Source organism: Cohnella herbarum (assembly GCF_012849095.1).
Classification (GTDB): domain Bacteria; phylum Bacillota; class Bacilli; order Paenibacillales; family Paenibacillaceae; genus Cohnella; species Cohnella herbarum.
This window is the reverse complement of the sequence record NZ_CP051680.1, coordinates 3,598,639-3,656,309: the sequence shown is the minus strand read 5'-3', so window position 1 is coordinate 3,656,309 and position 57,671 is coordinate 3,598,639. Positions and strand designations below refer to the sequence as shown.

General features: G+C 50.9%; 41 protein-coding genes and 1 pseudogene (2 of these 42 only partly in view). 31 read left to right on the top strand and 11 right to left on the bottom strand.

The window, feature by feature from the left end; all coding sequences use genetic code 11:
* The 3 genes from HH215_RS16215 to HH215_RS16205 all read left to right on the top strand — a co-directional run.
* Positions 1-179 carry the end of an ABC transporter permease gene (locus tag HH215_RS16215; protein WP_169280850.1) on the top strand. It extends 754 nt beyond the left edge of the window, so only the last 179 of its 933 coding nucleotides appear in the window; its start codon lies beyond the left edge, outside the window; its stop codon occupies positions 177-179.
* Between the two features lie 18 nt (positions 180-197).
* Positions 198-1,079: a carbohydrate ABC transporter permease gene (locus HH215_RS16210; protein WP_169280849.1), complete on the top strand. Its 882-nt coding sequence runs from the start codon at positions 198-200 to the stop codon at positions 1,077-1,079.
* A 119-nt stretch (positions 1,080-1,198) separates the two neighbouring features.
* Complete coding sequence (locus HH215_RS16205; RefSeq protein WP_169280848.1) at positions 1,199-2,863, top strand: type 2 periplasmic-binding domain-containing protein; 1,665 nt, start codon at positions 1,199-1,201, stop codon at positions 2,861-2,863.
* Between the two features lie 57 nt (positions 2,864-2,920).
* Here HH215_RS16205 and HH215_RS16200 read toward each other — a convergent pair whose 3' ends face one another.
* From HH215_RS16200 to HH215_RS16185, 4 genes are read right to left on the bottom strand one after another with little or no spacing between them, the layout of a single operon-like run.
* A complete protein-coding gene (locus HH215_RS16200) occupies positions 2,921-3,661 on the bottom strand; it encodes a creatininase family protein (protein ID WP_169280847.1) in 741 nt (246 codons plus the stop codon).
* A gap of 49 nt (positions 3,662-3,710) precedes the next feature.
* Positions 3,711-4,865: a Gfo/Idh/MocA family oxidoreductase gene (locus tag HH215_RS36865; RefSeq protein WP_169280846.1), complete on the bottom strand. Its 1,155-nt coding sequence runs from the start codon at positions 4,863-4,865 to the stop codon at positions 3,711-3,713.
* Positions 4,866-4,876: 11 nt separating this feature from the next.
* Positions 4,877-5,836 carry an aldo/keto reductase gene (locus HH215_RS16190; RefSeq protein ID WP_254450578.1) on the bottom strand — a complete coding sequence of 320 codons (960 nt, stop codon included), beginning with the start codon at positions 5,834-5,836 and terminating at the stop codon, positions 4,877-4,879.
* Entirely contained in the window at positions 5,817-7,691 is a 1,875-nt protein-coding gene (locus HH215_RS16185) for a DUF8034 domain-containing protein (protein ID WP_169280844.1), read from the bottom strand. Before HH215_RS16185 ends, HH215_RS16190 begins: the two co-directional genes overlap by 20 nt.
* Positions 7,692-8,027: 336 nt before the next feature.
* Here HH215_RS16185 and HH215_RS16180 point away from each other — a divergent pair.
* Positions 8,028-9,161: pseudogene (locus tag HH215_RS16180) on the top strand (DEAD/DEAH box helicase); the annotation flags it as partial.
* Between the two features lie 51 nt (positions 9,162-9,212).
* Complete coding sequence (locus HH215_RS16175) at positions 9,213-9,500, top strand: hypothetical protein (protein WP_169280842.1); 288 nt, start codon at positions 9,213-9,215, stop codon at positions 9,498-9,500.
* 97 nt (positions 9,501-9,597) lie between these two features.
* Here the strand turns inward: HH215_RS16175 and HH215_RS37045 are convergent, their stop codons facing one another.
* A complete protein-coding gene (locus HH215_RS37045; protein WP_375140524.1) occupies positions 9,598-10,143 on the bottom strand; it encodes a helix-turn-helix domain-containing protein in 546 nt (181 codons plus the stop codon).
* Between the two features lie 847 nt (positions 10,144-10,990).
* Here HH215_RS37045 and HH215_RS16165 point away from each other — a divergent pair.
* The 16 genes from HH215_RS16165 (at position 10,991) to HH215_RS16090 (ending at position 34,173) form a co-directional block, all read left to right on the top strand.
* Complete coding sequence (locus tag HH215_RS16165) at positions 10,991-12,070, top strand: S1C family serine protease (RefSeq protein WP_254450507.1); 1,080 nt, start codon at positions 10,991-10,993, stop codon at positions 12,068-12,070.
* A 134-nt stretch (positions 12,071-12,204) separates the two neighbouring features.
* Positions 12,205-13,284 carry a Gfo/Idh/MocA family protein gene (locus HH215_RS16160; protein ID WP_169280840.1) on the top strand — a complete coding sequence of 360 codons (1,080 nt, stop codon included), beginning with the start codon at positions 12,205-12,207 and terminating at the stop codon, positions 13,282-13,284.
* Positions 13,285-13,483: 199 nt separating this feature from the next.
* Positions 13,484-14,794, top strand: a complete 1,311-nt coding sequence (locus HH215_RS16155) for an extracellular solute-binding protein (RefSeq protein ID WP_169280839.1) — start codon at positions 13,484-13,486, stop codon at positions 14,792-14,794.
* 90 nt (positions 14,795-14,884) lie between these two features.
* Entirely contained in the window at positions 14,885-15,832 is a 948-nt protein-coding gene (locus HH215_RS16150) for a carbohydrate ABC transporter permease (protein ID WP_169280838.1), read from the top strand.
* Between the two features lie 16 nt (positions 15,833-15,848).
* A complete protein-coding gene (locus HH215_RS16145; protein ID WP_169280837.1) occupies positions 15,849-16,682 on the top strand; it encodes a carbohydrate ABC transporter permease in 834 nt (277 codons plus the stop codon).
* Positions 16,683-16,753: 71 nt separating this feature from the next.
* On the top strand, positions 16,754-18,574 hold the full coding sequence (locus HH215_RS16140) for a cache domain-containing sensor histidine kinase (protein WP_169280836.1): 1,821 nt from the start codon (positions 16,754-16,756) through the stop codon (positions 18,572-18,574).
* Between the two features lie 2 nt (positions 18,575-18,576).
* Complete coding sequence (locus tag HH215_RS16135) at positions 18,577-20,169, top strand: response regulator transcription factor (RefSeq protein WP_169280835.1); 1,593 nt, start codon at positions 18,577-18,579, stop codon at positions 20,167-20,169.
* Positions 20,166-21,503, top strand: coding sequence for an extracellular solute-binding protein (locus HH215_RS16130; RefSeq protein ID WP_169280834.1), 1,338 nt, complete (start codon positions 20,166-20,168; stop codon positions 21,501-21,503). Before HH215_RS16135 ends, HH215_RS16130 begins: the two co-directional genes overlap by 4 nt.
* Positions 21,504-21,580: 77 nt before the next feature.
* Positions 21,581-22,675: an ABC transporter permease gene (locus HH215_RS16125; RefSeq protein WP_254450506.1), complete on the top strand. Its 1,095-nt coding sequence runs from the start codon at positions 21,581-21,583 to the stop codon at positions 22,673-22,675.
* Between the two features lie 12 nt (positions 22,676-22,687).
* Positions 22,688-23,566 (top strand): carbohydrate ABC transporter permease, encoded by an 879-nt coding sequence (locus tag HH215_RS16120; RefSeq protein ID WP_169280833.1) that lies wholly within the window; start codon positions 22,688-22,690, stop codon positions 23,564-23,566.
* Positions 23,567-23,599: 33 nt separating this feature from the next.
* Positions 23,600-24,478 (top strand): protein phosphatase 2C domain-containing protein, encoded by an 879-nt coding sequence (locus tag HH215_RS16115; RefSeq protein WP_169280832.1) that lies wholly within the window; start codon positions 23,600-23,602, stop codon positions 24,476-24,478.
* A 14-nt stretch (positions 24,479-24,492) separates the two neighbouring features.
* Positions 24,493-26,889, top strand: coding sequence for a helix-turn-helix domain-containing protein (locus tag HH215_RS16110; protein WP_169280831.1), 2,397 nt, complete (start codon positions 24,493-24,495; stop codon positions 26,887-26,889).
* A 115-nt stretch (positions 26,890-27,004) separates the two neighbouring features.
* The gene (locus HH215_RS16105; protein WP_169280830.1) at positions 27,005-28,630 is read left to right on the top strand and encodes an extracellular solute-binding protein; all 1,626 of its coding nucleotides are present in this window, start codon (positions 27,005-27,007) and stop codon (positions 28,628-28,630) included.
* Positions 28,631-28,720: 90 nt separating this feature from the next.
* On the top strand, positions 28,721-29,644 hold the full coding sequence (locus HH215_RS16100; RefSeq protein ID WP_169280829.1) for a dihydrodipicolinate synthase family protein: 924 nt from the start codon (positions 28,721-28,723) through the stop codon (positions 29,642-29,644).
* Positions 29,645-29,953: 309 nt separating this feature from the next.
* On the top strand, positions 29,954-32,983 hold the full coding sequence (locus HH215_RS16095) for a hybrid sensor histidine kinase/response regulator (RefSeq protein ID WP_169280828.1): 3,030 nt from the start codon (positions 29,954-29,956) through the stop codon (positions 32,981-32,983).
* Positions 32,984-33,033: 50 nt separating this feature from the next.
* On the top strand, positions 33,034-34,173 hold the full coding sequence (locus HH215_RS16090) for a response regulator (protein ID WP_169280827.1): 1,140 nt from the start codon (positions 33,034-33,036) through the stop codon (positions 34,171-34,173).
* A 467-nt stretch (positions 34,174-34,640) separates the two neighbouring features.
* Here the strand turns inward: HH215_RS16090 and HH215_RS16085 are convergent, their stop codons facing one another.
* Together HH215_RS16085 and HH215_RS16080 are read right to left on the bottom strand one after the other, a co-directional pair.
* Positions 34,641-36,215 carry a catalase gene (locus HH215_RS16085; protein WP_174887622.1) on the bottom strand — a complete coding sequence of 525 codons (1,575 nt, stop codon included), beginning with the start codon at positions 36,213-36,215 and terminating at the stop codon, positions 34,641-34,643.
* Positions 36,216-36,379: 164 nt separating this feature from the next.
* Positions 36,380-36,511, bottom strand: coding sequence for a sporulation protein YjcZ (locus tag HH215_RS16080; RefSeq protein WP_169280826.1), 132 nt, complete (start codon positions 36,509-36,511; stop codon positions 36,380-36,382).
* Positions 36,512-37,006: 495 nt separating this feature from the next.
* Here HH215_RS16080 and htpG point away from each other — a divergent pair, with 495 nt between their 5' ends.
* The 10 genes from htpG (at position 37,007) to HH215_RS16030 (ending at position 51,108) form a co-directional block, all read left to right on the top strand.
* Positions 37,007-38,887, top strand: coding sequence for a molecular chaperone HtpG (htpG, locus tag HH215_RS16075; protein WP_169280825.1), 1,881 nt, complete (start codon positions 37,007-37,009; stop codon positions 38,885-38,887).
* Between the two features lie 148 nt (positions 38,888-39,035).
* The gene (locus tag HH215_RS16070; RefSeq protein WP_169280824.1) at positions 39,036-41,408 is read left to right on the top strand and encodes an alpha-L-rhamnosidase-related protein; all 2,373 of its coding nucleotides are present in this window, start codon (positions 39,036-39,038) and stop codon (positions 41,406-41,408) included.
* Between the two features lie 90 nt (positions 41,409-41,498).
* Entirely contained in the window at positions 41,499-43,178 is a 1,680-nt protein-coding gene (locus tag HH215_RS16065) for an ABC transporter substrate-binding protein (protein ID WP_169280823.1), read from the top strand.
* Between the two features lie 93 nt (positions 43,179-43,271).
* A complete protein-coding gene (locus HH215_RS16060) occupies positions 43,272-45,188 on the top strand; it encodes an ABC transporter permease subunit (RefSeq protein WP_169280822.1) in 1,917 nt (638 codons plus the stop codon).
* Between the two features lie 18 nt (positions 45,189-45,206).
* Positions 45,207-46,097: a carbohydrate ABC transporter permease gene (locus HH215_RS16055; protein ID WP_254450505.1), complete on the top strand. Its 891-nt coding sequence runs from the start codon at positions 45,207-45,209 to the stop codon at positions 46,095-46,097.
* A 138-nt stretch (positions 46,098-46,235) separates the two neighbouring features.
* Complete coding sequence (locus tag HH215_RS16050) at positions 46,236-47,342, top strand: substrate-binding domain-containing protein (RefSeq protein ID WP_169280821.1); 1,107 nt, start codon at positions 46,236-46,238, stop codon at positions 47,340-47,342.
* Positions 47,343-47,528: 186 nt separating this feature from the next.
* Positions 47,529-48,527, top strand: a complete 999-nt coding sequence (locus tag HH215_RS16045) for a hypothetical protein (RefSeq protein ID WP_169280820.1) — start codon at positions 47,529-47,531, stop codon at positions 48,525-48,527.
* Between the two features lie 175 nt (positions 48,528-48,702).
* Entirely contained in the window at positions 48,703-49,926 is a 1,224-nt protein-coding gene (locus HH215_RS16040; RefSeq protein ID WP_169280819.1) for an amidohydrolase family protein, read from the top strand.
* A gap of 217 nt (positions 49,927-50,143) precedes the next feature.
* Positions 50,144-50,557: a DUF6855 family protein gene (locus tag HH215_RS16035; protein ID WP_254450504.1), complete on the top strand. Its 414-nt coding sequence runs from the start codon at positions 50,144-50,146 to the stop codon at positions 50,555-50,557.
* Between the two features lie 86 nt (positions 50,558-50,643).
* Positions 50,644-51,108: a YdeI/OmpD-associated family protein gene (locus tag HH215_RS16030; RefSeq protein WP_169280818.1), complete on the top strand. Its 465-nt coding sequence runs from the start codon at positions 50,644-50,646 to the stop codon at positions 51,106-51,108.
* A gap of 984 nt (positions 51,109-52,092) precedes the next feature.
* Here the strand turns inward: HH215_RS16030 and lplA are convergent.
* From lplA to HH215_RS16010, 4 genes are all read right to left on the bottom strand, one after another.
* Complete coding sequence (gene lplA / locus HH215_RS16025; RefSeq protein ID WP_169280817.1) at positions 52,093-53,085, bottom strand: lipoate--protein ligase; 993 nt, start codon at positions 53,083-53,085, stop codon at positions 52,093-52,095.
* Between the two features lie 139 nt (positions 53,086-53,224).
* Positions 53,225-54,853 (bottom strand): extracellular solute-binding protein, encoded by a 1,629-nt coding sequence (locus HH215_RS16020; RefSeq protein ID WP_169280816.1) that lies wholly within the window; start codon positions 54,851-54,853, stop codon positions 53,225-53,227.
* A complete protein-coding gene (locus HH215_RS16015) occupies positions 54,850-56,328 on the bottom strand; it encodes a response regulator transcription factor (RefSeq protein WP_169280815.1) in 1,479 nt (492 codons plus the stop codon). The genes HH215_RS16020 and HH215_RS16015 overlap by 4 nt, the downstream gene beginning before the upstream one ends.
* Positions 56,321-57,671, bottom strand: the 3' portion of a protein-coding gene (locus HH215_RS16010) for a sensor histidine kinase (RefSeq protein WP_169280814.1). It continues 467 nt past the right edge of the window; 1,351 of the gene's 1,818 nt are visible here — the last part of the coding sequence; its start codon lies off the right edge, out of view — the gene reads right to left on this strand; the stop codon is at positions 56,321-56,323. Before HH215_RS16010 ends, HH215_RS16015 begins: the two co-directional genes overlap by 8 nt.

Genomic DNA, 57,671 nt, shown 5'->3' with positions numbered 1-57,671 from the left:
AAGTGTACGAATGGGCGGACGTCATCGATACGTATGTCGTGCGCGCGGGCGTGCTTCAGATGCAGTATAGCCAGACCGCGGCGATCGGCTTGTTCAAGGGGCTCGTCGGCCTCGTCTTGATCGTCTTGTCCAACTGGCTCGTCCGCCGGGCGACCGACAACGAGTATTCCTTGTTCTGAGGAAGGAGAATCGTACCCATGACTTGGGGAAGCAAAAGAAACTGGTTCGACTGGGTAAACGGAGCCGTGATGGTACTCATCTGCATCGGTACGATCTATCCGTTCCTGTATATTCTCAACATCTCGCTTAGCTCTCCGGTCGCCGCCAATCAGACGGGACTGCACCTCTGGCCGGAGGGTTTTCGGCTCACCGCGTATAGAGGCATCTGGGAAGACCGCCATTTTCTGCGCAGCTACGTCAACATCGTCGCGGTAACCGCTATCGGAACTTTCCTCGGGCTGCTCGTGTCGGCTTGCGCCGCTTACACGCTGTCCCGAAAAAGATTTCCGTTCCGCAAGTCGGTGCTCGGCCTGCTGACGGTCACGATCGTGTTCAACGGAGGACTCATTCCGTATTACTTGGTCGTTCGGCAGTTGAACCTGATCGATACTTGGATCCCGCTCTGGCTCCCCGTCATGACGGGGGTGTTCAACATCATCATTCTAAAAAACTTCTTCCTCGCGGTGCCGCAAGAGCTGGAAGAGTCGGCCAAGATCGACGGGGCTACCGATTTCAGGGTGTTCGGCACGATCATCGTGCCCTTATCCAAACCCGTTCTGGCTACGGTCGGGTTATGGCTCGCGGTGCAACTGTGGAACGATTGGTTTTCGCCGTATTTGTTCATTAACAGCCCGGATAAGGTGACGCTGCCGCTCGTGTTGCGGAAATACGTCGTTGAGAACGACTTGACGCAGGTAGGGAGCTTCGCCCGGGCGATCGCGCAAGTCACCGAGCAACCGACTTCGACGCAGATCGTATCCGCGGTCATTATCGTGTCCATCCTTCCGATGCTCGTGGCGTATCCATACATTCAACGCTTTTTCGTCAAAGGAATTCTGTTCGGTTCGATTAAGGAATAGAACGTACGAATTTCACGGCGATGTACCGAATTGTCACTATTTTCTAACCGGCATTGTCCGCTACATTGTGGGGGAGATCCCCGAGGGGACTTCCAATTAAGAGAGGGGCCTACGCATTCATGGGAAAAAAGAGAGTCCGCATCTTGTTCAGCGCATTGTTGATGGTCACGCTGCTTCTTAGCGCCTGCAGCAATAACAACGGTGGCAACGCATCACCCGAAAGCACGTCGGGATCGGTCGAATCCTCCACCACTTCGGCATCGGCGAGTCCAAGCGCGAGTCCCAGCGAGAGCGCCAGCGCGGAGCCGGCCGAACCGATCAAAATTTCCTGGCACGGCAACTTCCAGACCGAGCTTGATGCCGACGGCACGATCGAGCAGGAAATCGAGAAGCAGTTCAACGTCGATATCGAATTCATTAACGCGAAGAACGACAAGCTGCCGCTGCTGGCTTCTTCCAACGACATGCCCGACGTGATGCGTCTTCCGGACCCGAAAGACGTGACGGAGTACGCGAAAGCGGGTTTGCTGCTTGAGCTTCCCCAAGAGCTTCTTCAAGAGAAAACGCCCTCGATCTATCAGGCGGTTAACGAAGTCAATCCGGACTTATGGGGATTATCCAATTACGACGGCAAAAATTACGCGATCCCTCAGTATATTAAGTACATTACTTGGGATACGGCGATGAAATGGCGCAAGGACATCCTCGATCAAGTCGGCATCGCGAAGACGCCAACGACGATCGAAGAATTCGATGCGGCCTTCAAAGCGGTGAAGGACAAAGAGAAGGACATCATCAAGGCGACGAATCCGACGCTCAAGAAGCTGCAAATGTTCACCGGCACGGATATCGCTTTTGCCTGGAACCAATTTACTTGGTTGTTCGGAGCCTATGGCTCGATGCCGGGCACTTGGCAATTGGACGGCAACGGGGCCGTAGTCCGCGGAGAACTGTTGCCGGGTACAAAGGACGCGCTTGCGAAGCTTAGAGAGTGGTATGATGCCGGTTATATCGATCCCGCGTTCGTCACGGACAAAGGGGAACAGTTCACGAGCAAGTGGGAGAAAGGGCAGTATTTGGTCAACGGATCGAATGGTTTTATTAGCGATGCCGTACCGCTTAAGCCGGGCGAACCGGAGAAACCGACGGACGTCAACTTGAAGAAGAACGTTCCTAGCGCCCTTTTCGCATGGGAAAAAGCGCCTGCCGGGCCGAGCGGCCAGCAAGGCTTCTGGTCGTGGGGACCGCGGCAAAATTTCTTCGCCATGTCCGCCCGACTAAAGGACGATCCGGCGAAGATGGAAAAGGTGCTGCAGATGATCGAAGCGATCGCGAGCAATGAGCAGCAGTGGTTGACGGCCGCCTATGGAATCGAAGGCACTTCGTTTAAGCTCGGCGACAACGGCTTGCCGCAGTTCATTAAGCCTTACGACGACGTGAAGACGGCCGAAGGCAAGAAGATGGGCGCGATGGGAGCGGGGGGGCCGTTCGCTCCGTTCGCCAACATCGAAGTCACGAACAAGTTCACCGACCCGGACATCGCGACGACTTGGACGCAATTGACGACGGATAAGCCGGACGCGCTATTCGGCCTACCGCTGCCGTCCTCTTCGGAATTGGACCAACGCAACCAAGAGAAATGGACCGACACGATGATCAAGGTCATTTCCGGCGAGAAACCGCTCGAGTACTACGACGATTACGTCAAGTGGTTCAACGACAACGGCGGTTCGAAGTGGACGCAGGAGGCTAACGATCTGTACAATAGCCAGTTTAAGAAATAAAAGAAATAAAGTCCGAGATGGAGCAACGAGCTGTCCCTACACGGGGCAGCTCGTTCTTTAATGCGATCCAAGAAGCTCGCGGGTCCAGCCCTCGACGCATAATTCGATCCACCGCTTGCCTTCCGACTCCGTCGCCTCCAGAGTATCGAGCAGCCACTCCGGCAAATCGGATCCGTTCAAATGGAAATGCTCCATGCGTACCGTCTCCGGGGCGGCGGCCATCATGAGCTGGGTTTCTCCCTTACCGGCGTGGCCGACGGGCATCCGTTCCGGGTTTCCGGCGGCGTAATCGCCGAAGTCGTCTAAGCCGGCAACCTTGATCAAGCCGAAAATATTCGGCTCCGGCGTATCGTCCGGCGCTTTCCGCCCCCAGCCGGCGCCCCAGGCTGCCGTCGTCTCGCGGATCAGCTCGGCAGCCGCCATCCGGCAAGCGAGCGATTGCAAGCCTTCGGCGCCTTGATGATGCTGGAGGATGTAGATCCTGCGGAAACCGATCTTCAACAGACCCCGCAACGCTTCCTTCACGTAACCTTTGAAGGCAGCGGGATCGAAATCGATCTCCCCCTCGTCCGGTCCTCCCGCCCAGCTTAGCGTCGGACCGTATGCGAGCGGAGGCGCCACGATGCTGCCCGAGCGGCGGGCGGCTTCCTCGGCGACATGGCTCGCGAGCAGGATGTCCGTGCCGATGGGAAGGTGGTAGCCATGGTACTCGATCACTCCGGCCGCCATGACGACGGGCGTTCCGTTCCGCACGGCTTCTTGGATTTGGTCGGGTCTCATGTGCGTCAGTTGCATCATAATCGCGTTCCTCTTTCCATTCTTCAAGCTGTTTTTGCGAAGCTTCAACTTACATCACGATGCGCCGTTCGGAGGATTCCACCGCGCGGTAGATCGCGCGCAAAACCGGCTCGAACGATTGGAACGTGAAGGGCGAGCCGGTGGAGCCAGCCGTGAACTCTAGCCATTCGGAGAGCAAACCCCAAGGCCCGTCGTATCGGGCATCAAGCTGCTCGACTTTGCGTTTGCGTCCGAAGTAGGAGTACAGCTTAAGGCCCTTTTCAGTCAGCTCGACAGAGCCTTGCGAGCCTTCGACCGAGAGCTCCCCGAGATAGGAGAACGGCTTAAGCTTGGAGCACCACACCGTCTGATAGTTCAACCGATAACCTTCCTCGGTCTCGGCCAGCATGGAGACGACCGTGCGGGTCGCCGACTGTGAAAAAGAGGGCTCGTAGGATTGCGCATATACCGTCGACGGATGAAAGCCGAACACGTCGTGAAGCACGCCGAGATGGTGATAAGCAAGATCCTCCATCGCCAGATGGCGGTATCCTTTCATCCAGTCGTATTTCTCGTAAGGCAGAAGGCAACGCCATGTCACTTGAACGATGTCCCCGAGTTTGCCGTCTTGAACCGCCTTCTTCAGCGACCGAACGGAGGGAAGGTAGTGATAATGCTCTCCGACGTATAGGCGGCCAGACCCTTGATCGCAAGCTTGCTTCAGCCGGTCTACATCGTTCATTGCGTTCAGCCGCAATTTCTTGGCCAGCACGTCGATTCCGCTGGCTAGTAACTTCGCTTCGGCATCGATCGTCGTCTTGCCGCCGCCGGGGACGCTGACGACCGCGACGTCGGGAGAAGTGTGCTCCAACGCTTCATCCAAGCTCGAGTATAGCGGAAGCTTTTCCAACTCTTCCAGCAGCCACGACGACTCATTCGCTTCATTGTACAGATCCACGATTCCAACGGTATCGAATTCCGGAAAGCCCGGCCAGTGGTTCAGCCCTTCAAGGCCGATCAACAACAGTTTCGGTTTGTTATTCATAGTCCGGGCTTCTTCAAAGTTGCCTGTGATCGGTTTTTCGCAAATGACGTGTTTGCCATAGGAGGCGGCCTTCAGTACGTTTTCTTTATGCAGATAGGTAGGCTCGGCGTTAGGATTGTTGGCGTGAGCTTCCGCATTGACGGCGCCCATGGAGCCGGCTCCGACAATGGCGACCTTCATGATCATTCCTCCTAAATGGGTGGTTCGAATAGTCCGGCGTTACGCGAATCTAATTGTTCCCAGAAAGCTGCGGAAATCGGTTGGCGCAAAGCCGCCATAGTCGATTCCAATTCTTCTGCGTTTTTCGGCCCGGTCAAGTTCATCCTAATGTCCGGGCGACGTAATGGATATTGCAGGGTGACCGCCAGCATCGGCACGCCGAATTCCGCGCAGAGGTCGTATACCTCAGTCGCGAGCAAACGTCGCTTGACGGATTCCTCGTGCCATTCCGGGACCTCGAGCGTACGCGGGTCCGATCCGGCGAGCATGCCCGCCGACAACGGACTTCCGTTAATGACGGCAACGCCCCGTTCGGCCCCTAATCGAATGAGCGGGCCGGCGCTTTGGTCGATCGGCGTATAGTCCGAATAGGTGAGCACGGAGTCGACCCCTAGCTCGGATACGGAGCGTTCCAACAAATCCAATGGTCGGGTGGCCATGCCGATATAGCGAACCTTGCCTTCATCGCGGGCTTTCCGAAGAGTCGCTAGCACGCCGTTATCCGCGGTAACTTGGTGCAGTGTATAAACGTCGTGAATCTGGAATAAATCCACGTAGTCCGATCGAAGTCTGCTCAAGCTGGCTTCAAGGTTGGAGAGAACGTAAGCGCTAGCGTCTTCGGGGGAAAGAGCCTCGGGAATGTCGGACTTGGTCGCGACGAACAGCGAATCTCTTACCGCGCGCTTGCCCGCGAGAAACTCGCCGACGACGTACTCGCTATTCCCGTATTTGATGGATGTATCATAATAACGAAAGCCGAGTTCGTAAGCTCGCTCTAGCACGGCGACGTCTTCCGCGACCGACTCCGGCGCCAAGCCGTTGCGGCCGAGCCATGCTGCTCCAAATCCGTAAGCCAATCCGTTCCCGCCGCCGCAGCGAAATCCGCCGATGATTCGGTTAAGCGAGGGACGGTTATCCATAGGACGGATCATATGCAAAACGTTCTACCTCCATTTCAAGTCGGATAACGGTTGATGGATGAAGCAAGAGGCTGAATTGCCGATCACCGATCTCTACCGATCGCCCCTCGAAACGCGCCTTGACGAAACGATGTTCGCCGTAAGCGCCTGCCTTAATAATTAACTCGCGCGGCAAGTCCGAAGCATTTAAGTTTACGATCGTTAACTTGAAACGACCGGGTTCGATCGATTCGACGAGCGCGGCGACGTCTTCGGGCAATCCGGGACGATTCCTCTTAACGTCCCAATAGGAGACGGTGGCCATGACGAGACCGCCGTTATAGGCAGGCAATGGAGCGCCCATCGTTAGCTGCATTAAGCCTTCCACCGTAATCGGGTTGCGGGCTTGCAAATAGGAGTCGGTGTATGACGAGGGGTCTTGCTTATCTTCCGAGATGAACTTCAGTCGTTGCGCCACCTGCTCCAAGTTATATTCGAGAATACGCTCTGGATAGTCCGGAAACTCTCCGCTCAAGAACGAGGCCCAAGGCGCGTCATGCCCTCCGAGGTCTTTCGCGGGCTTGGCGACAACTTGCTCCCACTCCGGTCTATCGTTGTTCTTAAGCCTTCGTGCCAATTCCAGGTCCTTGCGGTCTTGGGATAGATGCCACAGATGAAGTGGGAATTTAGCATCCATAGGTTGAAATTCGAACCAACCGTCCCGCGAGACAATTTCGCCATCGTCGTTCTGAAGGACGCCCGGAATCCATAGCTTGTATCGGCATTTCAGACCGATATCGCCGCGTTTGTAAGGAACGCGCAGCGTTCCCTTGTGCTCGATACCCAAATCCGCTAGCCGTACGATTTGGGATCGTGCGAAATCCAGATAGGCAAGATCTCCTGTAAGCAGCGTCACGTTCTCCGAGGCGATCAACAACGCTTCGCCTACGGATAGCCAGCCGTGGGGCCACGTCCAACCGTAGTAACCGCCGTACCAGTTGCCGTTCATCGTTTCGCCGATGCGGCCGTTCAACCCGACGTTATCGGGCACGATGCCGCCGTTCTCTCGAGCGCGCTCCATCCAAGCCTCGACATATTCTTTCACCCATGTTCGGTACTTCTCGTCCCCGGTATGAAGGAACGCGTTGGCGGCCATCGTCGTGGCAGCCAGATTTACGATAACGTCCCCGTGGGACATACGTTCCCGCATGACGGCACCCATAGCCGCTGCTTTGTCCGGATCGCGGATGTCTTCGATCTCGGAAATTCCGGTAACGTCGGAAAAAGGCAATCCGTAAAAAGCTTTCCAATCTTCGTAAGCCCAAGGCTCGCCGGTGAAATTACGGTAGGCGGGTCCCATGCTGCCGGAGTAAGCGCAGCGAATCAGCTTCAAGCTTGCGTCATAGTTGGGCGCTTCCGGATCTTCGTTCAAATAAAAGCCGGCGTAGCGGATCGATCTATCTTTGTTCTTCGGGGCATGCGGCGCAGCGAGATTGAGATGATAGAAAAATAAATACCCTTCTCCTTGGTGAAACCAGTCGTAGCCTTGCTCGTATTCCTTGACGGCCATCGGGTGCCCATGCCCGCTGCCGTACTTCGAGAATTGTTCGGTGATGGCATCGTATTCCCGTAGCGATAACTCCAAATATTTATCGTTACCTCCCAATAAGTAGAGCAGGGGCCAATTGTGAAAGCTTTCGTAGGCGTCATCGAGCGCGTCGATCCCTTGATGATCGGGATCCGTAGGCCACATCAGGCTTCCGTCCTCGCGGACGTACCGTTCAAGGATCGGCTCGTAAGCCCGGTCCATGGCAACGAACAATCGTCGCTGCAATTCCGCCCAACGCGGAGGCTCAACGAGCGAAGTTTGGCTGGTTATACGTATCATAGGCAGTCTCCTTATTCGTACTTTGAGCCGGGTCATATTTCCATCGTCCACGGCGATATGTTCCAGGGGAGTTCTCCTTTCAACTTAATTGTAGCGATAACGTTTCAGTGGGGGACAGTGTCAGTTTGATAGATCTGCGCTCATATCGTACGTAATTGAACAAGCGAATAACGCGGAATAATCACTGGAACTGCGAAGGAATTCCGGCAATTAGTTTAAGGAGAATAAACAAATCCCTCGGTACGGAGAATATATGTTATACTGACTTGTTATGTCTTAAAGGTACGGATTGTGGAGATGCTAAGGAATTATAGTATTTAACGATGGGGAGACCAAATGACTTTCAACGATCTAAAGCTTAAACCGGAAATACTCAAAGCATTAAGCAAGGAAAACTATACAGCGCCGACTCCCATACAGGAGCAGGCGATTCCCGTCGTGCTGGCGGGTAGGGATTTGTTCGGTTGCGCGCAAACCGGAACGGGGAAAACCGCCGCGTTTTCCTTGCCTATCCTCCAACTGCTGAGCGAGCAATCCAGCCACGGCTCGAGGAACCGCCGTATTCGTTCATTGATTTTGACGCCGACGAGAGAGCTCGCTCTCCAGATTTCGGATAACATTCAAGCGTATGGACATTTTACGGATTTGCGTTGCGCGGCGATCGTGGGCGGGGTCTCGCAGAAGGTACAGGAAAAATCGCTGGAGCACGGCACGGATATTCTGATCGCGACTCCGGGGAGACTCATCGACTTATTGAATCAGAAGCTCGTGGATTTACGGCATGTTCAAATATTAGTGCTGGATGAAGCGGATAGAATGCTGGATATGGGCTTTATTCATGACGTGAAGAAGATTATAGCGACATTGCCCGCTAAGAAACAAACTTTGTTTTTTTCCGCTACGATGCCTCCCGAAATCTCTAAGCTGGTCAAGACGCTGCTCGTGGATCCGGTAAAAGTCGAAGTCACGCCGGCATCTTCCACAGTGGAAAGAATAGAGCAATCGGTATATATTGTAGAAAAGGAAATGAAGCTGCGATTATTGAATCATCTGTTGCAGGATCCTTCGATCGGTTCGGCGCTCGTATTCACCCGGACTAAACACGGAGCGGATCGCGTCGTACGCGCATTGACCAAAGCGAATATTTCCGCTCAAGCCATCCATGGAAATAAGTCGCAAAATTCACGTCAAGGCGCTTTGAATAATTTCAGGAGCGGGGAAACGCGGGTGTTGGTGGCGACGGATATCGCGGCAAGAGGCATCGATATCGATGAACTTTCCCATGTGATTAATTTTAACCTTCCCAATATCCCGGAAACCTATGTTCATCGAATAGGCCGTACCGGAAGAGCGGGGCTAAGCGGAATAGCGATCTCTTTCTGCGATGCGGAAGAAGCTCCGTATTTGAAATCCATCGAGAAGATGATCGGCAAGTCCATTCCCGTAGTCAAAGACCAATCAGATCCAATCTTAATCAAATAAATTTTATCTAGGAGTGATCGTCTGAGAAAGCATAAGCCGATGTCGTTCGACGAATTGTTAAAAGAAATGCAAGGTCAGAAATCCATTCAAGAAGAACCTGGTTTCGTCTCATTAGACGAGTTATGTAATGATTCGTTCATGAGCAAGTATTCCAACTTTGCTACTTTCGAGGAGTTTTTAGTCAAGGGCAATTTCCAAGTCAGAACCAGAGAAGATATCCAGAATATCCCGGATGAGCTGTTCGATCGTCATATCGCGCGCGAGACGAAGTTCCCCGATTGGGAATCCATGTTGGATACCGCGACTAAAGAACACGCCGGAAAATAAGAAGCATAAAGATAAGTCTGCCTGAGAAGCTGCGTTTGCAGTCTGACTCCGTGCAGACTTTTTTTTGGGCACATGGACTGGCTGGTATCCGTTAAAATTAATCTTCAATTAGAATAGCTTGCTCCTTAAGCTTAGAAGTCGGTTCCACAAGATTTAAGGATTTGAAACAGATATTAAGATTCGTATTTCCCGTAATCTCGTTTATGGTTTCAATAATCATAGAAGAGTAGCGCGTGTATAACCATTCGTTAGCAAAAGAGGTTGGGCTATAGATAATGATGGAATCCCCATCGAATACTGCAGATGTTTCTTTGAACCAAGTGTCGAAGCTCGGTTTGGACATTTTCGTACGAATGAGTTGGAGAGATTGTGTCCAGATTTCGGTTGCATCGATTTCTAAATTTGAGAGCGGTGCTAATGGCTCGAAAGGTTTATGCGGTTCTACGGATCGTAATCCGCAGCTAAGTAAGTCATCAATCGATTTATTGTATAGTTTACCAAGAGTAAGCAAACTCTCTATGTTGGGTAAAGATTCTCCGCGCTCCCATTTGGAAATGGCTTGATGAGTGACAATCAAGATTTCAGATAATTCGATCTGCGTTCTATTCGATTCATTACGTAAATTTGCTAGATTCTGACCAATTTTGCATAACTTATAATTACTACTTACGCCGCACTGTTATTATCGGTGAGAGAAAGATTCGGTATGGTGGCTTTGACGGGCTCGAACATCTGCTTCCAGACAGACGTGCACTCTACTATATAGCCGGCAGATAACATTCCGGTATTATATGGCACCATCCGAGCTCGAAAGCGTACTCAGAGTAACTTTGGCTCTGTGAAACCATACACTCCTTGTGATGGCGAAATAACGTTACGGCGTAACGTTATTCCGGTTTTCCGGGTGACTGCGGGATCAATTAGCGGTGTGGCATAACGTTATTTTTTTGAAATCTGTCCATTTTCTTCTTCAGGTGAGAGATAGCGTTATGGCATAACTTTATTGCGGCACTCTGGATAACTTTGAGGGCGAATAGCGATATCGGATAACGTTATTATATAAACGGCGGGTAGTGTTCCGACACTAAGGGTCATCCGACTAAAATAGATGGTTTAATACAGTTGTTTTACTTCCCTGATCGGGCCCAAACGGTTGATGGCGGTGGATAACTGTATATAACCATTTAATTGCTCAAAAACAGCCATTCGCACCGAAAATACCTGTATTAATCCATCTATTCCCTCCAAAGACAGTTGTCGAGAATGGACAAACTCCCGCCCGAATAAGTAGAAACGAATCAAGAGAATGCCGAGTTATTTCGCGGGCCAGGCTAATCGCTTACGAAAACGTGCACATTTCCATTAGCAATCGCTCTTTTTCCCGAATTCCTCGCCTATGGCATTCTCATGAAGCATTTAGTTTAGATTAAGTTTCGTTTAAGGAACATCCTCCATGATAGAGACAAGAAAGCAAGAGGAGGATGATCAATATGAACGACAACCACATGCAGGACAAGCACGATTTGGACAACCCTAGCGAACAGGTTAACGTATATGTATACGATTCAACGAAACAGGTATCGACGATGAAGTCATCGTACGAGAATGAATTGGCCATGATGGGAAGGAAACCGCCGTCCTCCAATGACAACAATAACGCTAAGCGTCATAAAGGGCCTGGATTCAAATCGATAGCCGCTTCATTTTTGGTCGGCGCCCTGCTGGTCGGGGGACTGTCGTATGCGGCGGACAAACAAAATCTGTTTAGCGGCGGAATGGGAGCAGGGTCGAACGCTAGCGGAAACTCCTTGCCGCACGATGCGGGAATCGTTACGGCTTCCGTCGGCGCGAACGGCGATATTGCGTCGGTATTCGAGACAGCGAGTCCGGCGGTCGTGAAAATCGAAAATTACATGACGCAAACGGATTCGATGAGGAACGGAACGAATTTCCTCTTCGGCGGCCGCGGAAGCGGACGTCAGCAGCAACAGCAACAACAGAGCGGGGAGTTGCAGCTGATGGGTTCGGGAACCGGATTTTTCTTCCAAAATGACGGCTATATTCTAACGAACGAACATGTCATTGCGGGTGCTACGGAGCTTAAAGTTACGGTGCAAGGTTACGATGAGCCGCTTACCGCTAAGGTGGTCGGTTCAAGTTACGAGCTCGACCTAGCGGTACTGAAAGTTGAAAGTCCGGATGGCAAGTCGTTTCCGAAGCTGACGTTAGGAGATTCGGATCAGGCGAAGATCGGGGATTGGGTCATCGCGATCGGCAATCCGTACGGATTGGATCATACGATCACGATGGGCGTGCTCAGCGCCAAAGAACGGCCGATCACGATCGCGGACGAACAAGGCGAGCATAAATACGAGCATTTGTTGCAAACCGATGCCTCGATCAATTCGGGCAATTCCGGCGGACCGCTTCTGAACGATAAAGGCGAAGTTATCGGAATCAATACGGCAGTCAATTCCGAAGCGCAAGGGATCGGATTCGCAATCCCCACGACGACGATTAAAGATGCGTTAAATGACTTGTTGGGAAGCTCGCAGGTTACGTCGTTTTAGTTGAAGCCTCCTGGATCGCTGATCGGAAATTCCGAAAGGTGTTAAATGTTCAGATGTTGTTAACGAATAGAAGGATTTCCTTCCCCGGATGCGAATCAAATACAGAAGACTGGCGAATGAGGAAGGGGATCGAAATGGGCAGAGAAGTTAGCATTGGAATTATTGGGCTCGGCGGCATGTCCCGGTTTCATATCCAGAAGCTCGGAGAAGTGCCGGGAGCGAGAATCGTCGCCCTGTGCGACGTTAGCCCGCAAGCGCTTGAGGAAGTCGGCGCGCAATTGGAAGTTTCGGAAGAGAAGCGATACAGTTCGATCGAATCGCTGATCAACGATCCTGCGGTAGAGGGGATCGTCTCCGTCACGCCGAACGATTCTCATGCGGCCGTCCTGCTCGCTTGCATGGAAGCGGGCAAACCGCTGTTCGCGGAGAAGCCGTTGACAAGGACGCTCGAGGAAGCAGCGGAAGTATTGGCATTCTACCGTACTCATCCGATTCCGCTTATGATCAACTTTTCCTATCGCAACGGGCCTGCCTTTCAGTTCGCGAGACAATTCGTGGCGGATGGCAAGCTTGGACGGATAAACCATTTGTTCGTGCAATACATGCAAGATTGGGGCTCGACGGTCAAGAAAACCCCTTTCCTCTGGCGCTTCGACGAGGCGATTACGGGCACGGGAGTATTGGGCGATCTGGGCTCACACATGATCGATATCTCCGAGTACTTGACGGGTTCCCGCATGTCGGAGTTGCAGGCGATGCTTCGAACGATCGTGCCGGAGCGCGCGCACCCGCAGACCGGGGAACCGATTCCCGTTAAGGTCGACGACTTTGCTTGTTTCAACGTTAGGTTCGAAGACGGCGCGGTAGGCGTGTTCCAGACTTCGCGGAATGCGCTTGGCTGCGGCAACCAGCATGAGGTGACTCTATACGGAGAAGCGGGGACTCTACATGTGAGCACTTTGAATGACCGTCAAGCCGTCTGGACTTATCCTAAGGAAGACGGTAGCGGAACAATCACGGAAACGATTGAGGTCGCTGAGGAGAAGGGCATAAATCCTTGGCGGGAATTCGTTGGACTGCTTCGAGGTGAACAGGTAGCAACTCCGCAAATCGCCGTCTTGGAGGACGGATATCGGAATCAACTGTTGTTGGAGGCCGTCGTTCAAGCTCACCATAAGGGAGCCGTAATCTCAGTGAAAGATCTTCAAGCTTAAGAACGTTGTATTAGGTGTCGAACCTTCCGAATCGCAATCGGAATGTTCGACACCTTTTTAGTTTGATTAACTAATCGAGGCTGCCAATGCAGGAAGGATATCCACCATTCCAGTATTGTAAGCGGTTACGATGCAAGGGCGGTTAACTCATAATGAAGGCGAAACGAGATCGAATCCACGTTAATGGGGGAATCAGGCGATGAGAAAACAGGTGTCATGGATTGTGGCTTTGGCGCTCATACTCGTTCTAGGGGCATGTAGCGGCGGCAATAATGCGAGCCCGAACGAGAGCGCAAGTACGACGGCTAATCCGTCGGAAGCGCAAGCATCGAATACGGAAAAGCAGGTCGAGATCGAATATTGGCACACGTATTCCGATTCCGAGGAGAAGGTGCTGATCGAGAAAATCAAGCCGATGTTCGAATCGGCGTATCCGAACATCAAGCTGAAGCTGACGCGCATGCCTTACGAAGGGTTGAAGGATCAAGTTATCGCGGCGGTCGCGGGCGATGCCGCTCCGGATCTGATGCGGATGGACATCATCTGGGTGCCGGAGCTTGCATCCAAGGGAGCGCTTAAGAAGCTAAGCGATCTTCCCGGGTTCGACGAAGTGAAATCGAGCGTATTCGAGAGTCCTTTGCAGACGAATATCTTTAAGGGAGATTTTTACGGCGTCCCACTAAACACGAACACGAAAATCGCGATTTACAATTCCGATACGTTAAAGGAAGCCGGCCTTGACCATGCGCCTGCGACGATGGACGAACTCGTTCAAGCGGCGCGGGCATTGAAGGGAAAGGATAAGCAAGGAATCGGTATTTCCGGAATCAATGCTTGGGGTTTGCTGCCTTATTTCTGGAGCCTGGGCGGCCAGGTGACGAATGAAGATTATACGAAGGTGGACGGTTATTTGAACAGTCCCGACAGTATTACGGCGTTGGAGACGATTATTAGCTGGAACAAGGAAGGCCTCGTCATTCCTGCCTTGCTAGGCGGCGAGCCCGGAACTTGGGACGGAATGAAATCCGGCCAATATATGATGATCGACGACGGACCGTGGTTCTTCAGCATTCTGCTGGGAGACGCGGAGAATAAATTCAACCCGGTAGACAAGACGGTACGCGCCTTGCTGCCGGCAGGTCCTGGAGGAAGCAGATCCGTCGTCGGAGGAGAAAATCTTGTATCCTTCTCCAACTCCAAACATCCCGATGAAGCTTGGACTTTCATGAAATGGATGCTCGGAGAAGAGCCGCAGCAAATCATGGTCGAGGCGGGAATGGTTCCGACGAACAAGAACGCGGCCAACGCGATCGATACGACCAAAAATCCGTATATCGCTACGTTCATCGAGCAGTTGAATACCGCATTGCCGCGTACTCCGATTCCGCAATGGGGAGAGATGGAGACGATCTTCAACCTTAGCTTTGAGAAGGCGATTCGCGGAGAACAAACCGCGGCGGAAGCTCTAAACGAAGCGGTCAAACAAATGTCGGCCTTATTAAGCGAATAACGAATAATGCGAATGCGTATACCGGCGACTGCACCGACGGATCACCGTTAGGTGCGGTCGTCTTCATCCGATGGAAGGGAGGCACAAGCAATGGCTCAAGCGATATCGTCCGGCAACCCTGCGCCGGTCCGGAAATCCCGTTGGCGAATCGGCCTTGCCCAATGGCTGAAAGTACTGCCGTTCGTCGCGGTCGGCATTGTCGGCGTGCTCGTCTTCGTCGTGTATCCGATGATCCAGAACGTGAAGGTCAGCTTTCAGGAGTTTAACATTTTGCCGGGTACCCGGAGTCCTTGGATCGGTTTGGATAATTACAAAGACGTCTTCGACGACCCGAACCGCAAATTCATGATCGCGCTTAAGAATACTTTTCTTAACGTAGCGGTTACCGTTCCGATCAACTGGTTACTGGCGGTGGTTTTCGCCTCTTTGATCCATACGCGTTTCGTAAGAATGAAGGTGACGTTCAGGACGTTATACTACTTGCCGATCGTGACGTCTTGGATCGTCGTTGCGCTGCTGTTCAAGTATTTGTTCGCCGACGGATCGGGCGGTTTCGTCAACTATATGTTGCTCAACCTCGGTGTTCTCTCGGAACCGATCGCGTGGAAAAGCCATTATTGGTCGGCGATGATCATGATTTGGTTGTTCCATATTTGGAAGACGGTCGGATGGGGCGTTGTCATCTATATGGCCGCGTTGCAAGGGATTCCCCGGGATTTGTACGAGGCGGCGGATATGGATGGCGCGTCGCCGATCCACAAATTTCTACGTGTGACTTTGCCGATGTTACGCCCGATCACGTTGTTCGTGCTCATTAATCTGATCAACGGAGCGTTCGGCTTTTTCCCGCAGGTGTACTTTATTACGGCCGGAGGCCCGATGAACCAGACGCAGGTTATTCCAAGTCTGATTTATATGGAAGCATTCAAGCATTTTCATTTCGGGGAAGCGGCGGCAATGGGCGTGATGATGGGAATTCTCGTGTTCGCCGTCACCTACTATCAAATGACCAAGATCGGCAAGCAACGGCTGTTCTAGAGAGGGGGATTGGGGTATGAAAGCGCCGTGGTTTACTAAGCTCGCAGTATACGCCATTATTATTTTCGGCGCCTTGCTGTTCGTATTTCCTTTTATCTATATGATTCTGACCAGCTTCTTCACGGCGACATTCTCGCTTCCTAAGCCTGAAGAAGTATTTCAAGTCGTTCCGAATTTGATTAACTACGAAGTCGTATGGGGAAAAAATCACTTCGCCCGTTACTTCGCGAATAGCCTGCTGATCACATCGGTAGCGATGGTCGGGGCTTTGCTCGTGAGCTCGTTGACCGCATACGGCTTCGCCCGGTTCGCTTTTCCCGGCAAAGAGGCCGTGTTCCGGCTGTTCCTGCTTACGATGATGATTCCTTCCGTCATTAATATTATTCCTCAGTTCATTATCATCAAAGATCTGGGGCTCGTGAACACGTATGCCGGATTGTGGCTGATCTACGTCGCCGCGGGGGTCGTCGGCAATATGTTCTTCCTGCGTGGCTTTTTCGAGAGCATACCTAGAGAGTTGGAAGAGTCGGTGCTGATCGACGGCGGAGGAAACTGGCGCATCTATTGGAATATTTACTTGCCGTTATCGCTTCCGGCGATGGGGACGTTGGCGATCTTCATTTTCCAAGGGACTTGGGAGGAATATTTCCTTGCCTTGACGATCATTAAGAGCGAAGCGCTTCGCACGCTCCCGATCGCGATCTTGATGTTCAACGACAAATACGCGACGAACTACGGACAGATTTTCGCCGCTTCCATCATCGCTTTGTTGCCGGTTATTCTCATCTACGTCGCTTTTCAGAAAAAATTCGTACAATCGGGCTTCAATGAAGGAGCCGTTAAAGGTTGATCAAGATTGTTGAGAGGGCTTTCAACGAATCCGCCGGGCGATGTACAATAGGTACACGGAGGGCGATGGTTATGAGCTTATGGATGCACCGGAGAAAACAACGGCTTCAGTGGGGCAAGAGGTTCGCGACGAAGATGATTCTCGCCCTGCTGGTCGTCATTCTTATTCCGACGTTGACTAGCGTGTTGTTCTATTCGGCTTCCTCGAAGCTGGTTAAGAAGAACGTTCGCGTGACCTCGCTACAGCTTGTTCGGCAGGCGGCGGATGCCTTGTCTTCGATTATGGTCGCGGGAACGGATGCCTCGACGGTGCTCTATAGCGACGTTAAGCTGCAAGAGGCGGTACGCCATACGGATCCGAAGCCGGAAGAAGAGCAGAAGTACAAAGAAGAGATGTCTAATCTGCTGAACAATTTCGTAGGCTCCAATTCGTTCGTGAAGACGATCTACGTGCTCAGGGAGGAAGGAACGAGCTGGGGCAGCGGATCGTTTAAGTTCTCGAAAATATACAGCCAATCCGTTCAAGAGCTGGAGTGGGTTCGGCTTGCCCGGCAGAAGGACGGCCAACCCGTATGGGGGCGGCTTGACTATGATCCCTATAGCGGAATTGGCGATCGCAACGACCTGATCTTGCCGGTTACTCGAGTCATTAAGGATTTCGAGTCTCTCGCCGATATCGGGTATTTGCTCGTGAATCTCGACGGGAAGAAAATCGTGGACCGCATCGGGCAAATACGCCTTGGGGAGACGGGCGGGTTCTATGTCGTGGACGGAGAAGGAATCATCGTCATCGACGGACATGAAGAGCGCATCGGCCAGCCCTTGTCCGACAGCGGATTGCGGGAGTGGGCGGCCCGGAGCCGCGATGCGGAATTCGAGCATCAAGCGGGCGGAGTGAGTTATTACAATATCAAGCAGCCGCTATCCAACGGGTGGAGCGTCGTCGGTTCCGTGCCGATCAGGGAAATAACGGATGAATTAACGAGCATGCGCCGTTTAATCTGGACGTCCGCCGTGGGATTCGCGCTTGTGGCCATCGTCATCGGTCTGTTCCTGGCCCGTCTCGTAACGAATCCGATCAAGCAGTTGACCTCCCAGATGAAAGTCGCGGAGAGCGGCGACTTCACGGTACGTACGGAAGTAAGATCGCATGACGAAATCGGACATATGAGCCGTCAGTTCAACAAGATGATCAAGCGCATCGACGAACTCGTCCAAGAGGTGCATAACGTTCAGGAGAGCAAGCGAGAGGCGGAGCTAAGGGCGGTCATGCACCGGATTCACCCTCATTTTCTATTTAATACGCTGAGCACGATCAAATGGCTTGTTCTTTACAATCAATCCACGAAAGCTTACGATGCTTTATCCGCGCTCGTGCTCTTGCTGGAAGCGAATATGGGCAAGAAGGGCAATTTCGTATCGATGACGGAGGAATTGGAAATCGTGAGCAAATACTTGAGTATCCTGGAGATTCGATACGATACGGCGTTTCGGCTCCATCTGGATATCGCGATAGAGGCGGAGCCTTTCCGAATTCCAAGGATGCTAATCCAGCCCATCGTGGAGAACGCCGTATTTCACGGGCTCGTACCGACCGGAGGAGGCGGGGATATTTGGATAAAAGCCTATCGCTCGCAGGATGCCGTTGAAATAGAGATCAAGGATAACGGCAGAGGTATTCCGCAGGAGCATATCGGAATGCTGGACGATGCCGAATCCGCGAAGCCGACGGGCATGACCGGAATCGGTCTGCTGCACGTAAGGGAATGGATTAGATTGTACTATCCCGTCGGCTCGGAACTGCGGATCTCGAACGGCGAGTCTAGCGGAACGATCGTGCTGATGAAGCTAATGAGACCTGCGGACGATAACGCTTTTCGGGAGGGGGCATAGCTATGTATCGCGTAGCGATCGTGGACGATGAGCCGGTCATTCGTTTCGGAATTCGGGCTTCGGTGGATTGGGAGCGGGAGAATATAGGTTTAGCGGGCGATTTCGCGAATGGCGAAGAGGCGTGGAAGAAGATTAGCGACGAGCCGGTCGACATTCTGATCACGGACATCAAGATGCCGATCATGGACGGACTCGAGCTAACGAAACGGACGCTCTCCCTGCATCCGAAGACGAAAGTGATTCTCGTCAGCAGCTATAACGATTTTGAATTCGTGCGGCAAGGGCTGAAGCTTGGCGTCGTGGATTATTTGCTTAAGCCCACTTTGGAGCCCGAAGGTTTGTTGGAACTCGTAAGAAAGTGCTTAAGACTCATCGAGGAAGAGCGGAAATACGACGACGATCGGCGGTTTATACGAGCGACTAGATTAACGTCCGATCGAAGGAAGCTGGAAACGGACATCAAACGCGCCCTCGTTCACGAGGAGATGCGCCTGTCTCCCGACGAAGCTCCGTCTTGGATGAAGGAAGGCTATGCCCTGTGTACCGTATTGGTTAGCGGACTGAGGGAGACGGAAGAGTCGTACGGCGAAATGCACGTCGGCATGCTGCTGGAGGAACTGCAGGAAGTCGTCTATGAAACGGCGGATGTCGGGGTTGCGTTCCTGGCAGGAGATCGAACGCTTGTGATCGGTATTCCGGCACCCGGCGACTTGCCGCCGGAAAAAACCATTAAAGCGATCTGCTCCGAATGGGTCGACCGCTTAGACATCCGAGTTACGGTAGGGTATGCGGTCGGCTCGACTCCCGAAATGTTGCGTTCCGTCTATCGTTCAAGCGGGCTTGCGGCCCAACGAAGGTTCTACGAGGGGGAAGGGACGTACGGTTTGCCGGACTGTTCCGACTCTCTGGAGTACCCGCAATCGCATGAGAATAAGCCAACCCAAACGCTGTTTCGCGAGCTGAAGTCAGCTTCTCAGTCACGGGACTACGATGCGGCTGATGCGATCGTTCGAAATTGGACGGAAAGGTGGCGAGCGATGCGAACGGACCCGAATAACGTTCGCAAGGAGGCATTCGAGATCGTCACCGCCCTGTTCATGAACGAGCAGGAGATGAGCGTTCTGCTCGAAGGCTTCGAAGAATTGAAACGAGCGGAAACGTTGGAAGAGCTGACGGGGCTGCTGACGACGCAAATTCGAGGGTACCGCAAATCGTTCGCGGCAGGCTCCCATACGTTCAAGGGAAATAAGCAGTTGATCGATAAAGCGATTGCGTATATTTCCGCGCATTACACCGGCGATATCTCGCTTCAGCGGTTAGCCGATCACGTCCATATGAGTAAAAACTACTTTTGTTTGCAGTTTAAGCACCATACAGGTCATAACTTTATCGATTATCTTATTCGATTGCGGATCGGCAAAGCGAAGGAGATCATTGGCGATCATAGCTTGAAAATCTACGAAGTGGCGGAGAAGGCCGGATTTAACGACGTCAAATATTTCAGCAAGCTATTCAAGAAAATGACGGGACTGTCGCCGGTCGATTACCGGGAAAGCCTGACGGGACACGGCTTGTGCAAGGAGGAGAGTCCATGACGGGGCAACGGGAGGAGACCGAGCGGAGTGGATGGAGAGGTCGGATAGGTTGGATACGGCGAACAAAGATTACGGTTATCTCTGTAGGGCTTGCCATCGGAGCCCTATTATCCGGTTGCGGTTCGAGCGAGAGCATCATCGGAGGAAGCCGCGTTGAGAAAGTGTTACAGCCGAGCGCAAACGAGGAAATAACGGTCTGGCATACGTATAGCGACGTGGAATCGAGGATGTTCGAGCAGGAGGTCATTCCCGCCTTCGAGCAAGCCAATCCCGGGATCAGCGTTAATTCTGTAAGACGGACCTACGAGAATATTAAAAGCGCGTTAATCGCGGAAACGACCTCGGGCAGCGGTCCGGACGTCGTTCGGTTGGATATGCCCTGGCTGCCGGAATTCGCAAAGCTTGGTCTAGTTGATCCAATAGATAGATTACCCGAATTCGGGAAGGTTTCGATGAAGCTTCATAAGACGGCGTTAGAATCCGGCAAATATAACGGTCGTTACTACGGTCTGCCGTTAAACATGAATACGAAAGCGGCGATCTATAATCGGAAGCTCTTAGAGCAAGCCGGGTTAGACCATCCTCCGTCCACGATGGACGAACTTGTCGCCCTTAGCGAACGAACCGGATGGCAACTAGGGATTAATGGAATCAGCACCTGGGATATCCTTCCTTATTTTTCGGGATTAGGCGGTAAGCTAACGAATGGCGACTATACCCGATCGGTCGGGTACTTGGATAGCGAGACTAGCATCCAAGCCGTTCGTACGCTCAAGCGGCTGCTGGACGAAGGGATTATCAGCGAAGACGTCCTTTCGGGGAAACTCGAGAGATGGGAAGCGGTTCAGGACGGCAGGCTTCTGATGATCGATGAAGGTCCTTGGTACTATTCCATCCTATCCCACGTATCGGGCGACGATAACGAAGAACTGCTGGCGAATACGGTGCTTGCTCCGTTTCCGCATAACCCAGGGGAAAAGGGAGCGATCGTCGGCGGGGAGAATCTGGTGCTTATGTCGAGTTCCCGCCATAAGCAAGCGGCATGGACGTTCATGAAATGGATGGCAGGGGCTCCCGCTCAGCAGTTCATGTTCGAGATGGGACTGTTGCCGACCAATATTGAGGCTAGCGGATCGGAGCTCAGCTTTAGTCCGACGATTCGTCCCTACGTCGAAAGCCTGAATGCCTCGTTCCTACGTCCTCCGGTTACGAATTGGGCGAAGATAGATAAACAATTCAACGAATCTCTGAAACTTATTATGCGCGGTCGCGTTCCTATCGAGTTGGGACTTGAGCAGCTTGCGATTCAGATCGACGAGTGGTTGAAGGAATAAGCGCAAAGGGTTCGAAATGGGTGGTAGTTGATTAATCGGAACCTCCAAGGCCGTTCATAGACGGCTTTGGAGGTTGTTTGTTTTTTCGGTCGAATCGCGGAATCGCAATGGAATCGGGGTTTTCTCGCGATAACCCTTGCAAGGTGGGAATCTGGCGCATCAAGAGGAGAGATGCGCGTTGTCCTCCTATCGAAACGCCGCTTATCATAAGGTCGAACGGAGCGGAAGAAGCCGTATCGCATGCATTCGTTCAACAACTGGCGTGGGAGGGTTCGATCATTCTTAAGCAAATCAAAGACAACAGGTATTTATTTCTTATGTTCGCGCTGCCGTTCATTTATTTCATCGTCTTCAAATACGGACCGATGTTCGGGTTGCTCATCGCGTTTAAGGATTACAACGTAATGAAGGGAGTTTTCCGCAGCGAATGGGTCGGATTTCACCATTTCAAGCAATTTATCTTTGATCCTTACTTCTGGAAGTTGGTTCGCAATACCGTGGTCATCAATGTATACATGCTCGTGTTTTATTTTCCGGCTCCGATTATTCTGGCTTTGCTGCTGAACGAGATTCGAAAAGGCATGTTCAAACGGTTCGTTCAAAGCGTGAGCTATCTCCCCCACTTCCTGTCCACCGTGGTCGTCTGCGGAATGATCGTCAATCTTCTTGCTTCCGACGGCATCGTCAATCAGGTCGTTCAAGCGTTCGGCGGTGAACATATCCCTTTCCTCATGCTCTCCGATTGGTTTAGGACGATCTACGTCTCGACGGAAGTGTGGCAGAAGATCGGCTGGGGATCGATTATCTATTTGGCGGCTTTAGCGGGAGTGGATCCGAGTCTCTACGAATCGGCACGGCTCGACGGGGCCAACCGGTGGAAGCAGGTGCTTCATATTACGCTGCCCGGAATCGCTCCGGTCATCTCCATCTTGTTCCTGCTTACGCTTGGGGATATTCTATCGATCGGTTACGAGAAAATATTGCTGTTGTATACCGGCGCGACTTACGAGACGGCGGACGTAATCTCCACCTACATCTACCGCAGGGGCGTGCTTGGAGCGGACTTCAGCTACGGAACCGCGGTGGGACTGTTTCAATCGATTATCGCTTTCGTATTGATCTATGGCGCCAACAAAGGCGCTAAGCGGCTCGGCGCCGCCAGCTTGTGGTAGGAGGGAACTCAGATGAGAAAAGAAGGCAGCAGGTTATTCGACGTTCTGAATTACGCGATATTGATCGCTTTATGTTTATCGATCCTATATCCGCTTTATTACATGCTGATCATCTCCATTAGCGACGGCCAAGCCGTAGGGAGAGGAGAAGTGAGCTTCTTCCCGCAGGGCATCACCTTTGCGACTTATAAAGTCATTTTGGACAATCCGGATTTCCTTATGTCCTACAAGAACACGTTCATCTATACGATTGCAGGGACGTTGATCGCGGTGTGCATGACGACGTTGTGCGCTTACCCGTTGTCCCGAAGCAAGTTTTTCGGACGAACCGCGTTAACGGCGATTATTATTTTTACGATGTTTTTCGAAGGAGGCATCATACCCAGCTATATGATCGTGAACGGTCTGGGCATGGTGAACACCGTTTGGGCGATATTAATCCCACCGGCAATCAGCGTATGGTATATGATTATTATGAGGACGTTCTTCCAGCAGTTGCCGAACGAACTGCACGAATCCGGATACGTGGACGGAGCCAACGACTTGCAAATTTTCTTAAGGATTATTTTGCCGCTATCCGTTCCGGTACTGGCCACGATGGTGTTATTCTATGCCGTATGGCACTGGAACAGCTTCTTTCCGGCAATGATCTATTTGAATGAGAAGATCAAGTATCCGGTACAGATCATTATGCGTAACATGGTTATCCAAGGGGAACTTAGCAGCACGCAGTCTGCGGCGGCCGAAGCGAACGCGCTTGGTGCCAACATTACGGGACTGAACATTAAATACGCGATTATTTTCGCCACCATTCTGCCGATTCTCGTTGTTTATCCGTTCATTCAGAAGTATTTCGTCAAGGGAATGATGATCGGTTCGTTGAAGGGGTAAGCGATCGCCACGACAAGAAAAGCGAGGATTACGATGACAGAGATGACAGGGACATCAAGCAAAGACGACGGTATTACGGCATTCGCATGCACAAGGCCGGGAGGAGCGGGGTTAAATGAGGACGCCTGCGTCGTCAATGACCTCGCGGCCGTGTATGGCGTTATCGACGGGGTGTCCGCCATGGGCAAGTCCGTCCTCGAATCGAATATGACCTCGGGTTATATCGCGTCGAGAATTCTGGCTGAAGCTTTTCAAGCGGAGAAGCTTGATCCCGATCTGAGAGAAACCGTCTTGCGGGCGAACGCCGTATTGCGGGAGCGAATGGATGCGGCAGGCGTCGAGATGGCAAGCAAGTGGAAGCTCTGGAGCGCGGTGTTCGCGATATTCCGCGTTCATTCCCGAACCGTCGAATTCGTCCAAAGCGGGGATTGCATGCTCTTTGCCCGGTACCGGGACGGCAGCGTAAGGGTTCTCACCTACAATCGCGTGGCGGAATTCGACTTGGCGACATTAAACCTGAAGCATCGGCTAATGGAGGAGAACGTCTTATCTCTCGAGGAAGTCGGAGAGAAGGTGCGCCGGCAATCGATGCTCAACCGCGGACAAGCCAACTGCCCGAACGGATATTCGGTGATGAACGGCGATCCCGAATTGGCTTGGGCGATGGAATACGGCTCAATATCGAGATCCGGTATTCGCAGATTGTATGCGGTAACGGATGGAATGTTCCATTTTATCGAGAATTGTTCCGATCCCCTGAAATGGGAACGGTTCCTGGATCGATTGGACGAACTGGGGATCGAACGTTATATTGAACAGCTCGTCGAGGAAGAGAACCTTGATCCGGATTGCAAGTTACATCCGAGGCATAAGAAGTCGGATGACAAATCGGCGGTCATCGTTGATCTATAGGGAGCGGATAACGGATGAAGACCAAATTCGGCGGATTGCCGGGATTTAAGCTAAATAAGCTATTCTTGCGAATTCTGCTATCCTTCCTTTCTCTACTCCTTCCGATCTCGATTATCGGCGCGTTCTTTTACGTTAGCTCTACGAAAAACATGGAGAAGGACTTCTCGGAGAAAATCTCCGTCAATCTTCACTCCTCGGCTAGCACGATCGGCATGTATTTACGGACGGTGCAAGAGACCAACACTTTGTTTTTCAACGATAATGCCATTCGAACGTTATTGCAGCCCGATCGATTGTATACCCTTGAGGAGCGGTCGAGGTTATCGATCGTTCCCCAAACGATTGCTCGAATTCAGAGCCTGCTTTCCGATTACGTGGATCGGATTTTCGTATTCGTCGATGACGAGAGGGTGTATACGAACGAAGGAGTCGAGGATTTCGAGCTTTTCTTCGGTAAAACCTATCCGCTCGATCGCTATTCTACCTCACGTTGGGCGGAAATGCTGCGAGGCGAGAGGATACTGGAGATCTTAGAACCCGCGAAGGCGCATGTATCCCCGTCCAAGACGATTCCGACGCTTCCTATCCTGACCCGCAACACGGTAAGAGGACATGACGTCGTTATGGTCGTGACCATGTCTCTGCAGACGATGAGATCGACGTTGATGAATAACGCGATCTTCCCGACGACCGAATTTCTATTGCTTGATTCGAATGGCAACTTTATTTTATCGACCTCGGATCGGTTCTCGGAAAGCGAAGCGATGGAAGCGATCGCTGAACATTCCGCAATTAAGGGACAATCTTACGAAAACGTCGCCATCGGGGGAGAAGATTATCTCGTTTCTACGGTTAAAGACGAGAATTACGGCTGGAACTATTATTCGATCACTCCGACTAGAGAGTTTACCGAGAACGCTGGCCAAATCACGAAGTTGATCGTTGCGATCTGCATCGTGTTAACCGTCGTCGGTATCGCTTTCTCCGTCGTATTTACGTTGAATTTATACAATCCGATCAAGAAGATTCGGGATATTTTACTTCAAAGCGACGAGAGCGAGAATGGTAACGGGAAGTTGCCCGATTCGAAGAGAATTCCTAACGACGAATTCGATATGATCGGAAGAAGGATTAACCAGATCATGGAGAACAATTCCTATTTTCAGAATAAATTGAATGCGCTTTCCGACGAGTATGTCGATAGCGCGCTTCAACATTTGTTACGCGGGGGATACGGCGGGGGAAGTCAGGAAGGGAAGCTGTGCAGACTCGTGGAGAAGCATTTCAAAGATGCGGATGGCGTATTCGTGTGCAGTTGCGTACGGTTCAAGTTCCATGACGTCTTCTTTACCGAGATTCAGGACACCGAACGAATAGGGATCCAGAGTAAATTGAAGAACGTAGTTTGGGGACTCGTCGGCGAGCATATCCCGACATACGTGGTGGAATATCAACACAACGTATTCGCTTGCATTGTAAGGTTACCGAAGGATGAAGGATTAGAACGCCTGAAGAAGGCGCTGCGCAGATTGACGGAAACTTTCCGATACGATGCGCGCTACTGCGTCATGAATGCGGGGATCGGCAAGCCGTATGAGGGAGTGGAACAACTCGGGAGATCGTTCGGAGAGGCATTGTCCGTGCTAGGTTACCAGGATTCCAATCAGGCTTTCCAAGTGCTGGATACAGCCGAGCATCCTACGCAACAGATCGTTTACTCTTATTCCATGACCGACGAGAACAAAATCGTGAACGCTTTGAAAACCGGAGACAAGGAGCTCTTGCGGCGACAATTGGACGAGCAGATCGAGCGAAATCGATTGTCGGGCGTATCCCCGGACAATCTGAGCTTGCTGCTGACGGAGCTCTACAACACGGGCAAGCGTTATTTGTCCGAAAAGGGTTTGCAATTGTTCCAGATGATTACGGAGGAGGAAGACGGGGTGCTGCGAGGGAGCGGCAATTATACGATTGAATTCGAGAGAAGGCGGGAATGCCTTGCCGCTTTCTATGAACGGATCGTGGACCAAACCGGCATTCCGAAGGAAAAAGGCTCGGGCATGTTGATTACGATGATTATGGAATACATCGAGAACAATTACCACCATGATCTGTATTTAGAGAAGATCGCGGAAGAGATGGGTACGTCCGCTAAGTATTTGTCCAAGGTGTTCAAAGAGAAAACGAAAATGAATTTGACCGATTATATCAGCTACAATCGAATCGCGAGATCCAAGACGCTGTTGCTCGAAACGGATATGAGCATCAACGAGATTTCGGGCAAGGTCGGCATATATAGCCGAACGACTTTCTTGAGGCTCTTCAAGAAATACGAGGGGATTTCTCCTTCTCAATATCGGGAGTCGGGGATTCAACAGTCCACCTTCGCCGAGCTTACGGTAGAATCATGAATCGTCATACCGCCTAGAGGAAATTTGAAACCTGCGGGCAAGTATCGGTTCTTTCGGAGTTCCCGGAGATAACGTATCGTTACAGCCAGATTCACATATCTCAGGAGGGTTGCACATGAGCAGGAAAAAGCGGCAATTCAGTTTAATCGCGATGACGTCCATCGCCCTGGCGCTAACGGGCTGCGGAGGAAATTCATCCAATGGGAACGATGCGACGGCGAGCAGCCAAGCAAGCAGCCAAGCAAGCAGTCAGGCAAGCGGCGATGCGGGCGTTGGCGCGGGCAAGATCGTCAACGAACCGATGACCTTAAGGGTCATGCTTGGCGAGCATCCCAACCAACCGCTGATCATCGACGCGCCTTCATTCGCTTTAAGAGAAGCTGCGACAGGGGTCAAGCTGAAGATCGAGACCGTTCCTTCGGACAACTACGAAGAGAAGTTGCACACGCTGATCGCCACGAATAACTTGCCGGACATTATGTACGCCGAGGATACGACGATTCAATCGTTCGCGAATACGGGCTTATTCCTACCGATATCCGATTACTTGGATCACGCGCCTAACTTGAAGAAGCTGATCGAGGAAAATCCTCAGATCAATAACCTGAAGATCGGCGACAAATTATACGGATTTCCTAGACTTGCCCGTTATCAAGGCTCCGCCGGTCCTTTTCCCATGATTCGCTCAGACGTCATGAAGGAGCTCGGCTTGCAGACGCCGCAAACGTTCGACGAGTTGTACGAAACGTTGAAAAAAATGAAAGAAGCTTACCCGGATTCCCAACCGATGACGATCCGATGGGGGACGCAGCAGTTGCTTGACGTGATGACTTACCCGCTCGGTTCCGGCTTCGACGTCTACTACGATTATGACGTCGATGGAGGAAAATGGCTCTACGGACCGGCGCATCCCGAGTTTAAGGAAGCGCTCGAATTCTTGAGCAAGCTTTACAAGGAGAAGCTGCTGGATCCGGATTACGCGGTATCGACTTCCGATACCTGGAAAGAGAAGCTAAGCTCGGGCAAATCGCTGTTCTTCTACGATAACATAGGCTACGCGACGGCTTTCGGAGCTTCGCTGAAAGCCGCGGACCCGGATGCCGCGTTCGAAATGATACCGAATATGGCTAATAGCCAAGGTCAGAAACGCAACTATCGGTTCCCGGATCATTGGTTGACGGAAAACTTCTTGATCAGTTCCAAGGTCAAGAATCCGGAAGCGGTCGTTCGTTACTTGGATTGGATGTACAGCGAAGAAGGCGCGGACATCACTAATTTCGGAAAAGAAGGCGAGCACTTCACGAAAGAAAACGGAGAGTATAAGGTTACGGACGGCATTAAGGAAAAGTACGGCAAAGAAACGAGCTTGTACAAGCTGCAATCCGATCTTGGCACGGGATTGCTTGCTTTCACGCTATACATTGACGAGAGAGCTACGAGTATGTACAGCACGCCCGATTCGGTCAAATGGAGCGAAAATATCAAGCGGCAAGAGAAGGACTTGAAGAACGGTATCGTGACCCGGCCGCTCGAGCCGCCGCTTACGAAAGAGGAAGCGGAGAAGGTAAAGCGACTGCGCACCGATCTGAATACGGTCGTCTTCCAAGAAGTGGATAAGTTCATTATGGGCGTCAAGCCGATGGACGAATTCGAGGCGTTCGCGAAGAAGCTGCAGAAAGACGGTTCCGGCGAGCTCGAGTCGATCTTTAACGAAGCTCAAGCTAGGCTGGAGAGTCAGTAATCGATGACTTCTTGGAGTCGGATACGGAATAAAAGGATGGAGAGGGAGGGAGGAGACTCCCTCTTTTCTAATCAGATGAGGTGAGTAGGAATGCTAGAGAGGATGAAAGACGGGGTTTGGCCAACAATGGTCACCTTGTACAACGACAATGGTAGAATCGATTATACCGCGATGGAGAAAGCGGTACGGTGGTACGTTCTGAACGGAGCGGACGGCTTGTTCGCCGTGTGCCAATCTAGCGAGATGTTCTATCTTAACCTAGAAGAAAGGGTTGAATTGGCTGCTTTCGTCAAAAAAGCGACGAAGGGGAAAATCCCCGTCATAGCTTCAGGGCACATCTCGGAGTCGTTGGCGGAACAGGCTGAAGAATTGCGGGCCATGAGCGAGACGGGCATCGACGCGCTCGTACTGATTACGAACAGGCTGGCGTTGGAGGGCGAATCGGACGATATCGTCAAGAGAAACGTAGAGAAGCTCTTGCCAGAGTTACCGGACAAGCTTCCAATCGGATTGTACGAATGTCCTTTTCCCTACAAGCGGGTCGTCTCCCCGGAATTGCTAAGATGGTTCGCGGATACGGGGCGATTCTGTTTCCTGAAGGATACGTGCTGCGACATCGGGTTGATCCGGGGCAAGCTGGATGCCGTGCGCGGGACGGATTTGAAAATCTTCAATGCGAATACCGCTACCTTGCTGGAGTCGCTCCGGTTGGGGGCTGCGGGATATAGCGGTGTCATGGGCAATTTCCATCCGTCTCTCTATTCGAAGCTCGTTCGCGATTACCGTAACCATCCGGTTGAAGCGGAGCGGTTGAGCGATCTGCTCACCATGGCATCTTGGATCGAGAAACAGCTATATCCGACGAACGCGAAATATCATCTCATGCTGGAAGGGATCGCCGGGAATTACGGGAGCCGCTCGCAACCGTCCTCTTCGTTCACGGAGACGAACAAATCGGAAGTCGCGATGCTGCGCAGGCTTTCGGAGGCGTGGGAGAAGCAACTTCCATCGTAACAACGGCTGGCGGTCCGCAATAAGATGATCGTGTTATCCGATGGAACGTGGTTGGCTCCTTCTTCTACGGCTAAGCGTTATAGCAGCGTGTAATAGTTGCCGCAATATCGTTACGAGGTGCTATATTAAGAAGTATGAGAAGCTCAAGATGAGACCATCTTGAGCTTTTCGGATTTTCGAGGCTAGCGTAAGCGGTATCTTCAAGATAGGCTTCGTGATCAAAATTGGACTTTATGAACAACCTCGTTAAGTATTTGTTAAGCGCCTACCTGTACATTTAAGGGGAAGGCACCGGGAGGTAGAGCGTGCGTGGCAAAGGGAGCAAGAGATAACTTTCTCATAGGTCTTCTTCTATTGACTGTTTTCGTGGGACTCGCGATGTGGTTTACGGCACAGCCGGATAAAGCCGTGCCCTCGGTGGATAAAGGCGAACTTGATCTTGAGGACTGGGATTATCGGAACCACGGTATATTCGGGTTGGACGGAGAGTGGGAGTTTTATCCGAATCAGTTGTTGATGCCGGGCGAAACTAGCGATAACAAAGGTTACATCGCCGTGCCCGGGAAATGGGACGGGTGGCAGGATCGCGACGGGCGAGCGATGAGCGGGATGGGTTATGGCACGTATCGTTTAGTCATCCAAAATGCCCCCGAGGGCCAAATGCTGGCGATTAGCAAAAACTACGTCCGGTTTTCGGACAAGCTATACATAGGAGGAGTAGAAGGAGGACAATCCGGACAACCGGGGGTATCCAGGGCGCAATATACGCCAAGAAACGTACCTTATGTCGCTTATTTTCCATCGCAGGGGAACGAGATCGAAATTTTATTACAAACAGCTAATTTCGATTTTAAGAATGGCGGAATCGCGGAATCGCTTTCTTTGGGCATAGGAAAGGAACTTCAAGTCAAGAAAAGCATACAAGTCGGGCTGGAGCTAATGGGAGCTATCATTCCGATGATCTCCGCTATGCTCATTTTCTGCCTCTATTTGTGGTTCCATAGAAACTCGCTGCTTCTATTATTCGGGGTTTATTTCTTTTTCATAGCGGTTAGCGTCATTACGAACGGAGAGAGATTGTTCCTGCAATTTTTTCCGGATATCCCATTCGAACTGGCGTTCAAAATCAAAACGGTTTCCGTATTCATTACGCCGGCCTTGCTGTTTATTCTCTCGTGGAAACTGTTTCGAAGATCGGGCGTCCGAATGCTGTTCCTAAGTTCGGCACTATTTAACTTCGCTTATTGCGTCGTAATCGTCATCTTCCCGTTTCGCGTATATTCCTATGCGCAGGACATCATGTATTTGGGAATCACGTTAATCTATCTCGTGCTGATCGGATATTTGTTCTTGGCTTACCTGAGGCAACAATTCGGAATATTGGACAAACGACAATTCCAACTTTATTTCGCGGCGGTGTGGTCGCATTTGCTGCTGGACCTTAACGTAATCCTAAGCAACGAGAATTTGACCTCGGCTCTGCTCAATAACATGATTTTTATCTTTTTTCTAGTCACGATCGCCCTGCTGCTCATTCATCAATATGTCGGTGCCTATACCTCGATGAAACAATTGACGAATCAGCTACAGATAGCGGATCGGATGAAGGATGAATTTCTGCTGATTACCTCTCATGAGTTGAATACCCCGCTGAACGGCATTATGAATCTCTCGCAGGCTCTGCTCAAAGAGCCTTTCAAGAAGTCCGCGGAACAGGAAATGAAAGATAAGCTGAGGTTTATACGGAATACGGCTTACCGAATGTCCAATATGGTCAACGATATCATAGACGCTGCGCGGATTAAGGACGGCAAACTGAAGGTTGATCTAAAACAGGTCGATCTCGTCGCTTGCGTTTCCGTTGTCATGGAAGTGTTCGGTTTTCTCGCCAAAGGGAAAAATACGCAGCTAACGCATCGTATCTCTCCCGAAGCCAGATATATTATCGCGGATGAGAACCGATTGATACAGGTCCTATACAACTCGATCAATTACAGCTTAAGACATATTCAGGACGGGATCGTTTCCATCCGTAGCAGAAGGGAGGGACACAACATTTTAATACATATCGAGTCTTCGGGCAGCGGCCCTCAGGAAGTAAACGACGCCATCGTCGGCGAAGAGCCGGAAGCGGACAATAGCTTCGCCCTTGGTCTGTCTATCGCGAACGAACTGACAGAGCTCATGGGAGGGAAGTTCGGTCCGAACGAGACGGACGGAACATTGGAAATCGCTTTGCCGGAGGCGTCAGAGAGTCTAATGGAGATTGCCGCGGGCAATGAGGAATCGGTGCATCCGTTTGCCGGGAACGTCATTCCCGAACCGCGACAAGCGAAAGAAGGAGCCTCCAAAATCTTAATCGCCTCCGCGGATCCGGTAGACGTTGAGCACCTCTACGGCATGCTGACATCGGAGGGCTACGAAGCTTACTGCGCCGGAACGGACAAGGAGGCTTATGCTCAGGTTACGCGGATGGATCGGCCGGATCTGGTACTTATCGATGTCATGCTTCCGGGCGATAACGGTTATGAATTGTGCCGCCGGATTCGGCAGCATTTTACGCAAGCGGAGATGCCGGTACTCCTCATCGGTACCCGCAACACGTCCGCGGATATCGAAGCGGGCATCTCGGCCGGAGGCAGCGACTTTATTACGCGGCCGCTCGATCCCGGCGAAATCCGGGTTCGGGTAAACACGCTGTTGTCTATGAAACGCTTGGTCAAGGAAGCGGCAGTGAACGAGATGGCGTTTCTTCGGTCGCAGATTAAGCCGCATTTTTTATATAACGCGCTAGGCACGATCATGTCTCTCTGTTATACGGACGGCGTACGGGCGGGCGAGCTGCTGAGTATTTTCAGCCGATATTTGCGCATTATTTTCCATCTGGACAATACGGAAGAGACCGTTAATCTGAGCAAGGAAATGGAGCTTATCCAGGCTTACGTGGATATCGAGAAGGCGCGGTTCGGAGATCGCGTTCGCGTCGAATTCGATGTCGACAAGGAGCTGTTAGGGTGCCAAGTCATGCCGCTGACGATCGAGCCTTTGGTGGAGAACGCCATTCGGCATGGCGTATCGAAGAAGCTTAGCGGTGGCACCGTTCGGTTGACGATCCATCAGGAAGGCGAGTTCGTGCGCGTCGTCGTGGAGGACGATGGAATCGGCATGACGGCGGAACAAGTACGGGCCATCATGGAAGTCGGCAAGCAGGAGCAAGGCGTCGGCTTCCGCAACATTACGCGCCGCGTGGCGCATATGACCGGAAGAACGCCCGTCGTGGAAAGCGAACGGGGCGTTGGAACGAAGGTTACGATTTGGCTTCCGCTAGCGTATTCGTGATCTGAGGCAAGCATATCTTTGTCCATATTCTATCGGGGTGAGCAAACTAGATGATTAAAGCATTTGTAGTGGATGACGAGGAGCATGCGCTTAATATATTGGAGCTGTTTCTACAACGAACCGGCGAGGTCGAAGTGATCGGCCGTTCGAGCAATGGCTTCGATGCTATTCGTAAGCTTAAGATGCTTCGCCCCGACGTCCTGTTTCTCGATATCGAGATGCCGGAAATGAACGGATTGGAGCTTGCGGAAATCGTAAGAAACGACAATAACGACGTTCAAATCGTTTTCGTGACCGCCTATGACCAATACGCGATATCCGCATTCGAGCACGCGGCAATCGATTATATTCTGAAGCCGCTGGAAATGGATAGATTGGCTAAGACTATCGCAAGAATACAGAAGGAAAATGCCCGGTCCGGCATTGTCGCCGAGCATGCCGCCTTGGTCAACGAAGCCCCTGACGCTCCCATGCTGACGATTCGGCTGTTCGGCCAGTATTTCGCCGGAATCGACGATGGGCCGAGAATGAAATGGCGAACTTCGAAAGAGAAGGAACTGATGGCTTACTTGGCGGTGCAGGAAGACAGCCGCGTTCATCGCGATCTCATTATCGAAAATTTATGGCCTGAAGACAGCTTTCATAAAGCGAAGGTTTATTTGCACACTTGCATTAGCCTGCTTAGAAAGAATATGAAGCAATTGGGTTTCGACGGCGTTCTGAAGTACGAGAACGAGAGATATTATCTCGATCCCGAACGGGTGGAAATCGATGTCCGAATCTTTAGGGAGCACTTGAATAGGTTGAAAAAATTAGAGAGTCCTGATTGTGCCGAGATTGAACAAGCTTTGCTTCTCTATGAAGGACCGCTGCTGAAAGACGAAGATTACGTGTGGGCGGAACAAGAGATGGAGCAATACGATAAATCGGCGTCGCAATGGAGATCGACTCTAACGGAGGCATATATTAAACTTAGGGAATACGATAAAGCGGTCACGATGGCCGAGTTGACGATCGATCATTCTCCCTATGAGGAGGGGGCCTACCGCTTGTTAATGAAAGGGTACCATTGCCTGGGCAGGAATGACCAAGTTTTGTCCGTATACCGGAGACTTGCTCACAAGCTAGAGGAATTGCAAATTAAGCCCTCGGAGATGACAACCAAGCTTTACGAAGAGATGATTAAGTGAGATAGACGTTACCTCTTAGGTAATGTTTTCGAAACGCCGGTGATGACATACTAGCGAGCGTTGTAAGCTTTTTTTCTCGTCGCGCCGCGACATAGTCGATATCTGATAACGGAAAACAGTTCCGTTATCGCACTTGTCCGTCTAAATTTGCACATCATAACGGAAATCAGTTCCTTTATTCTTACAAAAACTCGACATTATCGCGATTTCATAAGATTTAACGGACCTCAGATCCGGTATTAAACAATCGTACCGGTATTGCAATCCAGATAAAGGAACAGCGTTCCGTTAAGTTGGTTACTCTCGGAGTTTCAGATGTGTAAAATCATGAGACTTCGAACGATTGCAGAATCATACAGGTTAATACCACCTTAAGCAGTAACGAAGTGTCAACGTTATTTACATCATGTAATCCTTGAGGCTCGGGTGGAACAGGAGTCATGCCTGCTCCACCCATTTCCCTAACCTTAATAAGGCTCGGCTTCGTGGCCTTTTCGTACGGCTTGCTCGGGCGCTTTGTCGCCGTCTTTGTTGCCAAGCGGCTTCTGGCTGGATCCGCCCTGGAAAGCATGAGCCAACCCGTCCCGGAGGCGACGTCCGTATTCCTCGTCCGCTTCTTCCGCTAGCGCGATCATCTTATCCTGGATGCGCTTATCGCTCGGAGCGAGATCGCCTACGAGATTGGAAATGAGCTCCGCTCTTTCCCATTCCTCGAATTTACGGTAGGTATCGCCAGCTTGTTTCGTATTGTTGTGACGTTCTATCGTCTCCCGTACGAGCTTACCCTCGATAAGGGGCGTATATTCTGTGCCGGATCGTTCGGCTTCGCGTAATCCGCCTAACGTGGACGGTTCATAGTTGATGTGCGGATTTTGCCCCGGCGCGCGATCGAGCCGATACTGCATTTGCCCGCCGCTTTGATTCGTTGCTACGTGCTTCTTCGGAGCGTTAATCGGCAGTTGCAAATAGTTGGCTCCCACCCGGTGACGCTGCGTGTCGGAATAGGAGAACGTCCGACCCTGAAGCATTTTGTCGTCCGAGAAATCAAGCCCGTCGACCAAGACGCCGGTTCCGAACGCCGCTTGCTCTACCTCGGTGAAATAATCCTCGGGATTTCTGTTCAGCACCATTTTACCGACGGGCAGCCATGGAAATTGATCTTCCGGCCATAGTTTAGTGTCGTCCAGCGGATCGAAATCCAATTCCGGATGCTCGTCGTCGCTCATGAGCTGGACCAACAGCTCCCACTCCGGGTAATCGCCTCGCTCGATCGCCTGATACAGATCCTGCGTCGCATGGTTGAAATTACTCGCCTGAATTTCTCCGGCTTCTTTCTGCGTCAAATTCTTAATGCCTTGTTTCGGCTCCCAATGATATTTGACGAGAACGGCTTCGCCGGATTGGTTCACCCATTTGTACGTATTCACGCCGGAACCCTGCATCATCCGATAGTTGGCCGGAATGCCCCAAGGAGAATATAAGAAAGTGACCATATGGAACGATTCGGGGGAATTGGAGCAGAAGTCGAAAAATCGTTCCCCGTCTTGAATGTTCGTCACGGGATCCGGTTTGAAGGCGTGAACCATATCGGGAAATTTGATCGCGTCGCGGATAAAGAAGATTTTCAGGTTGTTGCCGACCAAGTCCCAGTTGCCGTCCTCCGTATAGAATTTAACGGCAAATCCGCGGGGGTCGCGAAGCGTCTCGGGGGAATGGCCGCCGTGGATAACGGACGAGAATCGAACGAACACGGGCGTCTGCTTTCCTTTATCCTGAAAAATCTTCGCTCGGGTATACTTGGATACCGGATCGTTGCCAGCCGTTCCGTAAGTTTCGAAATAACCGTGTGCACCCGCGCCACGGGCGTGTACGACGCGTTCGGGAATGCGCTCGCGATCGAAATGGCTGATTTTCTCGATGAAATCGTAATTTTCTAACGTCGCCGGACCGCGATTGCCAACGGTTCTCATGTTTTGATTGTTCGTAACGGGGTGGCCTTGCCGATTGGTTAACGTATCCGGGTTCGATGGATCTACTGTCACTTTATAGTCCTCCTAGTTGCATAACTAAATGCTCGATTTCAACTACCCGGTATTTTTCCGCATTTATAGATAAATATTCCTATAATGAACGATTGCTCGATTTAATCCGCAATAGAGAAAAACCCGCAGCTCCGAAGAGTCGCGGGTTTATCGAATCATCCGGATTAGCAATAACCGGCTTTCAAGATGATGACCAGCAGAATGAAGAGTACGAGCACGAACGCAGCGGCTTGCACTCCGCCGCCATAAGGTTTAGCGCAACCATCGTATCCTGCCCCAGCAACAGGGTAACCCATTTGGACTCACCACCTGTTTCCGAAAGTTGTTTTACGATGACAGTATATGTATGGTCGAATGCACTGGCAGTACATTCGCACAGATTGGGCAAGAATCCGCACCCGCACACGCGAATTTCAATCGGTGGGCTAGAACCATCATTTTATTACGTTAGTTACAGTCTAAACGGAGCCCACAGCCCTTATTTTGCTTAAAAAGACACTTTTCGAAATCTAGCGGAAATAGGCGCTCTTATTTAAGTGTTTTCCAACGAAAACACGCCGCGTGAGCATAAATAGAGGGTTCCAGTTCCGTTTACCTTAATACATCCGTTTTCGTCAAAATAACGTCCGGATGAAATTCTAATACGATTTACCATTGCCTGGCGCAATCCGATATTGACATTAAAATCGAGTAGTGATAAAAAATAAGTATTGGCACTCGTTTGATCAGAGTGCTAACGAAGGCGTTCTTACATCCATAATGTTCGATATACCGAGAGGAGATCTATTTTCATGGCCAAGAAACAGTTTAAAGCGGAATCCAAACGTCTGCTGGAGATGATGATTAACTCCATCTACACCCAACGCGAGATCTTCTTAAGGGAGCTAATCTCTAACGCTAGCGACGCGGTAGATAAAATCTATTACAGAGCGTTAACCGACGAGCAACTGGTATTCAACAAAGAAGATTATTACATTAAAGTGACCGCGGATAAGGCAAACAGAACGCTGACGATATCCGATACGGGTATCGGAATGACCAAGGAAGACCTGGAGAACAACCTGGGCATCATCGCGAAGAGCGGTTCGCTGGCGTTCAAGAAGGAGAACGAAGCGCAGGACGGCCATAACATTATCGGACAGTTCGGCGTCGGCTTCTATTCGGCCTTCATGGTGGCGGACGTCGTAACCGTAACGAGCAGAGCGGTAGGCAGCGAAGAGGCTTACAAGTGGGAATCCACGGGCGCTGAAGGCTATACGATCGAAGCGGCAGAGAAGGCAACCGTAGGTACCGAAATCGTGCTGAAGATCAAGCCGAACACGGAAGACGATCAATACGACGAATTTCTGGAGCAATACCGGCTTAAGGCGATCATCAAGAAGTATTCCGACTTTATCCGTTATCCGATCAAGATGGATATTTCGGGCAGCCGGCCCAAGGAAGGCGAAGACAACGAGTTCGAGGAGTACGTGGAAGAGCAAACCGTCAACAGCATGGTGCCGATCTGGCGCAAGAACAAGAGCGAGCTGACGGACGCGGATTACGAAAACTTCTACGCGGAGAAGCGTTACGGCTTCGACAAGCCGCTGAAGCACATTCATCTGAGCGTGGACGGAGCGGTTCGTTACCAAGCGATTCTGTACATTCCGGAAAGCACGCCTTTCGATTATTACACGAAGGAATTCGAGAAGGGGCTCGAGCTGTATTCGAACGGCGTGTTGATCATGGACAAGTGCGCCGACCTGCTTCCGGATTATTTCGGTTTCGTGAAAGGGATGGTCGATTCCGAGGATCTTTCCTTGAACATCTCCAGGGAGATGCTGCAGCATGACCGTCAGCTTAAACAAATCGCGAAGAACATCCAGAGCAAGATCAAGAGCCAATTGCAAAGCTTGCTTAAAGACGAGCGCGAGAAATACGAGAAATTCTACGAGAGCTTCGGTCGCCAACTGAAATTCGGCGTGTATAACGATTACGGCATGCACAAGGACGTGCTTCAAGATCTGCTGATGTTCTACTCCTCCAAAGAGAAGAAGGTCGTTACGCTGGACGAATACGTGTCGCGGATGACCGAAGAGCAGAAATACATCTATTACGCGACCGGGGAGTCGAAAGAACGGATCGAGAAGCTTCCGCAGACCGAGCTCGTGGCGGACAAAGGGTTCGAAATCCTCTACTTGACCGACGACATCGACGAATTCGCGATTAAGATTATCTCAAGTTATAAGGACAAGGAGTTCAAATCGGTATCGAGCGGCGACCTCGGCATCGAAGCGGACGAGAAGGACAAGGAAACCGAAGCCGAAGCGAACGAAAGCAAGGAGCTGTTCGAGGCGATGAAGGCTTTCCTGGGCGATAAAGTGAAGAGCGTCCGGGCGTCCAAGCGGTTGAAGAGCCATCCGGTCTGCTTGACCACCGAAGGCGAGCTTACGATCGAGATGGAGAAAATCTTGAACGCGATGCCGAACAACCCGAACGTGAAAGCCGACAAGGTTCTCGAGATCAACGTGAACCATGCGGTGTTCAAATCGCTGAAGGACGCGCACGGCAACGACGCGGAGAAGCTGAACCTGTACACGAGCTTGCTGTACAATCAAGCGCTGCTGATCGAAGGATTGCCGATCGGAGATCCGGTGGAATTCACGAACGATATTTGCAAAGTTATGGTGTAATCGTTAAGGCCGAAAAAGCCCAACCCCGCTATTGCTGCCGGGGTTGGGCTTTTTTTGCATGTAGACTTTCAAAGTATATTGAAGTAATATTAAGTATACTAAATGACTTATATTACTTATCTAAGAATATGCCGGAGGTACGAAAGCGATGGAGAAGTGGGCAGCGAAGTGGATATGGATACAGGAGCGGGATCGGGGCAACAACCAATATGTTGAAGCTCGTAAAACATTCTCGCTAGACAACCTCCCGGGACGATCGTTGGTGCGAATAACCGCGAATCAAGAATACAAGCTTTACGTCAACGGAATCGAGGTAGGCAGAGGGCCGTCCCCTTGCGATAACGACTCGCAATATTTCGATAGCTACGAGGTTACCTCCTATCTCAGGTTGGGGGCGAACGCGATTGCCGTAACGGCTTACAATTTCGGGACGGATATGATCGTAACGGGACAAAGACAAGGGCCTGGCGGCATGCTCTGTCAGGTTGATCTGTACCAGGAGGCGAATTCGGAACTTCCGGAACGGACGCTCGCAACCGGCGACGATTGGAAGTGCCGGATTTCTCCGCGCTATCGAAGCGATTCTATCCGGATGCACCTGTGGGGCGGTTATCGGGAAATCTACATGACGCATCAAGAGGATGGATGGGAGCAACCGGAATACGACGATCAGGGCTGGGGTTCGGCGTCGGTCGTCGCCGAGGCGAATGCGCCCGACTCGCCTTGGCCGCGACTTCTCGCAAGAGAGATTCCCGCATTGAAGGAATCCTGGGTGCGGCCTACAGCCCTGTTAGGAGAGCAGGCCTACTTAGGCACGATCCGAAATGCCGATTCTTTGTTGGAAGGCGCATGGAAGGATGGAGAAGGGGCGGTCGTTGATGCGTCTAGTCCCGGTTCTTATCCGCAAATGACTTACGATTTCGACAGAGAAGTCGTAGGGTACCCCGGGTTGTCGATCGATGCTCCCGAAGGCGGTATCGTTCACTTGTTCTATGGTGAAGGGTTGGAGTTGGAGTTAACCGATACTTTCGTCCTCAAGAAGGGCGAGAATGTACTCCAAACATTCGGGAGACGGGCGTTTCGTTATCTGAAGATAGCGGTTCAAGCGACGCCGGTGCCTGTAACCGTATCAAGTTTGGAAACGCGATTCGTTCATTATCCGTTCGATGACATCGGAAGCTTCTCGTGCGGCGACGAAAAGCTGAATCGGATATGGGAAGTCGGTAAATATACGACGATCGTGAACAGCCAGAACCATTTCGAGGATTGTCCTTACCGCGAAGGGGCTTTATGGGTTGCGGATGCGGTAGTGATGGCGCGGGTCGTCTATCAAACGTTCGGAGACGCGAGACTAGTAAGGAAAAGCCTGCTTCAATCCGCTCGAATTCAGAACGAAGACGGTTCTATTCCGGGAACGGGACCCGAACGCAATTCCTTTATGCTGCCGGATTTCTGCGCGCATTGGCTTTTCGGCGTTAAAGAGTACTTGGATTATAGCGGAGACCTGGAATTTCTTGCGGAATTGTGGCCAACGATTATGAGGTTAGCGGAATGGTTCGAGAAGCAGGAAGCGGAGGACGGCTTGTTCGCCAACGCGAATCGCGATGGTTGGTGGTGTTTCATCGATTGGTCGGACGATATCGAACGCAACGATAAAGTAACCGCGATCTCTTGTTACTATTATAAATTCCTTAGATTTCTATCCGAGCTGGCACCCCGAATGGGAGAGAAGGAGAGGGCGAAGGCTTTCGAAGCTAAAGCAAACGCCCTGCGCGTTACGATAAGGGAGCTTATGAGAACTTCGGATGGTATTCATTTCGCGGATAGCTTAACGGATAACGGCTTGTCGGACAGCGTCACGGCCCAGACGAATTTCGTTGCGATATGGTCGGGGGTCATGGAGGCGGAAGAAGCGGAGCATTTTATCAGAAACTCTTATCTCGTAAGGAAGCTTCCGCCGATCAAGGGTGCTTTTTTCTACCACATCTTGCTGGAGACGTTATTTGCTTATCCTTTCAGCGAAGAGGCCGTAGAGGAAATACGCTATTTCTGGGGATCGATGCTGGATCGCGGGGCTACGACCTGGTGGGAAACCTTTGATCCTACGTTGCCTAGCTGTACCGTGCCTAGTCCTTATATGGGTCATACGCCAACCTTTATGCAAGCGGCCATTCCTGTCAGCTTCTCGCATGGGTGGGGGGCTTCTCCTACTTATTTGTTAACGCGAGAGATTCTGGGTGTGGACGTATCCAGGCTTGGAGAAGGGAGGTTGGATCTTCGCCCGCGGGCAGTCGGGGAATTGACTTGGGCTAAGGGGGTCGTACCGACTCCGATCGGAAATATCGAGGCTTCTTGGACTCTGTCCGAGGATGGCAAATTCGAATTCGAGGCGCGTATTCCGCAAAGTTTACAGTGGTCGGGGGCATCGTTGAATGACTTGGAAGCCATAGAAGACGAGGGTTATACTAAAATATCCGGAAAGTTCGAAAGTCGCGGGCAAAAATATAGTTGCGTCAGTTAATTTCTTAATATATACTTTGATTTGTAAAGTATACATTAAGTAAGAGTTGAAAGCGCTTTGAACGGAAATTCAAACAAAGGGGAATGTTGAATGAAAAGAAGAGCCTGGATAAAAACGCTACTTTGCTCAACGCTTGTCATCTCCTTGTTGTCCGCTTGCTCGGGCAACAACAGCAACAACTCGGCTAGCACGCCTGCCGACACGCCGGCTCCATCGTCGCAATCGCCTATTGCGACTACTAGCGCAGAACCGAGCCCTGATTCGATTCCTCAATTAACCGGAACGTTGAATATCTCGCTTTCCAATCAATCCCAATCTTTGTGGAACGCGGTCGCCGAAGGTTACATGAAGAAACAGCCCGGCGTTAAAGTAACGGTGGACAATAAACCCGCGCAAGGGTACAAAGAATGGCTGACGGCCCAGTTCGCCGCCGGAACCCCCGACGTGGATCTGGCGACGATCAACGAAGTGGAAGGCCTCCAGAAGGACAAGAAGTTCGTCGACATGTATCCTCTTTTCGATAAGATGAATCCCTATACGGGCAAAGCTTGGAAGGATAGCTTGGATCTCGAAGCGATGGGAGTTAATCTGGATGCCGTCGGCGCGAATGATCACTACTATACTTTGAATTTCGAGTCCGTCCAGATCGTATGGGTATACAATAAAGAAATCTTCGCGAAAGTCGGCGTAACCGAAGCTCCGAAGACATTTAACGAGTTGATCGCGGCGTTCGAGAAGATCAAATCCGCAGGCTTAACGCCGCTGGCGATTGCCGGAGATGCGACTTCGGTATGGAGCGGGCAGGCCGGCTGGCTCGTCAGAATCTACGCCGACCAATATTTGCGCGACTACATTAATGTTACTCGTTCGCAAGAACAGGACTACTCCTTCCTTCCCGGGATGGACGATAATTGGAAGTATGATCTGACTAATCCATACAACGATTCCAATAGTAACGTCACGAAGAATAAGGTTCGCCAATGGAAAGCGATTAAAGATAAAGAAGGCCCATACAAGATTGCGGGCAATCCTCAATGGAAAGCTTACGCGGAAAATCTGAAGAAGTTGTTCAGCTTTACGCCTGACGGATTCTTCGGCGTTAACGAGAAGCAGGCTTACAATTTGTTCTTAAGCGGTAAAGCGGCTACGATGATGGGAAGCCCCGCATCTTATTGGCAGCTTCCTAAAGATTTCGCCGAAGCCGAGAAGAACGGCAATGGCGGCGCGGTGAAACCATTCGAATACGGATTCTTCAATATGCCATCAATGGAAGGTCCCGAAGTTATGGCACCGGCTCGTACGATTCAAATTCCTATCGGATTCTACGGACTCGTATCCAAAGACGCAACGCAGAACGAGATCGGCGCAGACTTCTTGATGTACGTAACTAGCCCGGAAGGCTACGGAGTCTATCTGGAAGCGATCCAGAAGAGTACGGATGCGGCATTGTCCGGATCGCCTGCTCTGAAGGACATTACGTTACCCGAAGATATGGCCAAAGCTTTCGCGAACTTCGAGCCGATCGGTAACACGGAAGGATTCTATAGCGCTGCGAATAACTTGGCTCGCGGACTTTGGGATTATCAACCGTCCGTTCAGGACTGGGTGGGTTCCATTCAGAAGTACTTTGCCGGTAAAATCACGGTAGACGACTACTTGAACGATCTGCAAAGCAACGTGGATAAGCATTTCGGAGGCGCGCTTAAAGAATTCAAGTACGAGATGACGGATCTGGATACGCCTGAACGCGAACCGCCAGTGAGAAGCTAGTCGGAGCATTATTCGGTAATGAAGCAGTGAATCAACAAGGCGGATCGCGGTTTCTGCGGTCCGCTCTTTGCGGACGGAAGGGTGGAACGCGACATGAAAAAACGGATATATACCTTTGCTGTCATTTTGATATGGGTATGGCTAACCCCGTCGCTTGTCCATGCCCAAGACCAATGGGCGTTGGAAGACGCGGCGAGTATTAGCTCTATGTCCGTATCCAGGGATGGAAGCCGCATCGCCGTCGGCAGTCTGGCGGCAAGCGCGTTTCTGTTCGATACGGAAGGCAACGAACAATTGCGCGTCGACGCTAAGAATTCCGTAACGGGCGTCAAGTTGCTAGACTCGGGCACGCTACTGGTGTCGTCGGACGATCGCCATCTGTACGCCTTCGACCGTGAAGGAAAGTTGCTCTGGGACCGCGGAATGAAGAGATCGGTTAAGGATGTATCCGCCTCCGACGATGGCAAAGTCGTCGCCGTCGCGATACAGAGAAGCGTGGATGTCCTATATATCGATGCTTCGACCGGAGAAGATATTCGTACCGTGCCGATCGGCGTAACGACGCAGGAAGTCGAGGTTTCTCCTAACGGAGCTTGGGTCGTTGCGGCAGCTACCGATCAATATGCGCACATCCTGAATGCCGAAGGCGCCAGAACGGGTAAAATCGGAGCCGGCGGCAAGATCGCCGCGGTAGCGATATCCGATGACGGGGATGTCGCGATCGGTACATCGGGGTCGAAGATCGAACTTTACGATAAGGAAGGCAAGCGGATTCGCGTGTTGTCCGTGAAGGATGACGTTATGGATGTAGCGTTGTCCGTTGATGGCGAGTTGATCGCGGCAGCCGATTTTTCGGGCAACTTCTATGTTTTTAATCGCGAGGGCAAGCAGTTATGGGAAACCCGGGGGGAAAGCGCCGGACGAGTAGTCGAGTTCAGCAAGGACTCGTTAACCTTGTACGGCGGGACGGATAAAGGCTACGTTCATCAATACGATGTCGCGTCCGCGGTCAAGGGAGCGGAGAAGCAAGCTCTCGTGAATAAGCTTATCGTTATCGCGCTCTGCGTGCTCGTAGTTGCCGCAATAGCGGCGATTCTTTTCGCGATGAAGAGAAAGAAGAAGTTGGGCGTGTTCGTTAAAGTATGGCGCTCGAAGTATATTTATTTGTGCTTGTTGCCCGCATTCGGATTATTGATCGTGTTCTTGTATGTCCCCGCGATGTCGGGACTGTATCATTCTTTATACGACTGGAATCCGGGCGGAAGATCCGTATTCATCGGTCTGGACAATTTCAATAGAATCTTTCATGATCCATACGTAACCAAGGGAATCGGCAATCTCGGCATTCTCATCGTTACGGGATTAATCAAGGCGATATTGCCTCCGTTAATCGTAGCTGAATTGATCTATCATCTGAAAAGCAAGAAAATGCAATACGGTTTCCGTACGGCATTCGTTGCGTCCATGGTTATTCCGGTCGTCGCGATGCTGCTGATCTGGCAGAACCTTTATGATCCCAATGTCGGTCTGGTCAATAATTTGCTCGAGTTGCTGGGACTCGGTTCCTGGACGCATGGTTGGCTGGGCGATCCGAAGACCGCATTGTGGGCCATTATTTTCATAGGCTTTCCGTTCGTCGGCATTTTACAGTTACTGGTTCTCTATTCGGGGTTGCTTTCGATTCCGAACGAATTGATCGAAGCGGCCAAGATGGACGGAGCGAAGCTGTCGCGAATTATTCGTTCGATACACTTGCCGCTGTTGTCGGGCCAATTCAAGTTTTTGATCATTCTGAGTTTGATCGGCATTATTCAGGATTTTAACGCGATACTCATCATAACGGGCGGAGGTCCGATGGATTCGACTTACGTTCCGGCGTTGCAAATGTACTACGCGGCGACGAAGTTCGACGATCTCGGATACGCATCCGCGCTTGGCGTAATGATGTTCCTGGTCATATTGGCCATTACGATCGTTAATATGAAGGTGTTAAAAACGAATGAGGACTAAAGGGAGGGAGCGGCGTCGATGACACAAAAGACGAATGCGGCGAAACCGGCAACCATGCCTCCCGCAAGCAGAGGGAGAAACAGTATGCCGTGGCCCGCGATTAACCAAACCGTTATCGCTATTATCCTAAGCGTACTGGTACTGTTGACGTTGGTTCCTATTCTATTCATGGTTGTCAGTTCATTGAAGAACAACTCCCAAATCTTAAGCAGCTTCTGGTCGCTGCCTTCTCCCGCGTTGTGGGAAAATTATAGCTCGGGATTCGCGAAAATATGGAGGTACATGTTCAATACCGTTCTCTATGCGGCAAGCGCGAGCGTTCTCGTCATGGCGTTATCCGCGGTTTCCGGCTATATTTTCGCCAAGAAGTCTTTTCCCGGGAAAGAAACGTTGTTCTTGCTCATGCTGGCCATGATGATGATTCCAAGCGTACTGACGCTCATTCCCGCGTACGTGTTGTACGAGAATATGGGCTTGACCAATACGCCGTGGGCTATTCTGATTGCCAGCGCGGCGGGCGGTCAAGTGTTCGGAACTTTCCTGTGCCGAAGCTCGATGGCCGGAATTCCCGACGAAATGTTCGAAGCCTCGAGGATGGACGGAGCATCGGAAATGACCGTGTTCTTACGCATGGTGCTGCCGCTCTCGTTACCCATACTCGCGACCTTGTTCATCATGCATTCCGTAGGGGTTTACAATGATTACGTTTGGCCGTTGCTGACGATTCGAGATAGCTCCATTCAAGTCATCTCCGTCGGATTGACGACGGCATTCAATAAGTTCGGGATGGTCGAGATGGGTCCGCAATTCGCGGCTTATGCGATATCTTCTATTCCGCTCGTTCTCACTTTCGCTTTCGGCATGAAATATTACATCCAAGGGGTGACCCAAGGAGCGCTGAAAATGTAAGCTGATCTTCGGCCTTGCAAAAAATAATTAGCCCACAGTTACCGGACGAGGTAAGTGCGGGCTATTGTTTTATCGACATCTTGCGCGGTTTTATCCCTTAAAGTATACTTAAGATCAGAATTCAGAGGTGATAATCGCATGTCGGACAAATCGGTTCCGATGTATCAACATATTATTGATGACATGAAGCTCAGAATTAAGAACGGAGAGTTCGAGCTGGACAAGCCGATTCCCAACCAGATCGACTTGGCGAAAATGTACAATACGAGCGAGATCACCTCGCGTCGCGCATTGGCTGAGCTGGCGAACGAAGGAATTATTTTCCGTATTCGGGGCAAGGGTAGCTTCATCAAAGACGAAGAGTCGGAGCAAACGGGTCAATCCGCCATTCGCACGGTTTATTTCGTCTATAACGATCTATCCGTCGATGCGTTGAATCGCCGATATTGGAGCGATATGCTGGATACGATGAAAGAGACGTGCGACGAGAACGGGGTTAACTTCTATTTGTGGGCATCCGGTTCCGGAGATCACTATACTTTGCCCGACGATCCTAATGGCGCGTTCGTTCTCGTTACTTCGCAGTTTAACTCGGATCAACCGTACCTGGAAGCGTGGAAAAACGAGGGCAGGCGCATCGTCACGGTCCAGTTCTATTACCCGCATCTGTCCATTCCTTACGTTATCGCGGATAACTTGACGGGGGGGTTCCTTGCCACCCATCATCTCCTGAGCTTGGGACATAAACGCACGGGAATTATTCTGACCGGGAAATCGATGCTGGATTTGAACCAAGAATTCTCCCTGCGGCTGCAAGGGTATCGGCTCGCCCTGCAACAGCATAAGATTCCGTTTGATTCGGAATTGGTCTGCGTAATGGATGGCTCGAACGAAAGCATAGACATGGGGTACGACGGATTTAAGCAGTTGTACCAGCGTACGGATAATCCGCCTACGGCGATTTTCGTAACTAGCGATCTGAAGGCTATGGGTGCTCTTAAAGCCGCACAGGATGCGGGACTAAGCGTTCCGGACGATATCAGTCTGGTCGGGTACGACGACTTGAGGATCAGTTCCTTCACTTATCCGCATTTGACCACGATCAACCAGAATACGTCTCAGATCGGTCGACGCGCCATCGAGATTTTGCTGAACGAGCTTCCGGAAAATCCGAACGTGCTAGTGAAGGACGAAATCGTGCCTAAGCTGATTGTTAGGGGTACGACAAGAACGGTTAAACAATAAAGCCTCCAATCGTCTAAACATATGGGATCATCGCGATAACCCGCGTCTTATTAACCAGACGGCGGGTTTTTTATTTTATTTTATTTTATTTTATATACCAATAAATGGATGTTTAAAAAGGAAAATAGAGGGATATGTCGTATACGTATAAATTGGAAATCAAAACTAGAGGAGTTGTCTGTACGCATGAAGAAAGTCGTATCCGTATTATTAATGTTAGTAATGGTGCTGGGAAGCGGCAGCTCGGTATTTGCAGCTACGTCTACAGCCCCAAGTAAAGCCCAGTTAGCCGTGATTTCGAAGTATTTGACCGCCGTCGAGACAGGGGATATGGCGCTGATCAAGAAGATTTTGCACCCGTCGATCAAAGTGACCGCTACGTCCGTCGAGACGTTTAATGGGATCAGAAGCTTCATCAAGGAAAATGACGGCTACTTTAAGCATTTTAATTTGAATATTACGAAATACGGTAACGTATCCAAAACTCTCGGCCAGGGTTTCAAGCTGAAGGGGTACTTGTTAGCCGCTACTTCCGAAGGATTTGCGGTGAACGACTATACGGTTTATGTCTATCTGCTTAATTCCAAAGGCGCGGTTAAATTCGTTACCGAGAAACAGGGAAACAGCACGGTGATCGAAGACGTGGATTCCCTGTCCGATAAAGTGCAAACCAAGCTAAGTACTTTGCTAACGGATAAGTACGGGGAAGATTATTTCGATAATCTGGCGGCTGCGGACGATAGCGGAATCGATTTGGAGGAAGAAGGCTCGGATATCGACGTCGAGGGTTCGTCAGGCAACGCCGGCGATTACTTAACGACGGAAGATCTGTTGGATTCGGGCATGTTGACTTACGAAGAATTAAAGTATTCGAACGGCAAGTTCACGAATAAGAAGCAATTTTTCTCGCAGATCGTCATTTCCGATTCGAACGCTACCCAAGTCACCTTCAAATTCACGAACACGGGCACATCCGATCTCAACGTTACGGCGGAAGGTTCGGGGGAAGACGAAGTTAGGGTGAACGCCGGAGCGACGAAGACGATTACTTTCGAATCCGATCCGGAAGATTCGCATTTGTTCATCATTCGGTTCGATAAATTGTACGACACGACTAAAAGCTCCGACGGCGACATCGGATTTACGCTATCGGATTTGAAGGTCTACCCAGGCGATGAGGCGTAGATAACGCACATGTATCTATGAGTCGTCCACAAGCTTCCCGATTATGGGAGGCTTTTTCATTTTCAAGCTACGTAAATTATCGGATAGATCTTGAAGGGAACTGCAGTTGAACGGCGTACGCTTCTTGTTATATGCTGAGGTAGGAAACGGCCAAGCAGGAAGAGGAGAGACAAACATGAACCCGACATCACATTGGTTGAGTAACGTTCGACTGGAAACCGGATTTCAATACGAGAACGGCAAAGTGGCGGGAACGGAAACCCGTATCGCGCATCTTCTAATTACCGATGGGAAGATTGCCGAGATAACTTTCGAAGCGATACCGTCGGAGGACAAGCTCCCGAAACGGGATGCCAAAGGCTGTTTAATGCTCCCTTCCTTTAAGGATATGCACATTCATCTTGATAAAACGTATTTTGGAGGGCCTTGGAAGGCAGTTCGGCCGGCGAGCAGTATTTTCGATCGGATCGATGAAGAGAAGCGACTGCTCCTTGAACTTATGCCCGTTGCCGCCGAGAGGGCGGAGAAAATCTTGGAATTGTTGCTCGGATTCGGATCGACCCATGTACGCGGACACGTCAACATAGAGCCGACCAGCGGGATGAAAGGGTTAGAGTCTACCCTAAGAGCGTTGGAGAAGTATAAGGGGAAGATCAGCAATGAAATCGTCGCATTTCCGCAACATGGTTTATTGCACTCGCAGTCATCGAGTTTAGTCAGGGAAGCGATGCGAATGGGGGCAACGATCGTAGGCGGACTTGATCCGACTGCGGTTGACGGGAATATGGAGCGTTCGTTGGATGAGATGATGGACATTGCGATCGATACGAATTCGGGAGTAGATATTCATCTTCATGAGCAAGGGCAGTCCGGAATGTCGGCAATGAGAAAGCTTGCCGATATGACGATCGAAGCGGGATGGCAAGGAAGGGTGACCGTTAGCCATGCTTTCGGATTCGCCAGCGCATCCGCCGAGGAAGCAGAGCAACTCGCCGAACGGTTCGCCGAAGCCGGAATCTCGATCGCATCGACCGTTCCGATCGGACGCTCGATGATGCCGATTCCGATGCTTCATAGCAAAGGCGTGAAGGTGGAGCTCGGAACGGACAGTTTGACCGATCACTGGTCTCCGTTCGGGAACGGGGATAATCTGGAGAAGGCCGGACGGTTGGCGGAATTGTACGGATATTCCGACGAATGGTCGTTATCCCGTTCGCTCAGATTTATAACAGGCGGCCTGCTGCCAATGAACGACGAGGGAGAACGATTATGGCCGGCAGTGGGCGATATGGCGTCCGGCGTGCTTGTTCATGCGAGTTGTTCCGCGGAAGCGGTAGCGAGAAGAGCGACTCGGCAAGCCGTTTTGCATCATGGCGCCGTCGTGTCCGGGGCGATTTAGTCTAAGGATAAGTGGGGGATCAAGAGAAGGAGTAGGGACGGGAACGGGAACGGGAGCGGGAGCGGGAGGAGGGCAGGAATAGAGAACGCAGCAGGAGTTGGAATGGAAACCGTAATAAGGATCGGAGCAGGATTTGGAGTTGGAGTAGGAACAGGAGGATGAGCGGGGATAGGAATAAGTATAGGAATAGGTATAGGAATAGGAATGGGAAATGGGGATGAAAATGACAGTGGAAAAAGGCACGAAAGAAAACCCGTGGCAACTGAAAACGCCGCCTCAATCTTCCGAGTTTGAAATGTACAAAACCGAGAAAGACGGGAAAGAGATATTGGTTTGTACCGTCGGCAAAACCGTTCTGCATTATGAATATAGATGCCTCGCCGACTTGCATCGAATGCTGAAAGAGCATGGGGACTGGATGGAGCTTGGTAGCGCGGATGAACAGAAACCGGTTAAAGAAGGCACCGTGGAAGCTTGGGGACGTTCGGAAGCCAACCCGGTCGGCGGGTGGTATGGTTTGAAAAAAGGATTCAGAGGAAGGTTCGGAATGTACATCCCTCCGTTAATGGAAGAGTTGGGGTTAGCGGAAGTCGAGCACAATCCGAGGAACAATCGGATGAGAGCGATTTAAGATTGGGATATGCGGAAACGCGATTCGATTACCATGAAAGCGATAGGTAAGAGATTTAGATGATAAGGCGAACGGAGGGGTGGAGAATGAAAGAATTCGATGCCATGTTAGTCAGACCGGAAGGGACGGGGACTTGGACTTTCCTTCGGGTTCCATTCAGCGCGGAAGAAGTTTACGGTTGTCGTGCAAACGTGAAAGTGCGGGGGGAATTGAACGGAATCGACTATAGAGGCTCTTTAATGCCCGATGGAACGGGCAAACACTATATGGTCGTGAACAAAGCTTTACGCGATGCTGCGAACGCGACTGCCGGAACGGTCGTTCATGTGGTGATGGAGCTTGATACCGACGCAAGGACGGTCGATGTCCCTGACGATTTTCTATCGGTACTCGAAGGAAATGCGGAAGCATTCGCATTTTTCAACGATCTTGCCTACTCCTATCAGAAGGAATACGTATCGTGGATCGAATCGGCCAAAAAGCCGGAAACTCGGCAAGCCCGAATCGCCAAATCCATCGTTCTCCTAGCAGAGGGCAAGAAACTGAAGTAACCTCTAAGGAGCTTTGCCACGCCATAGTCGGAAATATCGACTATAGCGCGGCAAAGCCAACCAACCCCGCTCTCATAGTCGGAAAAACCGACTATGGCGAGGCAAAACTAACCAAACCTGCTCTCATAGTCGGAAAACCGACTATGGCGAGGCAAAGCCACCCAATCGTGCTCTCATTGTCGCAAAACGCGACAATGGCGATGCAAACCCGACCAACCCTGCTCTCATTGTCGCAAAACGCGACAATGGCGAGGTCAAACTAACCAACTCTGCTCTCATTGTCGCAAAACGCGACAATGGCGAGGCAAACCCGACCAATCCTGCTCTCATTGTCGCAAAACGCAACAATGGCGAGGCAAACCCGACCAACCCTGCTCTCATTGTCGCAAAACGCGACAATGGCGAGGTCAAACTAACCAACTCTGCTCTCATTGTCGCAAAACGCAACAATGGCGAGGCAAACCCGACCAACCCTGCTCTCATTGTCGCAAAACACGACAATGGCGAGGTCAAACTAACCAACTCTGCTCTCATTGTCGCAAAACGCGACAATGGTGAGGCAAACCCGACCAACCCCTCTTTCATTGTCGCAAAACGCGACAATGGTGAGGGAAACCCCGCTGGGCGGGTCACTAAATACGCTCGGAGTACCGAATTGTTCGATACCGAGGAAAAGTGTGCTACAAGCCGTTGGTAGCGGTCTAATTGGTCGGATATCGAGGAAAAGTGTGCTGCAAGCCGCTAAGAACGGTCTAATTGGTCCGATTCAGAGGAAAAGTATGCTGTAAGCAGCTGAGAGCGGTCTAATTTGTCTGATTCAAAGGAAACGTGTGCTGCAAGCCTCTGAGAACGGTCTAATTGGTCGGATGTCGAGGAACATGTGCTTGTAGTATCAACCGAGCCCCCGCACCGCGACCCAGTTACCCTCGCGCGGTGCGGCGTTGCAAGGCGGTGGTGGACCTTATCCACCACCAACCTCACACCCTAAAGCATCAATTCCAACCACTGTTCCTTCGTCACTGGGCCGCAATAGAACGGCAGGTCGATGCTGTCCAGCAATTCGCTCAGAGCCTGAGTTTCGTAGCGCACGCCCACAAATTTAGCGGCCAATTCGCCGATGTCGCCTCTGCCGAAGAAATCGCCGTAGATCGTTGCGACTGCGATAACGCCATCTTCGACTTGAAGGCGAACGTCGAAGGTTCCCGCACCTTCGATTCGCTTCGTTTGGCGCACGTTAAATGCGGGCGAACGGCCGTAATTCCATTCCCAGCTCCGGTAACGTTCATCCGCCAGCTTGCGAACGTTATCCCAATCTTGCTCGCTCAGCTCATAATAAGGTATATCTTTCTCCCCCTCGAATAACGAGGTCAGCAAGCTAGTCTTGAATTGCTCGATCGTCATCGGCTCAGCCAGAAACTCCGAAATGTTAGCGACTCTGCTGCGGATCGACTTCGTTGCTTTGGAGACGTATTTCTCGGCGTTCGCTTTCAGCGCGGAAACGACGTTCTCCATCTCCGAATCGAACAGGAGCGTTCCGTGGCTGAACATTTTCCCCCGCGTGGAGAACTGAGCGTTGCCGGATATTTTGCGTTCGCCGACTTGCAAGTCGTTGCGTCCCGTCAATTCCGCTTCCACTCCGAGCTTGCGAAGAGCTTGGACTACGGGCGCGGTGAATTTTTTGAAGTTATGGAACGACTGGCCGTCATCCTTCATAATGAAGCTGAAATTCAAGTTGCCGAGATCGTGGTAGACCGCGCCGCCTCCCGACAGCCTGCGAACAATGTGAATGCCGTTCTCCTCCACGTACTCCGCGTTGATTTCTTCCACGGTGTTCTGGTTTTTGCCGATGATGATCGACGGTTCATTAATATAGAACAACAAGTAGTCGTCGGTATCGGGCAACGAACGCAATATATATTCCTCAAGAGCCAAATTTAGCGATGGATCGGTGATGTTACGGTTGCTGATAAAGCGCATGATGGTTTCCTCCGATTGCTGTATTTCGAACGGGCTTTTCGCCAGCCTTCCTCCTATTTTACATGTCAATAATCCATATTTGAATAACTAGCGTCCATTTACGTTTGCCAATTCAATTTTCCTAAGCATTAGCATTCAACTATTCAATGCCCATCTCCTTAGCCTTAGCATTCACTTCCTCGATCATTCTATCGAGTCCCTTAGCCTTATAACCGTCAATGATATCCTGCCAGATCACCTCGACCGGTAGTTTGCTGATCATCACTCTGACCATGTCGTCGCTGTCGAAGATCGTGAAGCTGTCTTTAGTCGGAGTGGACATTTTTGTTAAGCGAATATCGTAATCCTGTTTGACCGTCATTTTCATGGAGTAATCGATCAGTTCCCGTTGGGCTTCGTGAGCGGCGGGCGAAATCCCCGCAAACTCGGGATTCAGCTTAAACATACCGTCCCAATGCAGCAGATTAGCGAGCGAGGAGAAAGGTTTGTATTTCGTCAGCACGCTCTGCGAAGGATCGATGACCGTAATTTTATCGTCGATTTTGGTGTAATCCACGTCCTTCAATCCGAAACGTCTCATCTCCAGAAATTCGGGCGAGTTCATATAGTCGAACAATTGCAAAATCCGCTCCATTTTCTTGGCATCGACTTTCGAGGAAATGTAGCTTTCGGACCAGAACGTTTTGAAGATCGCATGATACCGGTTACCGTCCATCGCTTTCAAGGGCTTCAGAATTTTGACTTTATCGTAAAAAGCGTTCTCGTCGGGATGGAGCTTCAGCCAACGTTCCTTGTAAATGTTAATATCGACCGCTTGCATCGAACCGCCTGCCGTAATTAAAGCGGCTGCTTCGCCTTGGGCGAACTTGTCTCTTCCCATATCGCCACGCGTAACCGGCAGATCGGGATCGATCAATCCCGAGGTATAGAAATCTCTAAGCAATTTCAAAGATTCGATCGAGTGTTTGGAGAAAACCGCGGGAATATATTTTCCGTCCTCCTTGATCCATTTGAAGTCGCTTCCGCTTCCATCGCTTGTTGCCGCCGGAGAGCTGTACAGCCAGAACAGCCCGCCGAGCAACAAATTGCCTACGCTAGTCAGTCCGGTAATTTTCTTATTTTCGGGATCGTTGTCGACGATAGCCTTCAGCAGCGCCCTGAATTCTTCCCACGTCTCGGGCTCCTTCGTTATGCCTGCTTGCTGAGCAAGATCCCATCTGTAGATGACGATTCGATCCAAGACATTATAATCGGTGCTATCGAACGTTTGGCGCGGAATAAAATAAAGCTTGCCGTCGTCCTTAAGGTCCTGCAGATCCGGAAAATCCAAATATTGTTCGAGGTAAGGGTAAGCGGACAGATCGCTCGGCAACGATTGGATGACGCCGCGATCCCGCCAATTTCGATAATATTGGGAATTCACCGCATCTACGGAAAAAATATCGGGAAGCTGGCCCGATGAAGCCCACATCTGAATTTGTTGCACGTAGTTAGCTACCCCGATCGGTACGGGTTTGATCGTAATGTTAAGCTTCTGCTCCAGTTGTTCGACTAACGGATCGTAGCTCGTCATATTTTCCGCCAGGTCCCACAACGCGACCGATATTTCCATATGCTCGGATTGTCTCTGCATTTCATTCGGAGTTAACGCTTTGGTCGTTTGATCCGGACGAGGCTCGGAACGGCTGCAGCTTAGCGTCATGGTAGAGAGGAGCACGATCGCCAAGAGAGCGGGCAGAAGCTTCATCTTCATCTTGGTCCTATTCACATTCGTTCCTCCAGACGTAGCTTAAGATGAGCTTTGCCGCCCATTCCTTGCTTGTCTTTATTCCGATATTGTTTGGGCGTCTGCTGCGTATGTCTTTTGAACGTTCTAATGAAGTAAAAATAATCCCTGAATCCGATGTTCTCCGCGATTTCTCCGATGGATAGGCCCGTCGTTTGGAGCAAGCTTTTGGCTTCCTGCAAGCGTACTTTCGTGACATACTCCGTGAACGTAACCTCGAGCTCCCGCTTGAACAGCTGACTGAGATAATTGGGGTTCAAATAGAAGCTTTTCGATATGCTCTGGATGGAAATATCGCTTTTGTAGTTTTCGTTTATATATTTCAGGACTTCCCTTAGGCTGGCATTCGTCGTCTTGTTTTCCGTTTGCTCCTCCGGGGGCTTGTCGATATCGATCAGGAAATCCTTCAAGCTCTCGATCATCGACTCGAAGCTATGGAACAGGTGGTAGAGCTGCTCTTTGCTGAAAATATAATCCTCTTCCGGCGTATTAGAAGGGTCCGCCGATGCGTGGAAATACACTAGGTTATAGATTTTAAGCGCGTGAAGGATGCTTAGGCATTGCCTGTTCTCCGATTCGAGCATCTCGTCAAGCGTAGCTCGCAATAGACGAGAGTCCTTCTTGGCGATCGCTTTTTCGAGCTGTTTCAGCAATTGATTCGCCCTGATTTCATTGGATTGTTCCGGATCGACGAAGATATCCTTACGGCCGTGAATGAAGAAATCCCAAGCTTTGAGAGTAGCCTTCTCCATGGCTTTCATAATCCCGTTCATATCGAGTTCCGCTTGAGCGATTCCGATCCCCAGAGTTCCCTCTGGAAGAGGAGAGGCTACCGTGCTTGCGATCGATTCCCGGTTAAGGCTTTGAACGATATAGCTGCTTTTGGCGCTGCCGACATGGATGGCGATAGATCTCGCGTTCTCGGTAATGATCGGTTTTCCTTTGCCGAGAGTAACGACGACATGAAGGTTGTCGGCGGTAATCCCTTCGTCGGACAATATTTTCTTAAAAGCCGATTGGGTCTGCTCGTTCGGTATTTCTTCGATCAAATCAAGCAGATGCCCCTCGCGCTTGTGCTTGATTTCTTCGATCGCTTTTGCGGCCGTGTGGAGCAGCGTCTCGATTTCATGATCGTCGAACGGTTTGAGGCAATACCCTAATACGCCGTAATTCAATGATTTCTGTACGTAAGCGAACTCGGCATAACCGCTAATGACGATAATTTGAACGGTACTGTCCAGTTCCTTGATTTTTTTAATTAATTCTAAGCCGGAGATCCCAGGCATCCGAATATCCGTGAAGACAACATGAGGCTTCAAATCTTTAACCATCTGCAACGCCTTGACGCCGTTATTGGCTTTCCCTATGACGCTGAAGCCCGACTTCTTCCAATCGATTCCGGCTTCAAGGCTCTTAATGACCAGGTTTTCATCGTCGACCAGCAGTACTTTATGCATGAAAGTCCCCTCCCGGCAAAATAAAGTCTCTAGGCATGGATAACGTGATGCAGGTTCCTTGGCCGAGTGCGCTCTCGAACTTGAGGCCGTAGGCGGAACCGAAAGCTAATCGAAGCCGGTTGTGTACGTTTAAGATTCCGATGCTCCCCTTCTCGGTAAGGTAGCTGCCATTATGGTTAGTCGAGGAGGCCTCGTTCAGAAGTAAACTTTGAATGTCCGCCAATTTCTGTCCGTCAACGCCGGTTCCATCGTCCGTAATTCGGAGTACCAGCGTATCGTCGTCGGCGATTCCGCCGCTTATCGTAAGCATTCCTTTGGTTTCTTTGGGCTCAAGTCCGTGGAAAACGGCATTCTCCACGATCGGTTGCAGAATCATTTTCATAACCGGAACGGATAAGGCCTCTTTCGTGAAATCGTAGGTCACGTCGAAACGTCCTTCGAAGCGGATCAGTTGCAGGAAAACATAGGATTTAACGGCATTCAGCTCTTGCTCAAGCGTGACATACCCGGATCCTTTAATGCTGTAATGAAACAGCTTCCCGAGAGCTTTCGTCATGTCGACGATCTTGTGAACGCCGACCTCGAGCGCGACTCCTTTAATGGACTCCAACGTATTGTACAAAAAGTGAGGATTGATCTGGCTTCGCAAGTAAGCGGACGCCGCCTTTTCCTTCTCGATCTCGGCCTCGAGCAGATGGGTGGTCGTTTCGACGAGCTTATGGGTCAGAACGTTGATTTCCCCCAGCATTCCGTTTAATTTCTCCGCCACGACGGTCATTTCCACGTTTCCTTCGAGCTGCAGGTTCTTCTTCAAATCCCGAATATCGCCTGACTTAATGCTGTTTATAAATCTCACGAGAATCTGTATCGGGTGGAGAATGTTGTTGACGATCATCGCGAAAGGCAATGCCATAAGAACAAGGGCAAGGATTACGATGAGTATGCTTCTCGTGCGAACGGATGCCAATTCGGCAAGAAGCGCTTCCTCCGGGACGAAGCTGAGGACGGAAGCCTGAATCTGATCCAGCTTCTGAATTTGCACGGCGCCTTTAACTCCTCCGACGTAATCCGTTAATCGCTGCCTGTTATCCGGATTGTTGCTTAATGCGCTAATGCTTCGCGCGATATCCGGGGAGTGGGCATCCGGAAACACTTCTCCGTAACGGTCGATCATATAGAAACCTACGCCTGGTTGCGTACTGGAAGTCTCGTTATCGAAATACATGGAAGCGACGTTGGCGATGACGGCAATATATCCGATCTTGATCCCGTCGGTTCCGTCGTTCATGTTGTTGGAGTACATATTCTGGGCGAATACCATGCTGGTCAATAAGTTGTTGCTA

Excerpts from the sequence above, each read along its gene's own strand:
- HH215_RS16105 (WP_169280830.1), top strand. The coding sequence starts at position 27,005 with ATGAGCAGGAAAAAGCGGCAATTCAGTTTAATCGCGATGACGTCCATC.
- HH215_RS16200 (WP_169280847.1), bottom strand. The coding sequence starts at position 3,661 with ATGATGCAACTGACGCACATGAGACCCGACCAAATCCAAGAAGCCGTG.
- HH215_RS16175 (WP_169280842.1), top strand. The coding sequence starts at position 9,213 with ATGTCGTTCGACGAATTGTTAAAAGAAATGCAAGGTCAGAAATCCATT.
- HH215_RS16100 (WP_169280829.1), top strand. The coding sequence starts at position 28,721 with ATGCTAGAGAGGATGAAAGACGGGGTTTGGCCAACAATGGTCACCTTG.
- HH215_RS16045 (WP_169280820.1), top strand. The coding sequence starts at position 47,529 with ATGAAGAAAGTCGTATCCGTATTATTAATGTTAGTAATGGTGCTGGGA.
- HH215_RS16145 (WP_169280837.1), top strand. The coding sequence starts at position 15,849 with ATGAAAGCGCCGTGGTTTACTAAGCTCGCAGTATACGCCATTATTATT.
- HH215_RS16135 (WP_169280835.1), top strand. The coding sequence starts at position 18,577 with ATGTATCGCGTAGCGATCGTGGACGATGAGCCGGTCATTCGTTTCGGA.
- HH215_RS16110 (WP_169280831.1), top strand. The coding sequence starts at position 24,493 with ATGAAGACCAAATTCGGCGGATTGCCGGGATTTAAGCTAAATAAGCTA.
- HH215_RS16210 (WP_169280849.1), top strand. The coding sequence starts at position 198 with ATGACTTGGGGAAGCAAAAGAAACTGGTTCGACTGGGTAAACGGAGCC.
- HH215_RS16080 (WP_169280826.1), bottom strand. The coding sequence starts at position 36,511 with ATGGGTTACCCTGTTGCTGGGGCAGGATACGATGGTTGCGCTAAACCT.
- HH215_RS16140 (WP_169280836.1), top strand. The coding sequence starts at position 16,754 with ATGAGCTTATGGATGCACCGGAGAAAACAACGGCTTCAGTGGGGCAAG.
- HH215_RS16060 (WP_169280822.1), top strand. The coding sequence starts at position 43,272 with ATGAAAAAACGGATATATACCTTTGCTGTCATTTTGATATGGGTATGG.
- HH215_RS16160 (WP_169280840.1), top strand. The coding sequence starts at position 12,205 with ATGGGCAGAGAAGTTAGCATTGGAATTATTGGGCTCGGCGGCATGTCC.
- HH215_RS16190 (WP_254450578.1), bottom strand. The coding sequence starts at position 5,836 with ATGATCCGTCCTATGGATAACCGTCCCTCGCTTAACCGAATCATCGGC.
- HH215_RS16065 (WP_169280823.1), top strand. The coding sequence starts at position 41,499 with ATGAAAAGAAGAGCCTGGATAAAAACGCTACTTTGCTCAACGCTTGTC.
- HH215_RS16050 (WP_169280821.1), top strand. The coding sequence starts at position 46,236 with ATGTCGGACAAATCGGTTCCGATGTATCAACATATTATTGATGACATG.
- lplA (WP_169280817.1), bottom strand. The coding sequence starts at position 53,085 with ATGCGCTTTATCAGCAACCGTAACATCACCGATCCATCGCTAAATTTG.
- HH215_RS16185 (WP_169280844.1), bottom strand. The coding sequence starts at position 7,691 with ATGATACGTATAACCAGCCAAACTTCGCTCGTTGAGCCTCCGCGTTGG.
- HH215_RS16030 (WP_169280818.1), top strand. The coding sequence starts at position 50,644 with ATGAAAGAATTCGATGCCATGTTAGTCAGACCGGAAGGGACGGGGACT.
- HH215_RS16120 (WP_169280833.1), top strand. The coding sequence starts at position 22,688 with ATGAGAAAAGAAGGCAGCAGGTTATTCGACGTTCTGAATTACGCGATA.
- HH215_RS16040 (WP_169280819.1), top strand. The coding sequence starts at position 48,703 with ATGAACCCGACATCACATTGGTTGAGTAACGTTCGACTGGAAACCGGA.
- htpG (WP_169280825.1), top strand. The coding sequence starts at position 37,007 with ATGGCCAAGAAACAGTTTAAAGCGGAATCCAAACGTCTGCTGGAGATG.
- HH215_RS16055 (WP_254450505.1), top strand. The coding sequence starts at position 45,207 with ATGACACAAAAGACGAATGCGGCGAAACCGGCAACCATGCCTCCCGCA.
- HH215_RS16205 (WP_169280848.1), top strand. The coding sequence starts at position 1,199 with ATGGGAAAAAAGAGAGTCCGCATCTTGTTCAGCGCATTGTTGATGGTC.
- HH215_RS16035 (WP_254450504.1), top strand. The coding sequence starts at position 50,144 with ATGAAAATGACAGTGGAAAAAGGCACGAAAGAAAACCCGTGGCAACTG.
- HH215_RS16130 (WP_169280834.1), top strand. The coding sequence starts at position 20,166 with ATGACGGGGCAACGGGAGGAGACCGAGCGGAGTGGATGGAGAGGTCGG.
- HH215_RS16165 (WP_254450507.1), top strand. The coding sequence starts at position 10,991 with ATGAACGACAACCACATGCAGGACAAGCACGATTTGGACAACCCTAGC.
- HH215_RS16015 (WP_169280815.1), bottom strand. The coding sequence starts at position 56,328 with ATGCATAAAGTACTGCTGGTCGACGATGAAAACCTGGTCATTAAGAGC.
- HH215_RS16070 (WP_169280824.1), top strand. The coding sequence starts at position 39,036 with ATGGAGAAGTGGGCAGCGAAGTGGATATGGATACAGGAGCGGGATCGG.
- HH215_RS16090 (WP_169280827.1), top strand. The coding sequence starts at position 33,034 with ATGATTAAAGCATTTGTAGTGGATGACGAGGAGCATGCGCTTAATATA.
- HH215_RS36865 (WP_169280846.1), bottom strand. The coding sequence starts at position 4,865 with ATGAAGGTCGCCATTGTCGGAGCCGGCTCCATGGGCGCCGTCAATGCG.
- HH215_RS16155 (WP_169280839.1), top strand. The coding sequence starts at position 13,484 with ATGAGAAAACAGGTGTCATGGATTGTGGCTTTGGCGCTCATACTCGTT.
- HH215_RS16150 (WP_169280838.1), top strand. The coding sequence starts at position 14,885 with ATGGCTCAAGCGATATCGTCCGGCAACCCTGCGCCGGTCCGGAAATCC.
- HH215_RS16115 (WP_169280832.1), top strand. The coding sequence starts at position 23,600 with ATGACAGAGATGACAGGGACATCAAGCAAAGACGACGGTATTACGGCA.